At 43.7% G+C, this 57,671-nt stretch carries 51 protein-coding genes and 2 pseudogenes (1 of these 53 running past the window's edge); 17 read left to right on the forward strand and 36 right to left on the reverse strand.

The genetic code is table 11. The features are described from left to right. The first annotated feature begins 564 nt into the window (after nucleotides 1-564). Together AB4589_RS10850 and AB4589_RS10855 are read left to right on the forward strand one after the other, a co-directional pair. Nucleotides 565-1,860, forward strand: a complete 1,296-nt coding sequence (locus tag AB4589_RS10850) for an aconitase X (RefSeq protein WP_372100398.1) — start codon at nucleotides 565-567, stop codon at nucleotides 1,858-1,860. Between the two features lie 21 nt (nucleotides 1,861-1,881). Next, nucleotides 1,882-2,271, forward strand: coding sequence for an aconitase X swivel domain-containing protein (locus tag AB4589_RS10855; RefSeq protein WP_372100400.1), 390 nt, complete (start codon nucleotides 1,882-1,884; stop codon nucleotides 2,269-2,271). Between the two features lie 82 nt (nucleotides 2,272-2,353). Here AB4589_RS10855 and AB4589_RS10860 read toward each other — a convergent pair whose 3' ends face one another. After that, nucleotides 2,354-2,677 (reverse strand): hypothetical protein, encoded by a 324-nt coding sequence (locus AB4589_RS10860; RefSeq protein ID WP_372100402.1) that lies wholly within the window; start codon nucleotides 2,675-2,677, stop codon nucleotides 2,354-2,356. A 283-nt stretch (nucleotides 2,678-2,960) separates the two neighbouring features. Between AB4589_RS10860 and AB4589_RS10865 the strand changes: the two genes are divergently transcribed. From AB4589_RS10865 to AB4589_RS10880, 4 genes are all read left to right on the forward strand, one after another. After that, complete coding sequence (locus AB4589_RS10865; RefSeq protein ID WP_372100403.1) at nucleotides 2,961-4,649, forward strand: hypothetical protein; 1,689 nt, start codon at nucleotides 2,961-2,963, stop codon at nucleotides 4,647-4,649. Between the two features lie 2 nt (nucleotides 4,650-4,651). Beyond that, nucleotides 4,652-5,929 carry a phosphopyruvate hydratase gene (gene eno, locus AB4589_RS10870; protein WP_372100405.1) on the forward strand — a complete coding sequence of 426 codons (1,278 nt, stop codon included), beginning with the start codon at nucleotides 4,652-4,654 and terminating at the stop codon, nucleotides 5,927-5,929. 76 nt (nucleotides 5,930-6,005) lie between these two features. Further along, nucleotides 6,006-6,716 (forward strand): AzlC family ABC transporter permease, encoded by a 711-nt coding sequence (locus AB4589_RS10875; protein WP_372100407.1) that lies wholly within the window; start codon nucleotides 6,006-6,008, stop codon nucleotides 6,714-6,716. Then, nucleotides 6,713-7,033: an AzlD domain-containing protein gene (locus AB4589_RS10880; protein WP_372100409.1), complete on the forward strand. Its 321-nt coding sequence runs from the start codon at nucleotides 6,713-6,715 to the stop codon at nucleotides 7,031-7,033. The genes AB4589_RS10875 and AB4589_RS10880 overlap by 4 nt, the downstream gene beginning before the upstream one ends. On the opposite strand, the gene AB4589_RS10885 is transcribed toward AB4589_RS10880, so the two are convergent. From AB4589_RS10885 to AB4589_RS10900, 4 genes and pseudogenes are all read right to left on the reverse strand, one after another. Continuing rightward, nucleotides 7,030-7,881, reverse strand: coding sequence for an AraC family transcriptional regulator (locus tag AB4589_RS10885; protein WP_372100411.1), 852 nt, complete (start codon nucleotides 7,879-7,881; stop codon nucleotides 7,030-7,032). The two genes, AB4589_RS10880 and AB4589_RS10885, sit on opposite strands and share 4 nt — an antisense overlap. 248 nt (nucleotides 7,882-8,129) lie before the next feature. Further along, a pseudogene (locus tag AB4589_RS10890) lies at nucleotides 8,130-8,891 on the reverse strand (IS5 family transposase). Between the two features lie 994 nt (nucleotides 8,892-9,885). Beyond that, complete coding sequence (locus AB4589_RS10895; RefSeq protein ID WP_372100413.1) at nucleotides 9,886-11,514, reverse strand: ABC transporter ATP-binding protein; 1,629 nt, start codon at nucleotides 11,512-11,514, stop codon at nucleotides 9,886-9,888. A 12-nt stretch (nucleotides 11,515-11,526) separates the two neighbouring features. After that, complete coding sequence (locus tag AB4589_RS10900) at nucleotides 11,527-12,021, reverse strand: hypothetical protein (RefSeq protein WP_102258353.1); 495 nt, start codon at nucleotides 12,019-12,021, stop codon at nucleotides 11,527-11,529. 240 nt (nucleotides 12,022-12,261) lie between these two features. Here AB4589_RS10900 and AB4589_RS10905 point away from each other — a divergent pair, with 240 nt between their 5' ends. Next, on the forward strand, nucleotides 12,262-14,622 hold the full coding sequence (locus AB4589_RS10905) for a Lon protease family protein (protein ID WP_009846167.1): 2,361 nt from the start codon (nucleotides 12,262-12,264) through the stop codon (nucleotides 14,620-14,622). A gap of 194 nt (nucleotides 14,623-14,816) precedes the next feature. On the opposite strand, the gene AB4589_RS10910 is transcribed toward AB4589_RS10905, so the two are convergent. Then, nucleotides 14,817-15,563, reverse strand: a complete 747-nt coding sequence (locus AB4589_RS10910) for a flagellar brake protein (protein ID WP_009846168.1) — start codon at nucleotides 15,561-15,563, stop codon at nucleotides 14,817-14,819. Nucleotides 15,564-15,878: 315 nt separating this feature from the next. On the opposite strand from AB4589_RS10910, the gene AB4589_RS10915 reads away from it, so the two are divergent. Together AB4589_RS10915 and AB4589_RS10920 are read left to right on the forward strand one after the other, a co-directional pair. Next, nucleotides 15,879-16,163: a GNAT family N-acetyltransferase gene (locus AB4589_RS10915; protein WP_372100414.1), complete on the forward strand. Its 285-nt coding sequence runs from the start codon at nucleotides 15,879-15,881 to the stop codon at nucleotides 16,161-16,163. 11 nt (nucleotides 16,164-16,174) lie between these two features. Next, a complete protein-coding gene (locus AB4589_RS10920) occupies nucleotides 16,175-17,305 on the forward strand; it encodes a phosphotransferase (protein ID WP_372100416.1) in 1,131 nt (376 codons plus the stop codon). An 82-nt stretch (nucleotides 17,306-17,387) separates the two neighbouring features. Here the strand turns inward: AB4589_RS10920 and dsbD are convergent, their stop codons facing one another. The 18 genes from dsbD to AB4589_RS11010 form a co-directional block, all read right to left on the reverse strand. Further along, the gene (dsbD, locus tag AB4589_RS10925; protein ID WP_372100418.1) at nucleotides 17,388-19,184 is read right to left on the reverse strand and encodes a protein-disulfide reductase DsbD; all 1,797 of its coding nucleotides are present in this window, start codon (nucleotides 19,182-19,184) and stop codon (nucleotides 17,388-17,390) included. Further along, the gene (locus AB4589_RS10930; RefSeq protein WP_061021281.1) at nucleotides 19,181-20,104 is read right to left on the reverse strand and encodes an FAD:protein FMN transferase; all 924 of its coding nucleotides are present in this window, start codon (nucleotides 20,102-20,104) and stop codon (nucleotides 19,181-19,183) included. Before AB4589_RS10930 ends, dsbD begins: the two co-directional genes overlap by 4 nt. Continuing rightward, entirely contained in the window at nucleotides 20,094-21,320 is a 1,227-nt protein-coding gene (locus AB4589_RS10935; RefSeq protein ID WP_017083026.1) for a DUF3570 domain-containing protein, read from the reverse strand. Before AB4589_RS10935 ends, AB4589_RS10930 begins: the two co-directional genes overlap by 11 nt. Nucleotides 21,321-21,371: 51 nt before the next feature. Continuing rightward, complete coding sequence (locus tag AB4589_RS10940) at nucleotides 21,372-21,869, reverse strand: DUF4266 domain-containing protein (RefSeq protein WP_017107673.1); 498 nt, start codon at nucleotides 21,867-21,869, stop codon at nucleotides 21,372-21,374. Beyond that, nucleotides 21,869-22,333 (reverse strand): TlpA disulfide reductase family protein, encoded by a 465-nt coding sequence (locus tag AB4589_RS10945; protein WP_065105139.1) that lies wholly within the window; start codon nucleotides 22,331-22,333, stop codon nucleotides 21,869-21,871. Before AB4589_RS10945 ends, AB4589_RS10940 begins: the two co-directional genes overlap by 1 nt. 57 nt (nucleotides 22,334-22,390) lie before the next feature. Further along, nucleotides 22,391-23,614, reverse strand: a complete 1,224-nt coding sequence (locus AB4589_RS10950) for a VWA domain-containing protein (RefSeq protein WP_371708288.1) — start codon at nucleotides 23,612-23,614, stop codon at nucleotides 22,391-22,393. Beyond that, a complete protein-coding gene (gene tadF, locus AB4589_RS10955) occupies nucleotides 23,607-24,170 on the reverse strand; it encodes a tight adherence pilus pseudopilin TadF (RefSeq protein WP_371708287.1) in 564 nt (187 codons plus the stop codon). The genes AB4589_RS10950 and tadF overlap by 8 nt, the downstream gene beginning before the upstream one ends. Continuing rightward, a complete protein-coding gene (locus tag AB4589_RS10960; RefSeq protein ID WP_004732812.1) occupies nucleotides 24,157-24,606 on the reverse strand; it encodes a TadE/TadG family type IV pilus assembly protein in 450 nt (149 codons plus the stop codon). Before AB4589_RS10960 ends, tadF begins: the two co-directional genes overlap by 14 nt. Further along, entirely contained in the window at nucleotides 24,606-25,346 is a 741-nt protein-coding gene (locus AB4589_RS10965) for a lipopolysaccharide assembly protein LapB (RefSeq protein ID WP_102497085.1), read from the reverse strand. The genes AB4589_RS10960 and AB4589_RS10965 overlap by 1 nt, the downstream gene beginning before the upstream one ends. Next, the gene (locus tag AB4589_RS10970) at nucleotides 25,343-26,194 is read right to left on the reverse strand and encodes a type II secretion system F family protein (RefSeq protein WP_372100421.1); all 852 of its coding nucleotides are present in this window, start codon (nucleotides 26,192-26,194) and stop codon (nucleotides 25,343-25,345) included. The genes AB4589_RS10965 and AB4589_RS10970 overlap by 4 nt, the downstream gene beginning before the upstream one ends. Continuing rightward, nucleotides 26,191-27,105, reverse strand: a complete 915-nt coding sequence (locus tag AB4589_RS10975) for a type II secretion system F family protein (protein WP_371708285.1) — start codon at nucleotides 27,103-27,105, stop codon at nucleotides 26,191-26,193. The genes AB4589_RS10970 and AB4589_RS10975 overlap by 4 nt, the downstream gene beginning before the upstream one ends. Beyond that, a complete protein-coding gene (locus tag AB4589_RS10980) occupies nucleotides 27,105-28,448 on the reverse strand; it encodes a CpaF family protein (RefSeq protein ID WP_372100422.1) in 1,344 nt (447 codons plus the stop codon). Before AB4589_RS10980 ends, AB4589_RS10975 begins: the two co-directional genes overlap by 1 nt. After that, nucleotides 28,448-29,608 carry an AAA family ATPase gene (locus AB4589_RS10985; RefSeq protein WP_371708283.1) on the reverse strand — a complete coding sequence of 387 codons (1,161 nt, stop codon included), beginning with the start codon at nucleotides 29,606-29,608 and terminating at the stop codon, nucleotides 28,448-28,450. The genes AB4589_RS10980 and AB4589_RS10985 overlap by 1 nt, the downstream gene beginning before the upstream one ends. Beyond that, a complete protein-coding gene (locus AB4589_RS10990; RefSeq protein WP_372100423.1) occupies nucleotides 29,605-30,228 on the reverse strand; it encodes a CpaD family pilus assembly lipoprotein in 624 nt (207 codons plus the stop codon). The genes AB4589_RS10985 and AB4589_RS10990 overlap by 4 nt, the downstream gene beginning before the upstream one ends. A 7-nt stretch (nucleotides 30,229-30,235) precedes the next feature. Beyond that, nucleotides 30,236-31,633, reverse strand: a complete 1,398-nt coding sequence (locus AB4589_RS10995; protein ID WP_372100425.1) for a type II and III secretion system protein family protein — start codon at nucleotides 31,631-31,633, stop codon at nucleotides 30,236-30,238. Then, nucleotides 31,626-32,507 carry a Flp pilus assembly protein CpaB gene (gene cpaB / locus AB4589_RS11000; protein WP_371708280.1) on the reverse strand — a complete coding sequence of 294 codons (882 nt, stop codon included), beginning with the start codon at nucleotides 32,505-32,507 and terminating at the stop codon, nucleotides 31,626-31,628. Before cpaB ends, AB4589_RS10995 begins: the two co-directional genes overlap by 8 nt. A gap of 30 nt (nucleotides 32,508-32,537) precedes the next feature. After that, entirely contained in the window at nucleotides 32,538-32,717 is a 180-nt protein-coding gene (locus AB4589_RS11005; RefSeq protein ID WP_371708279.1) for a Flp family type IVb pilin, read from the reverse strand. Nucleotides 32,718-32,781: 64 nt separating this feature from the next. Beyond that, entirely contained in the window at nucleotides 32,782-37,638 is a 4,857-nt protein-coding gene (locus tag AB4589_RS11010; protein WP_372100428.1) for a DUF1566 domain-containing protein, read from the reverse strand. A 242-nt stretch (nucleotides 37,639-37,880) separates the two neighbouring features. On the opposite strand from AB4589_RS11010, the gene AB4589_RS11015 reads away from it, so the two are divergent. The 3 genes from AB4589_RS11015 (at nucleotide 37,881) to AB4589_RS11025 (ending at nucleotide 43,093) form a co-directional block, all read left to right on the forward strand. Further along, complete coding sequence (locus AB4589_RS11015) at nucleotides 37,881-39,893, forward strand: hypothetical protein (RefSeq protein WP_372100430.1); 2,013 nt, start codon at nucleotides 37,881-37,883, stop codon at nucleotides 39,891-39,893. Nucleotides 39,894-40,907: 1,014 nt separating this feature from the next. Beyond that, nucleotides 40,908-41,516, forward strand: coding sequence for a hypothetical protein (locus AB4589_RS11020; protein ID WP_102344501.1), 609 nt, complete (start codon nucleotides 40,908-40,910; stop codon nucleotides 41,514-41,516). A 395-nt stretch (nucleotides 41,517-41,911) separates the two neighbouring features. Continuing rightward, nucleotides 41,912-43,093 (forward strand): MFS transporter, encoded by a 1,182-nt coding sequence (locus AB4589_RS11025; RefSeq protein ID WP_372100432.1) that lies wholly within the window; start codon nucleotides 41,912-41,914, stop codon nucleotides 43,091-43,093. Between the two features lie 99 nt (nucleotides 43,094-43,192). Here the strand turns inward: AB4589_RS11025 and AB4589_RS11030 are convergent, their stop codons facing one another. Together AB4589_RS11030 and AB4589_RS11035 are read right to left on the reverse strand one after the other, a co-directional pair. Continuing rightward, complete coding sequence (locus tag AB4589_RS11030) at nucleotides 43,193-44,107, reverse strand: DMT family transporter (RefSeq protein WP_371708710.1); 915 nt, start codon at nucleotides 44,105-44,107, stop codon at nucleotides 43,193-43,195. A 349-nt stretch (nucleotides 44,108-44,456) separates the two neighbouring features. Then, nucleotides 44,457-45,347: a DMT family transporter gene (locus tag AB4589_RS11035; RefSeq protein ID WP_371710727.1), complete on the reverse strand. Its 891-nt coding sequence runs from the start codon at nucleotides 45,345-45,347 to the stop codon at nucleotides 44,457-44,459. Between the two features lie 125 nt (nucleotides 45,348-45,472). On the opposite strand from AB4589_RS11035, the gene AB4589_RS11040 reads away from it, so the two are divergent. The 3 genes from AB4589_RS11040 to AB4589_RS11050 all read left to right on the forward strand — a co-directional run bounded on the left by AB4589_RS11040 (nucleotide 45,473) and on the right by AB4589_RS11050 (nucleotide 47,257). After that, nucleotides 45,473-45,955: a MarR family winged helix-turn-helix transcriptional regulator gene (locus AB4589_RS11040; protein ID WP_065680207.1), complete on the forward strand. Its 483-nt coding sequence runs from the start codon at nucleotides 45,473-45,475 to the stop codon at nucleotides 45,953-45,955. A gap of 28 nt (nucleotides 45,956-45,983) precedes the next feature. After that, entirely contained in the window at nucleotides 45,984-46,385 is a 402-nt protein-coding gene (locus tag AB4589_RS11045; RefSeq protein WP_083994638.1) for a hypothetical protein, read from the forward strand. A gap of 353 nt (nucleotides 46,386-46,738) precedes the next feature. After that, nucleotides 46,739-47,257, forward strand: coding sequence for a hypothetical protein (locus AB4589_RS11050; RefSeq protein ID WP_029224076.1), 519 nt, complete (start codon nucleotides 46,739-46,741; stop codon nucleotides 47,255-47,257). Nucleotides 47,258-47,456: 199 nt separating this feature from the next. Here the strand turns inward: AB4589_RS11050 and AB4589_RS11055 are convergent, their stop codons facing one another. The 6 genes and pseudogenes from AB4589_RS11055 to AB4589_RS11080 all read right to left on the reverse strand — a co-directional run bounded on the left by AB4589_RS11055 (nucleotide 47,457) and on the right by AB4589_RS11080 (nucleotide 52,651). Continuing rightward, on the reverse strand, nucleotides 47,457-47,984 hold the full coding sequence (locus AB4589_RS11055) for a hypothetical protein (protein WP_232281801.1): 528 nt from the start codon (nucleotides 47,982-47,984) through the stop codon (nucleotides 47,457-47,459). Between the two features lie 629 nt (nucleotides 47,985-48,613). Continuing rightward, complete coding sequence (locus AB4589_RS11060) at nucleotides 48,614-49,495, reverse strand: AEC family transporter (RefSeq protein ID WP_009846185.1); 882 nt, start codon at nucleotides 49,493-49,495, stop codon at nucleotides 48,614-48,616. Nucleotides 49,496-49,753: 258 nt separating this feature from the next. Then, nucleotides 49,754-50,440 (reverse strand): DNA-3-methyladenine glycosylase I, encoded by a 687-nt coding sequence (locus AB4589_RS11065; RefSeq protein WP_102249922.1) that lies wholly within the window; start codon nucleotides 50,438-50,440, stop codon nucleotides 49,754-49,756. 155 nt (nucleotides 50,441-50,595) lie between these two features. Beyond that, nucleotides 50,596-51,111, reverse strand: a pseudogene (locus tag AB4589_RS11070) (GNAT family N-acetyltransferase). Between the two features lie 43 nt (nucleotides 51,112-51,154). Beyond that, complete coding sequence (locus AB4589_RS11075; RefSeq protein WP_372100435.1) at nucleotides 51,155-51,781, reverse strand: HD domain-containing protein; 627 nt, start codon at nucleotides 51,779-51,781, stop codon at nucleotides 51,155-51,157. Between the two features lie 210 nt (nucleotides 51,782-51,991). Further along, nucleotides 51,992-52,651: an HAD family phosphatase gene (locus AB4589_RS11080; RefSeq protein ID WP_012601146.1), complete on the reverse strand. Its 660-nt coding sequence runs from the start codon at nucleotides 52,649-52,651 to the stop codon at nucleotides 51,992-51,994. A 410-nt stretch (nucleotides 52,652-53,061) separates the two neighbouring features. On the opposite strand from AB4589_RS11080, the gene AB4589_RS11085 reads away from it, so the two are divergent. Further along, entirely contained in the window at nucleotides 53,062-54,390 is a 1,329-nt protein-coding gene (locus AB4589_RS11085; RefSeq protein ID WP_371710580.1) for an anaerobic C4-dicarboxylate transporter, read from the forward strand. Between the two features lie 110 nt (nucleotides 54,391-54,500). Here the strand turns inward: AB4589_RS11085 and AB4589_RS11090 are convergent, their stop codons facing one another. From AB4589_RS11090 to AB4589_RS11100, 3 genes are all read right to left on the reverse strand, one after another. After that, nucleotides 54,501-54,824 carry a DUF4144 domain-containing protein gene (locus tag AB4589_RS11090; RefSeq protein WP_372100438.1) on the reverse strand — a complete coding sequence of 108 codons (324 nt, stop codon included), beginning with the start codon at nucleotides 54,822-54,824 and terminating at the stop codon, nucleotides 54,501-54,503. Nucleotides 54,825-54,916: 92 nt separating this feature from the next. Next, on the reverse strand, nucleotides 54,917-55,708 hold the full coding sequence (locus tag AB4589_RS11095) for a CLCA_X family protein (protein WP_372067194.1): 792 nt from the start codon (nucleotides 55,706-55,708) through the stop codon (nucleotides 54,917-54,919). Between the two features lie 85 nt (nucleotides 55,709-55,793). Next, on the reverse strand, nucleotides 55,794-56,495 hold the full coding sequence (locus AB4589_RS11100) for a flavin reductase family protein (protein WP_371708400.1): 702 nt from the start codon (nucleotides 56,493-56,495) through the stop codon (nucleotides 55,794-55,796). A gap of 241 nt (nucleotides 56,496-56,736) precedes the next feature. Between AB4589_RS11100 and AB4589_RS11105 the strand changes: the two genes are divergently transcribed. After that, nucleotides 56,737-57,144, forward strand: coding sequence for a hypothetical protein (locus AB4589_RS11105; protein ID WP_026012354.1), 408 nt, complete (start codon nucleotides 56,737-56,739; stop codon nucleotides 57,142-57,144). Between the two features lie 208 nt (nucleotides 57,145-57,352). Here the strand turns inward: AB4589_RS11105 and AB4589_RS11110 are convergent, their stop codons facing one another. Further along, nucleotides 57,353-57,671, reverse strand: the 3' portion of a protein-coding gene (locus AB4589_RS11110; RefSeq protein WP_372100440.1) for an N-acylglucosamine 2-epimerase. 1,124 nt of this gene lie beyond the right edge of the window; only the last 319 of its 1,443 coding nucleotides appear in the window; the start codon falls outside the window, past its right edge — the gene reads right to left on this strand; the stop codon is at nucleotides 57,353-57,355.

Consider the following 57,671-nt stretch of genomic DNA (forward strand, 5'->3'; position numbering starts at 1 on the left):
CATAACGATCATCCTATACACCCCTGACTAATTCGTAGCACTAGTCAAAGGATTACGTAAAAATAGAGACCGTCAATTTCCCTCGGTAATTAAGCGAATGACAAAGTCGCTTGGTAGTTACGATACGACAGAATCGCTTGGTGATCACAATGGCTAAATGCGGTTGCTAGCTCAGATTTGCCCCTTTTGCGTTAGAGTTTTGGCTCATTCACAAGCTGTTCATCTGGTTTTGCTATATCAGAAATTATGTGAGCCAAAGCCATAAAATGGCATAATTATTCTTTAACCTCTACATAGAAACATTGTAAGCGCCCCACAAACCGCACATTCAACCAGCCAGCTGAATGCTTTACGATCTTGTCTCCCCCAAACAAGGATATAAGATCATAGCAATCAGCCGTTGTCACTATCAATGAAGAATAACGCAGTAAATTGGCAGCTTATTAATATTAATTTTCTGATTATTGATATTTCCGTTTTATCTGGGGTGCTAACCTTTCTTCCCTCATCAGATTGAAGGTATTTGCGCCTTTAGTTATTCATCAAATAAATGATAAGTGATCTATGCAACTAACAGATACTGAAAAAGCTTACCTCTCTGGTGAAGCTGGGCAGGGTGTTCAAAAATGTATGCAAGTGCTTGTAAATTTCGCTAAAGCTTTTGGTGCCACAAAACTAGTAAAAATATCTAGCGCCCATGTCATTCCTAACATTCCATTAGGGCTACTAGAAGAATTAACTCAGGGGGTTGATACCCTGCCCGTAATGACCACCTTACATCCTCACATGTCAGCATTTTGTCCGAGCTCATGGAAATCAATGGGAATTGACGCGCAATATGCGAACGCCAAACTCCCTGATGTCAAACTCAGATCTGCACTTTTTGCTGAGAAAGGGTTTAACCAGACCTATACTTGTTATCCTGCTATGGTTGGTAACCTACCTAAGAAGGGTGATTACATTTCTTGGATTGGCTCTGGTGGACAGGTTTTGGTGAATTCCACTATTGGGGCTAGATGTAACCGCGATGGCGCCTTACTCACTTTGGCGGCAGCAATAACAGGCCGGTCCCCATATTATGGTTTATTTTTAGATGCTAACCGGTTAGCTGATGTTCATGTGACATTTGATGGGGTAGATGCCAATCAATTATCGAAGTCAGAACTGAGTGCGATAGGTTATTACTTAGGTACGGAGGCCAAGGCACATAATATAGTTATCGAAGGTATCGACCGTAATCTAAGCATGGATTACTTAAAACAAATAATGATACCTCTTACGGTAACGGGATCTGTTGGGGTATGTCATGTACCTGGGGTGACACCTGAAGCAAACAGCCTTAAAGATGCTCTAGGTGGACGAACCCCGATTAAGAAGATTTCTATAGATCGGCAAGTATTACGTCAATCTATTGCCAAATACTCACCAAAAACAAATGAGATAAGTCGTGCAATTTCTGTATTGCCTTATGACGAAAGAATCACTCTTAAGCGCGAACTCACGTCAACAGATATGGTAGTGTTAGGGTGCCCACACCTATCCATTCAAGAAATTCGCTTAATTGCTAACCTTCTTAAAGGTAAATTGATTCCAAGCAATCGTCATTTATGGATCGGTTTAGCGCATCAACAATATCAACTTGCTAAGGTAATGGGCTACGCAAAGATTATTGAAACGGCTGGTGGCATGATGGTCAGCACATGTATGTCAACCATACCTGATTCACCCATTCCGGTTCATGTTGAAACATTGATGACATCTTCTATGAAAGCAGCACACTACATAACGCAATTAAGCAACAGCCGTATCTCTGTAGGAGTTACTGATATTGAAAATTGTGTTCAATCATTACTACGTTAAATAACAACGTCAGGTGAAAGAATGAAACTACATGCAAGGCCTTTGAACTCGGGCCATGTTACCGCAAAAGCGTTTATCGTAGAGCAACCATTTTCGTTTATAGGTGACTTCGATCCACAAACAGGTGCGCTGTTAATCCAAAACCACCCTCTATGTGGACACTCACTTGCAGGAAAGGTATTGGTATGTCCAAGCGGTAAAGGGGGAACAATGGCCCCATTTTTAATTTATGACGCATTTCAAAATGGTAATGCTCCCGCGGCGATTTTCTGTAATACCGTGGACCCAATCCTGTTTGAGTCTGCAATGGCGATCAACATACCAATATTTGATAACTTTGATGAAGACGTTTTGACTTTGTTTAAAAACGAACAACTTATCAATATTAACGGTGATAAAGTGACTGTTTAAAATCGAGTTGATTTATGCTTGCATAATTCAGGCTTAAAATACTGCCAGAGGTTTATGTCAGTAGTTATTTAATATAACAACATCACAGCCTAGATTGCATTTTGATCCAAAATGCTTCTTGGCATTTATTGTAAAAATGTTTCTTCGCAGGGGAAATATAGTATTCCCCATTATTTAACACTTTATAACTTATCCAGCACTCTTGACAGCCTTGGTCAGATTCAAAACTATCTGATTCCATCTTATATAATACCTTTACACTGTTGTCGAACTCATAAATTATTTCACATTCCTCAATAACCCCTTCATCATCCAATTTTTTTTGTACTTTTTCTATCTTATTAATAATTCGAACGAGTGAGTTGTTAGAGTTAATTGCACTGATGTATGTATATAGTCTATTCATTGGCACCTCCACCCAGAAAGAGTTGTAGATGTGATAATTATCTTTTTAATCTTATAGTAAATGTGTGTCTTTTAACAGAAAAACAAGAAGTTTAATATGGAATATGTAAAAAACTCAGTTTTTACTAAGAAATAATTTAATACGATTGATTTGGAATTAAAAATCATCCGTAACCGAAATTGTCTTACTTTCACTATAAAGCGGCATGTTTTTTATATTTTAAACTCAACTGTCACTGTTAACATTACTCTCATCGAAAACCTCACAAGAAAGAAAAATTATCATGAACAACGAATTGGCTATTTCTATTTTTGACCCACGTGGTGAAAATAAAATTGATGAGTTGCAATTAGCACCCCGACCAAGTATTCAGTCACTTAAGGAAGGTAAAGTACTATTCTTTGATAATACAAAATTAAGCTTCTGTAATTATAAAGAAATATTTATTAGCCTTGAGGCCTTTTTTAAGGACAACGGAATTAATAATATTGAACATGTTCGCCAGTCTGTTCGTGGCACTATGACACAGCAAATGCGTGAACTTGCAGCAATACTCGCTAAAGAGAACTATACTGCGGCAGTTGTGGCTCTTGCTGATATGGGTACATCGGTAATGACGACCATTCTCTCAATTGAACTTGAAAGAAAGGGTATCCCAACACTACTCATTGCATCTCCACCAGGTGATCATTTGGCTGAACATGTTGCGCATTATCGTGCAGGTCAACTATGCATTTGTCACCTAGATATCTATCAAGCGAGTACTGTAAATGACATCAAACAGCAGATTGAAGGTAAGAGAGCTTATGCGCTTGAATCTTTAACTGCTCATGGAAAAGATTTAACAGCAGCAGCAAAACTTAATCCAAAAATGGATCTAGATCGTGCATCACTCTCTAACAAAATGATGCCTTATGAAGACCTTGATTCGTTAATGAAGGTTTATGAAGGGCAATCAATTGGTGATGGTTTACCTGTTATTCCACCTACAACGGAACGTTTTGAAGCGATGATGAGTTACTGCGCAGAACCGCTAGATACCGTTATTATTCCAGAAGCCGGTCCATCAGGTAAGAACATCACCGTTCATGATGTCGTAGTCAACAGTATTCTTGCTGGTTGCGAACCTAAGTTTTTACCTATTGTCATTGCAACCTTCCGTGCAATGACAGATCCAGCTTTCAATTTCCAGCAATCAATCACTACCTCATATAACGGCGGAAACCTTGTCCTTGTGAGTGGACCTATTGCTAAAGAGCTAGGCATTAGTTCAGGTCAAGGTTGCATGGGCCCGGGCTTCAGAGCCAATGCAACCATCGGCCGTGCAGTAAACCTTACAATCCTAAATGTTTGCCGTGCTTATCCGGGTAAAGCAGATCTAGGTTGTCTTGGCTCGCCTGTTGAATTCTCTTATTGCTTCGCTGAGAGCCTAACTGACAGCCCATGGGCAACAATGAATGAAGAGAAGTTTGACCGAGATGCCACTACGGTTTACCTAATGAAAGCTGAACCACCTACTGACGTAGTTGACTTCCTGAGCCAAACTGCAGACAGCTTGCTTGAAGTCATCGTCGATAGTGCTACGCACTTGGGGCGTATGAATGCTTATATCCCTGGACGTATTTTGATTGTACTTACTCCAGACCACTCCCAAATTCTTCAAGATGCTGGTTGGAGTAAGGATGATCTGCGTGAATATCTACACAACAACATTCACAACCCCCAAGGTGCAGTGAACGGAAAAGGCTTGGTTCCTGTTAGACCCGCGCACTTTGAAGGCATGGATCCAGTTCCAGCCACACGTAGTACCCACGATATTGATTTAGTGGTTGCTGGTGGTCGAGGCGGTCACTCAGCAATTCTTGCTAGCTGGGGCCTCTATTGTGACGCTGTAATAACTCCTCTAACACTACCGAACGGACAATTGGCTCGAACGATTAGTGATTTTGAATCAAATAATGGTAAGAAATAAGAATGTCTAAAATCATTGACGTACTAGCTCGTGAAGTATTTGACTCTAGAGCTGATATAACTCTCGAAGTAGAAATTGTATTGGACAGTGGTAAAAGCGGTAGAGCCATGATCCCTGCCGGCTGTTCAATGGGCAAATATGAAGCTATTGAGGTTCGTGATAATGATAAAGAACGCTTCAATGGTAAAGGCGTACTGAGTGCAATTAAAATCGTTCAAAATACAATTAAGCCAAAGCTATGCGGCATGTCTCCATTTGCTCAAAAAGAGATAGACCACATGCTAATTACGTTAGATGGAACAATGAATAAGAGTAAGCTAGGTGCCAACTCTATTCTGGGGGTTTCTTTAGCGGTAGCGCGTGCCGCAGCCGTACAAAAAGATCTGTCACTTTGCGATTACATCAGCCAAGGCAAAGAAAAGTCAATTCCCCAACCAATCTTCTCAATGCTTTCTGGAGGTATGCATGGTGACGGTAATTGTGATTTTCAGGATTATCAGATAATCGCCCTGAAGGCGACTGACCTAGAGTCTGCTCTGCAAGTTGGTAAGAATGTGTATTTAGCTCTAAAATCAATTCTTATCAATCGTGGGATGTGTACTGGCGTTTCTGGTACTGGTGGGTTCTTGCCGGCACTTAAATCCAATGAGGAAGGCCTTTCACTGCTCCTAGAAGCAATTAATACTGCCGGCTATAAGCCTGGTGTTGATGTCTGCTTAAGCATGGATATTGCTGCGGAGATGTTCTTTAAAAATGGTAAATATCAGTTAACTGCAGAAGGCCGAGCTCTTGGTACCGATGAGTTTATTCAATACATCGTCAAGCTATGTGAAACATACCCAATTACATTGATTGAAGACCCACTGGGTGAAGATGATTTTGATGGTTGGATTGAACTTACGAAGCTGCTAGGTGATCAAATTGAGTTGGTCGGTGATGATTTATTCACTACAAATCAAAAACGATTTGAACTTGGTTTATCAATGAATATGGCGAACTCCATTTTAGTTAAGCCGAATCAGATTGGTACATTAAGTGAAATACTGAACATTGTAGAGTCGGCTAAGAAAGCCGATTACGGCATCGTTATCTCAAGACGATCTGGAGAAACAGAAGACACCAGCATTTCAGATCTAGCTGTTGCATTGAACTGTCCAAAAGTGAAGTTTGGTTCATTTGCGCGAACTGAATCTATGGCGAAATACAATCAGCTTCTTCGATTAAAACACGCTATAGCAAAAAGCAACGAGCTACCTTATGAGATCTCTAAAGTAGTCTAAGATAATTTCCTCCCCCCTCAAACCTTATCCCTGAAATTCCGGACCAAGGGTAAGGTTTATTAAGGAGAACTGAATCATGAAGTTGATTTCAATTTTTAAAATCGGTTGTAGAGATGCAATGCCTCTATTACTTGGTTTATTACCATTTGCCATCTTAACAGGTGTCAGTGCAATACAAGCGGGAATGACACCTTTTGTCGCCCAAATGTCTTCAATCTTATTGATGTCAGGGGCATCTCAAATCGCTGCGGCATCTTTAATGGTTAATGGCGCAGCTCCATTAGTTGTGATCATAACTCACATTGCAATTAACTTTAGATACTCAATCTACAGTGCAGGTTTATCCCAACTTAAACTCCATTTCACCCCAGCAAGTAAGATAGCGGCAGCCCATGTCCTTATAGACCAAACCTACGCCTTAACATTCCTTCGTTGCCAAGACCATAAGATGACGGCGAAAGAAAAATCCATATATTATTTTGGTACTGCATTTCCTATGTGGTTAGTGTGGCAGTTAGGTACGGCTGTTGGCATCTTCGGTGGCTCCTTAATTCCAGCTCATTGGGACTTAGAGTTTGCAATTACCTTATGCTTCATTTCACTACTCATACCAATGCTAAAAAACAGAGCTATTGTCGTGGCGACTTGCTTTGCGGGGATCTCTTCATCGTTCACATGCCACTGGTCATATAACTTAGGCTTTTTGTTTTCGATTGTCGTAGGTGTACTCGCTGGCGGGATATATACAAAGGCCAGGTTGCGTAGAGAAAGTTTGGAGTTATCATGACAGATAATATGATTTGGGTGGTTCTCATCATAAGTACAATTGGAACTTTCTTGCTTCGATATTCATTCCTTTGGCTTAATGACAAAATACAGTTTTCAGATACTGCTGCCGAATGGCTTAAACTAATCCCGGCCACAGCAATTGTGGCATTGATTGTTCCTGCTTTGATGGCCTCACCATCTGTGTTAGAAGGAGATGGTGGACCAAAACTGTGTTCATCGATAGTTGCAATACTAATTATGTGGAAAACACGCAGCTCCACATTCACACTTATTATAGGTATGGCTACATTATGGTTCATCAGATGGTTAACTTAACAAAAGTAACCATTAGATCCTGATTTAGCGAGAAGATCACGGTATTTCTTAGGCGTAATGTCCTGGTAACTCTTAAAAAAAGAAATAAACGCGCTAGTAGTTGAGAACTCAAGATGATGAGCAATTTCGGTTATCAACTTGTTAGTTGAGAGCAATTCTATTGCTAGCATCAGTCGAACCTGCTGGCGCCATTTTTGATAACTCATGCCAGTACCCTGTACAAACAAACGATGTATTGTCCTCTCGGATGCACCAGAATTTGAAGCAAGCTCATTTAATCGAGGAAACATTTCGCCTTTTTCCTGAAACTTCAACAAATAATTGCACACCCGCTGGTCCTTAGGGAATGCAGGCCACTGTGGTGTACTTGAAGATTTCTGTATCTCCCTGATCAGAATCGATTGTAAATGAAACTCTGTTCCTGCCATCCAATCAGTGTGAAATGATGATGAACAAATAGTCTCAATAATTTCTTCTAATAACGCTGAAACGAAAAACGTTTCGAAGTTTTTCGATAGTTGAGGGAATTGCTTTTGGTTAATATAAACAGCACGAAAATCAACGTCATTTTTGAGAATAACGTTGTGAATCATACCACTAGGAATCCAAATCATTTGGTTGGGTAGGATAGAGTAGGTGCTGTTTTCTAACCTGACAATGGCAGTGCCTGATTTAGTATAAACCAGTTGCCCTTTAGAGTGGCTATGCATTTTCGACCGCAATGAGTGTTCTTCTTTATGTGAAAAAGTGGCATAAATTGGAACAATTGGCGACTTAATAGCATCTGGATCAAAATGTTTGTTTAAAAGATCTGAATTGCTAAAAATGGGTTCATTAATTTCCGGCATAGCAGCGTTATTACTTTAATATGAAAGTGGTATTACATTAAATAAAATCTGATGAGTAATATCTAGTTTAATTTATATTAAAATAGCAGTTATCGAGCTTCTGTCTGCGCTGCCTTCATTAACTTGAACCTCTGCTGAACAGGCATTGTCTATCTGAGAAAAATGAGAGGGATTGTACCATTTTGCTCATGAAGCTAAGCGTATACTTTATGACTAGGGCGTGTTGATCTTTGCTGTACATTTCGCGTTCAACAATACATCGGTAGCCACATTAACATGAATGCCAGCGATAACATGCTGGCATAATTCCTTTCTAGCTTGTCATATCTACTTGAAACAGCTCGATAATGCTTAATTCTCCCAAAGGAATTTTCGACCAAGTGACGATACTTGTAGAGACACCAATCCATACTGCCTTTGTCTATATCTTGTCCGTAATTGCGTTTAGCAATTACCGTTTCTCCGCCATGTTCCTTAACAAAAGTACGGAAAGGTTCGCTGTCATATCCTTTATCATAAACGATGGTATTAACTTCATCGAGTTGCTCAACTAAGCTTTCGGTATGCACTATATCGTGGCGTTGTCCCTCTGATAAATCAAAGCAAATCGGCAGGCCACCACTATCTACGGCTAAGTGAATTTTGGTTGAGTTGCCCCCGTGACTTTTTCCTATTTGCTCTGAACTTTCAGTAGCTGCACCTGTACTATGCTGATGTGCTCTAACTATAGAGCCATCAAGAAACACCCATTCAAAATCAGCCATACTAGATAAGCTTTTGAAAATATTATCTAAAATCCCTTTCTTTGACCCAAGATTAAATCGTCTGTAAACGGTACTCCACTCTCCAAACTCAGAGGGTAGATCTCGCTAAGGAATACCTGTTCTCATTCGATAAAGTATTCCTTCAAATGTCATTCGATGTTCAGTTTTATCGTAAATACGACCTGTACTTTTCATAACTTGGAGTAGCAGTTCCCAGCGAATATCAGTTAGCATTGTTCTTGGCATGGTATTGGTTATGGTTTTACTTTTGGCGAAGCAAATTATAACTCTTTACCATGCTGTTCAAAAAACACTCATGAAAGATCAACACGCCCTAGTAAGATCATCAATAGTACCTTAAGGTCAGAGGTTCTCGAACCGAGGGAGCTACGGTCATAACGGCAAGTAACCTCTCAGCGCGAAACTGATTAATAGGGACTACTTTCGTATTGGTTTTGCGTTGCCATTTACTCTGTTCGCAACTAACCGTTTCTGCTTGGCCAGAGTATCGGTAAAGGGTTTGTCGTGGATGACAATTGGGATCTGATTAGCACTGATCTGAATGTGAATTTCAATCCATTCACAGCCAATCACGATGTTTTTTTAAAAGTAGAAAGGGTGTTTTCTGGTGCTTGACTGGTAGAGTCCTCGGTGTGCGGTGGTCTTCATTTTCTGTGCCTAAATGTTCATTTATGTTCAGATGAAGGATTTCAAAACTCTGTAAAATTGCAACCCGATAATGTCTAAAAATGAGCGGGATTATTTTTACAAGAATTTAACATCGATATAAGATCAATCAAGTGATTAATAATCCTTCATCACTTTACCCACTCCCATTGGACATATTTTATTCGCTATATTTGACTTAAAATTCATTGAGACATTTCCGTTAGATTTGACGAGGAAGAAAGTTAGATACCAGACGTTATCCGAGCGTCATTTAGTAGAGCAATTGACCCAACGCGTTTTTGTCCAAAAACGAGTTGAACGAAGCCGCTCTGCGACTCGACTATCAGCTAACCCTGTTTAAAGTCCGTCAATTTTAGAAAACCTTCATAATCACTGGCTCGAATCATTGAGTTGATTCTTCATATACGCCAGAAACGAAAAATGCCGCATCCATGCGACATTTTTCTTTTGGCGGCCAAACCAGTTTTGCTATATCTATTCTAGATTTCAATCCATTAGGAGATTATTCAGAATGTACTTATAAGACGCTGTTAATCTTGATTAGTTCCCTTTACGCGGCATTTTTTTTCGATTTATTTTCTAAGTCGAATGACGCTGCGATTAACTTCTTGGTGTAGTCATTTTTCGGTGCATTGAAAATCTCTTCTGCAGACCCTTCTTCCATCACTTCACCCTTCTGCATCACCAATACACGATCCGACAGTGCTTTCACTACCGAGAGGTCATGGCTGATGAACAGGAAGCCGATATTGTGCTTGGCTTGAATGTCTTTGAGTAGGTCAATCACGGTCAGTTGTACTGAGCGATCGAGTGCCGAAGTTGGTTCGTCCAGCAAAATAAAAGAAGGTTCAAGAATCAGCGCGCGAGCAATCGCGATACGTTGTCTTTGTCCTCCAGAGAACTCATGCGGATAGCGGTTAATTGAGTTTGGCTCTAAACGAACCTCAATCAACGCTTTGCGAGCTCTTTCTAATCTCTCTTTCTTGGATAGATGAGGTTGATGCACCGTTAAGCCTTCGGTGATGATCTCCCCAACCGTCATCCGTGGTGATAAAGAACCATAAGGATCTTGGAACACCATCTGAACATCTTTCTTAAGCTTGTGACGTTCTTTGTCGTTCAATAAGCTGACGTCTTGGCCTTTGTAAACGATGCGTCCGCTGCTTGGCAGCAAGCCGATTAATGCACGTCCAAGGGTCGATTTACCTGATCCAGATTCACCAACAATGCCTAGCGTTTCGCCTTGCTTAAGATTCAACGAAATGCCTTTTACGGCTTCGAAGTACTGGCTTTTACTTTTGATAAAGTGTGATTTGACCAAGAACTGAACTCTGATGTCGTCAGCGCACAATAACTCTGGGGCTGTCGCTTCAACAGGAACCTTAGCGCCTTTCGGAATCGAGTTAATCAGCATGCGCGTGTAGTCGTGCTTAGGGTTATCGAACAGCTCTTGCGTTTGCCCTTCTTCAACCAATTCTCCTTTACACATGACGAGTACACGGTCGGCAAAGTGTTTCACGACGCCTAGGTCATGGGTGATGAACAAAATCGCCATCCCCATTTTGCCTTGAATCTCTTTGATAAGAGAAAGTACTTCCGCCTGAACAGTCACATCCAATGCAGTGGTGGGTTCATCGGCAATTAGAATATCCGGTTCATTGATCAGTGCCATTGCGATCATGATGCGCTGTAACTGACCACCCGAAAATTCATGCGGGTATTTGGTGTAAGCCTGCTCTGGCATTGGTAAATGAACCAGATTGAAGAGCTCTAACACGCGCTGTTTTGCTTTTGATTTCGATACATTACGATGACACATAATGGCTTCAGCCACTTGTGTGCCCACGCGCAGGTATGGGTTGAGAGAGGTCATTGGTTCTTGAAAGATCATTCCGATCCTGTCACCACGAATTGACTGCATCTCTCGTTCAGTCTTTTTGAGTATCGACTGACCTTCAAATTCGATTTCCGATTGAGCATCAATGATGGCGTTATCAGGAAGCAAACGCATTAAAGCGTTGGAAGAGACAGATTTACCTGAACCCGATTCGCCAACAATGGCCAAGGTTTCACTAGAATTAAGAGTAAAGTTAATCTTTTTTACCGCATCAATGATTCCATCATTGGTTATGAATTTAACGGAGAGATTATTAACTTTAAGAATGGCCCGGTCCGACATGATATATCCTTATCAATTTAAGACATTAGGTGAAGATTGAACTTCTGAAGTGGTTTTAAGCTGCCCAAAATGGTGATGAGCGCGTTGAATTTGTTCTAGCTCGAGCATCCAATGTGAGCTGCGCTGAGCACTGCAAAATGCGATCAGGTGATTGAGTAAATCTTCGCTCTGCTTTTCCAATAACCTAAAGGTACGTTGAATCAACTCTGTACCTTCAAGAGAGATAAATTGCATCAATGCATAAGATTGGTTCAAGGTATCGAAGGCTTGTTGGTGCTGGCCTAAACGATTGAGAATCTCGGATTGAGCGACACTGGCGTCTCTAAGGCCTGAAATTAAGCAAGCAAACTGGCAGGGTTTGATGTCACTTTGGTATGCCGCGTTTTGGATGTGATGAGGAAGAGAGGTGAGAACATCATTATAGAGGCGCTGTGCTTCGGGCCAATGACCTTGTTCCATTAACTGTTCAGCTTTTAGGTAGTGCATCCAGCAGCGTTCAATTTCCATGTCCACATCCTTAATTTTAAACATCCTAAAATGTTAATGATATTTATTATCAATTGCAAATTAAAATCATTCACATGCTAAGTTGGTGAATTAAATCTCTCGTTATTGCTAAAAACGGGGTAAATTGAGTGTTATTTGTTCAGTTGAACAGCTGTGCAGCGTAAGTCACTAAATTTATAGGTAATTACATCTACACTGATTTTATCTACACCCAAGTAATGAAGGACTAAGGAGGCGGCGATGGCGATGCAAAGACTCAATACAGAACAGCTGTATAAGGTAGCGGAACTCGATAAGCTACCATGTAAGTCGACCAAAGAACTGGCTCCAATTGACGAAATCGTCGGGCAAGAACGCGCACAAAAGGCCGTTGAGTTCGCGATGTCAATCAAGGAAAAGGGTTACAACATTTATGCGATAGGTCGAAATGGTCTTGGTAAACGCACCATGATCTTGCGCTACCTAAACCGACATCCTCAAGAAGTACAGGAGCTTTTTGATTGGTGCTATATCGCGAATTTTGAAGACATTCGTACACCTAAGGTGCTGAAATTACCTCGTGGTGTTGGCAGCAGTTTGAAGCAAGATATTGAAAAGCTGATGCGTAAGCTTCTTAAAGCAATGCCACTCGCATTCGATAACGAGATGTACTTTAACCGCGCTGACCGATTAAAAAATCAGTTGGCCGCTAAGCAACAAGCGGCGTTAGAAGCGATCAGTCAAGAAGCAAAAGATAAGGGCATTAACCTGACGATCACGACTCAGGGTGACTACCAATTTGTCGCGATGAATGGCGATGATCTTCATACCGAAGAGAGCTTCGACTTACTCACGCCAGAAGAGCAAGATCAATTCGATAAAACCATTGATGGATTGGAAGTCGGGCTGCGGACCATTTCTCGTGAACTGACCGAGCTTGAAGAGACGTACACAGAGAAAGTTCAAAAGTTGAATGATGATACGGCGCGAGATGTTATTACCCACTTCATCAAGCAGTTGAAGCAAGATTACAGCCAATATCCTGATATTAAAAAGTACCTGACAGCACTGCGTAAAGACATTGTCGACAACGCAGATATTTTCTTAGAAGAGAGTACAGAGCAAGCAGAAGTTGCAACCGCCTCTTTGGACAAGAAAATGCCACGTCGCTACAAGGTGAACGTGATTGTGAGCCAGAAGGAGGAGACTCTGCCGATCGTGGTGGAAGAGAATCCGAATTATCACTCTCTGTTTGGCTATGTCGAAACGGCAACGTTCAAAGGCACCGTATTTACAGACTTCTCTTTGATCCGCGCAGGTAGCTTACATAGAGCCAATGGCGGCGTCTTGCTGATGGATGCGGTCAAAGTACTTGAACAACCTTATGTATGGGAAGGCTTGAAGCGCGCGCTGCGTTCGCGTCAATTGAGCTTCACGTCATTAGAAAAAGAGGTCACGTTAACGGGGGCGGTATCGCTTGATCCTGAGCCTATTCCATTGGACGTTAAGATCATCCTGTTTGGTGATTATCGAACTTATCAACTACTGCAACATTACGATGCGGAGTTTGGTGAATTGTTCCGTGTGACGGCCGATTTTGAAGATGAGATGAAGCGTACTGCGGATTCTGAAATGCATTACGCACGCTTCATTTCAAGCATCGTGCACGACAACAACATGCTGCATTGTGATCGCAAAGCGATTGCTCGCATCATTGAGCACAGTTCTCGTCAGGCGGGTGACCAAAGTAAGTTGTCGTTGCACTCGGCACACATTGCCAACCTGCTTCGTGAGTCAAACTACGTGGCGAAAGGGGCGAAGTCGAACCTGATTCGTGCTACGCATGTCGACCAAGCGCTATCTAACCAACAGATGCGTGTCGGGCGACTGCAAGACAGCGTCATGGAAACCTTCACCAACGGTACAACACTGATTCATGTGGATGGTCAGGCGGTTGGGCAGGTCAATGCGCTGTCTGTACTCAGTACGACTGATCATATGTTTGGCGCACCGAACCGGATCACGGCAACCACGGCTTATGGTGACGGTGAAGTGATTGATATAGAGAGAAACGTAGACCTAGGTGGCAGTATTCACTCGAAAGGGGTGATGATCTTATCGGCTTACCTTTCTTCGGTATTTGGTAAGACAGCGAAAGTACCGCTTACTACCAATATCACTTTCGAACAATCGTACGGTGGCGTCGATGGTGATAGCGCGAGTATGGCCGAGTTCTGTGCGGTAGTGTCTGCATTCTCTAAGCAGCCGAACCGTCAAGACATCGCGATTACCGGCTCGATGAACCAGTTCGGTGAGTCCCAGCCTATTGGTGGTGTGAATGAGAAAATTGAAGGCTTCTTTGATGTGTGCGAAATCAAAGGACGTTCAAATGAGCAAGGGGTGATCATCCCACGTTCAAATGTTCACAATCTGATGCTGCGTAATGACATCGTAAAAGCGGTTGAAAAGGGCGAGTTTAATATTTGGGCTATCGACCATGTGACCGAAGCGATTGAGCTGTTTACAGGCAAAGCCGCCGGTGAGGCGAGTGACGAAGGTAGTTATCCAATCGATACTATCTTTGGTATCGCTCAAGCTAAACTGAACGCACTGCGTAAATAGTCTAATATCTATAGACCCAGCTAGCTTTTTAATTAGATAAGTGTTTGAAAATCAGACAAATAGACAAATAAACAAAACTAAAAAGCCATCGACATAAAAATCGATGGCTTTTTTGATTGCGACTTTGCTCGCTATTAAGTCGTCTGTATCTGGTCTGCTTACGGTATTCGGTGAAAGCAATGTGCTAAATGACTTTACCTATTTCGCAAACAGAGCTTGGTGCCATCGAACTTCAGCTTCGCCAATAAGTGTTTGGCATTAGAGCGGCCAATATCATCAAATTCTACCCCGTATCGAGCGTAGTGCGTTGATTTTTGGAGATTACAGATGATGCCTTTCAATGGCGGTATAAGTGGGCCATTGTAGTTCTCAGGTGTAACTTCAATAGATACTCGATCGGCAATTTGAATCGCACGAGAAGTAGGTGAGGTAACAAAACGACAACCACTTTTCGATAAGTCTCTAATCTCACAGTTTGCTCGTTGATCGTTGAAGATGATTCTGGAAGCTAAGTTCACCTCGTAGCGTGTCTCTTTACGCAGTTGGGTTACTTGCATCGAGCTTGGTGTTGAAAGCACAAGTATAGGGAAGGGATCTCCAATCCTATGGTGAATTTGGCTTTTAAAGTGGATAAGAGCGCCTTCTCCTCGCAGAGAGTACGCACGAGCTGTCATCCAAAAACCTTCTTGGAAGAAAAAGCTCAGATCGTCGTTGGATACGTCGGGAACCTCAACCACAATGCAGTTATCACTGTGTGTACCGATAAATTTGGTGGTGGCGAGAAACTTAGTACCAACTGGAGTCGATACATTTAATGTTAGTTCACTACCGTGCTCTATCATAGCCAGTGCATCGGTGCTATTTAACGTAGAAACGGTGCGGTTACGAGGATCTTGAAGTGCCTGATTATGCTCCAAAGGCTTCTTCAGTGGTGCGTTCATTATATGTTCTCCATGCGCCAACATGCGTCTGTTTGTTATATTGGTAACTTACTAATAAGGGGCAAATACGTGCTAGATTTAGTAGGTGCAATTACATAAATTAAGTGCAATTACATATGCTGGCTAAATGTACCTGCATGGTTTTATAGAGTGCCTTTATCTTTACTAATTCGTTATTAAGCCGGTGGCACAGAGTTATTTACTTTGTTTGCAAGTACTTAGTTCTATTTGTATGAGCTTGAGTTAGTCTATTACAAGGAATGAATACTTCAAATTTTTATTGTTTGTCGTATCAATTATTTTCAGGAGTTGAGAATGCACGCAACAAAATGGGTTCAAGAAGCGAACCAGATCACAGTTGAGCTAAAACCCAACCAGTTCGCGGTTGTTAAGTATCAAAAGGACGGAGATGTACTACATATCACATCGACACGTATTCCTGATGAGCTTCAAAGTAAGGGCTTCGGTAAGGTGATGATGGAGTCGGTACTGCCTGAAATTGAACAAGCAGGTTTTAAAATTGTGCCAGTTTGTAGCTATGTCGTTCACTACATGAATAGGCAGCCACAGTGGCCACATCTTCTACCTGATAAAGCATAGCAACGAGTAATATGTCTCAATCAATATCGTCAAATAATCGGGCTCAACCTGAAGCGAGTTCAAGTCAAAATCAGCCTGATCTTTATCAAAAAATAGCGACCTCGTTGGGTTGTCATGAAGGGTTTGATGTCCAAGTGATTCAACGCCTGTGGGGTGGATATGGCGAGTTAGTTCGCTTGGTCTTTTCTCAAGAAGGCCATGCTGAACTGAAAAGTGTGATTGTTAAACATGTCGCGTTGCCAGATAAAGCAGAACACCCAAAGGGTTGGAATACCAAACTCTCTCACCAACGAAAGGTGCACTCTTACCAAGTGGAAACGGCTTGGTATCAGTCGTTTACCCAAGAGTGGGATGAGCGTTGCCCTGTACCTGTAGGGTTGCAATGTGAGTTACAAGAAAACGAGTGGCTGATTGTGATGCAAGACTTGGCCGAAATCGGCTTTCCGTTGATCTCTCAGTTTGATGTGCTTGCTGCCTCTTACGATCTGGCAACCAAAGAGACTCAGCCTGAACTGGCGTCTGGTTACACACTAGAAGAGCAAAAACAACGCGATGCTTCTCTTAAATGGCTCGCTAACTTTCATGCAAAGTACATCCATATCGACCAAGAGCAGTCTGCATCATTGTGGCAAGTCGGCACATACTGGCATTTAGACACACGCCCTGATGAGTTTAATGCGTTGACTGACTTACCATTGAAGAACCAAGCCAAGCACATCGACCGTTTACTAAAAGAATGTCCATATCAAACTTTGGTACATGGCGACGCCAAGCTTGCCAATTTCTGTTTTGATTCAGAAAGCCAAAACGCAGCTGCCGTCGATTTCCAATATGTGGGTCATGGTTGTGCGATGAAAGACGTGGCTCTATTTATGAGCAGCGCAGTGAGGGCGCAAGATTGTGCAGAGCTTGAATCACAGATGTTAGAGACTTACTTCCGATACTTGGAAGAGGCATTGACGTACTATCAGCCACAGTTTTCGTTTGATGAAATCGAAGCCGCTTGGCGACCAATGTTCTATGTGGCGTGGGCTGATTTTCAACGTTTTGTCAAAGGTTGGAGTCCAGAACACTGGAAGATCAATCTGTATACTGAGCAATTGACTCAAACGGTGATTGAGCAGCTAGAAAGCCCAGAATAAATTGCCTTATATCTGTAAACCACAAAAGAAAAAATCGCCCAATTTATGATTGGGCGATTTTGATTTTATCTAGCGTGTGTTTTTAATTCGTTAGGCTATCAGCTTCTGTCGTTCGTGTGTAAGCGAGCTTATTGGCAAGTTTGAGTTTGTTATTGAAGCCCTCTTTATCAAGATCCCCCATGACTCGCGCAGGCTCTATTTCACCGCCGGCGGGTGAGTAAAAGAAAATCGCTGGAGGGCCAAATACATTCTTATCATTGAGCCATGCCATTTGCTCTGGAGAGCTTTCTGTCACATCAAGTTTTATTGTCTTCCACTCTTTAAGTTTTTGGCTCACTTGTTGGTCGTTGAACACGTTGGTTTCAATCACTTTACAAGACACACACCAATCTGCGTAAAGGTCGACTAGCATCTTTTGGTCACTGCTCGCTGCGGTCTGCAACTGTTGTTCTAGCTGAATAACAGAGTCTGTTTTTTCAAAGGGAGTGATCGCAATGGATTGGACTGACTCCCTGTTTTCTAGTGGGTTCAGAGGATCGGTATTACCTAAGAAAAATCCGACAAATAGAATGAGGCCGTAACCCAGTGGCAACAAAGCAGAAAACTTACGAGTACGCGCCCAACCCGGTTGTGCGGCTTCTAAAGCACCGAAATGCACACCGGAACCGATAGCAAGCAGCGCCCATAAGATCATAATAATTGATGGAGCAACAAAGCGGCTCAACAGGACGATAGCAACAGCTAACAGCAGCACGCCAAACACTTGTTTAACTGAAACCATCCACGCGCCACTTCTTAATAACAGACGCCCGCCACTTGCGCCGATCGCGATAAGCGGTATGCCCATACCAAGCGCCATAACGAACAGAGTCGCTCCGCCAAACACCCAGTCTTGAGTTGTTGAGACGTACAGTAAGGCACCAGCCAATGGAGCACTGACACAAGGTGACACAACCAAGGCTGATATTGCGCCCATGGCAAAGACACTGGCGATCTTACCGCCTCCAAGCTTGTCTGAGCCGCTGTTGAGCTTTTGCTGCAGGGCGGCAGGCAGTTGGAGTTCATAGAATCCGAACATCGCCAATGCGAGCAGAACAAAAACCGCTGCAAAGCTACTTAACAACCAAGGCTGTTGCATCGCGGCTTGCAGGTTGACACCTTTTGCCAAGGTGGTGACTAAGATCCCCGTCATGGCATAGCTAGTCGCCATACCCAGAACATAGGAACTGGAGAGTGCCGCACCTTTCTTGCCTGTCATCGCTTTTTCGCCACCGATGATGCTAGCCAAAATCGGAATCATCGGCAGTACACATGGCGTTAGGGACAAGCCTAGACCAAGCAAGAAGAACACAAGAAGCGCTTGTAACTTACCGGCTTGGGATAGGAACGAAGATAAGCCATTCGTATCCTCACTGATCTCACCTAGGGTTTGATATAGAGAGTTTGATGGCTCCTCAACCAAGGTTTCAGCTACGGTTTCGAGCATCGGTAAATCGAGCACTAACTTTTGCGGCAGGTAGCAAAGTCCTTTGTCTGCGCAGCCTTGATAACGCACGGTGAGTTTCCCACTTCCTGAGTAAGGAACAGTAACGGTAACGGGCTCGTGAAACACGATGACGTTACCAAAGTTAGGATCCTCTTTCTTTTCACCTGGCAGCGAATAACTCGGTTCTAACGTAGATAATGACGACTCACCTTTGAACGAAAATCGAGATTGATACAGGTAGTAACCCTTGTGGGTATCAACGCTGATTACCGCGCCTTGATCTGTGGCTTCCCAAGTTACGGGGAAAGCTTCTTCAACAGGAAGAAACTCGTTTTCTTGAGCATGCAAAAAGCCGCTAAACAATAGAATTAACGTAAGTAGGTAGCACTTCATGGATGAAGGAACTCCGTGTTTTGGTGAATGTGTAATTGATCGTCGATGTAGATAACAGCGCTGTCTTCAGGTACTGATATGTTGGGGTTCAATGTCAGTGAAGTACTGAGCACGCCTGCTTCTAATGTGGACGACGAGATAGCGGTAACAGAAAGGATCTTCTGCTCGACATCTTGCTTTGACAGAATATGAGAGGTGGTCTTGTCACCAAATTGCACTTGGCGTTCACTGTGAGCTGAGGTCGTGAGCGCTGCGTTCGTTAACGGAACGGCGAAAAATGGGGTCTTGTTGTCTCTTGGATCTAAGACAGCAATGTTAAATGCCGAGCCATCCGGTTTGGTTCCCAGCGCATAGATGTCACCGCCAAAATTCACTAACATCGACGTCGCGCCGAGCTGTTTGCCGATCGCTACGGCTTGGTCGACGGCGTACTCTTTGATGACGCCGCCAAAATCGAAACGAGTACGGGAATCAGGGACGTGTAGCCTTGTCTTTTGTAGATCGACAGTCCCTTTCAGCTCCCACGCTTGCTTACCCAAAGCAGAAGACAGGGCTTGGAAAGCATGACTGTGCAACATCTTCGGCTTTTGTTTTAAAAGATGTTTGATGCTGCCAACCGTAGTATCAAAGGTATCGAAGGTCAGTTGACTTAATCGGTCGAGGTGTTGGAAAACCTCAGCAGATTCAGAATCGAGTTCGACATCACATGATGCTCGCTGATTAATGTGCTGTGTTAGCCATGAGTCGTCGCAGTAGAAGTTATATTTGTCTTCCAATCGGCGTGTGTTTTGCTCTATCTCAGTCGCTATTGCTGTTGCGCTTGCCTCTGGAATGTTAGCCAAATCCATCGACAAAATTTGCACTTCACACGGTACGGTCATGGCATGAAAGCGATGTACAAAGGGCAGGTTAGAACTCATAGGTTGCTCCAACAGCCCACCACTGTGCTTCAAAACCGTTGCTTTGTTCGTAGTACGCAGCAAGCGCATTTAAGCGTAACTTCTTATGTACCTTGATACTCGCACCTAGTTCATAGGCATTGGCCGTGAAGTTGCCTAAGCGAAGGTCTGAAGTCGCGTAGCCTGACGATGCAAAAGAAGGATCGGCACTACTTGGATCGCGATAGAAATCGGCTGCATCTTGCGTGTACCAGAAATAGCCCGGTGCCAAGGTTAACCATTCACTCACTCGCCAAGATAATTTGCCGCCTAACTGGTGAGACATTACGCCCCAATCATCCATAAACCATTTGTATCTTGGTCGGATTTTTAGACTGTCGGACAATGAGTAAAAAGCTTGGATATTAATACCGCCAGAGAGTCGCGTATCTGGTCGAGAGTCTTGCCCCAAGAACACTTCATCGTCATCGATTTTACCGTCGTCATTGATATCGACTTCACGCAGAACCGTTAAATAGTGATTGCTCAAATAGCCACTTCGGTAACCCGTGTAAGCAGTAAAAATGCTGTATAGATTCGGCGTGAAGGTTTGTGATAATCCGGCTTCTAAACTGCCCGTAAAAATGTCTTCCCAGCTTTGGCTGTTTGATGAAGCCAGCGAGTATTTGCCGAATGCTTGAGTCTGATCGAAAAGGGCAGAGCCCCCTAGACTGTAAGAGCGGTTTTTAGTGCTATCGGCATAGACCAAACCTTTGGCGTTAATGCCAAGGCTTTCATAATCTTCTTCTTGAGATGCGTTGCCACCTAAGGTCCATTCATTACGTAAGGTGTCGCGATAGGTCGCGCTTAAGCTGATGGATTTTCTGGTGTCTTCAAGGCCTACTTTTTGGATTTCATAGCCACTGCGATGAGGGTCGTAGCCTGCACGAATAACCTCGTCGGTTTTATTCTGTGCCTGTTGAGTTTTTAGGGCGCGATTTATCTGGTCGGCATTCGAAGCAAGAGGTGTCGTTGGTCCCCACGCTGGTGAGGCGCCAGAAACACTGTCGTAGCTTATTTCTGCGTTGAGTGTCCAATCTAAGCCGATACTTTTTTCAATCGAAACCATGGTGTCATTGGCTGATACTCTGTCATCGTATTCCTCATAGCTCAGGTAATGAACAGAGATATGATCTTCAGCTAATGCCACGTTAGCCACTGCCGCTGCACTCAGCAGCGTAATTGGTAATTTTTTCATTTTGTTCTTATTTTGTTTTTTTAAATACTGATTTGTTCATTGATGGAGCGGTTAGTTACAACCACAGCCACCGCCACCAACACCACTGCCGCCGACGGAACCTTGTTTGTAAGCGAAGACCTTTTCAGAAAAGACGTCGAATTCAGGCACCGGGCCACCGGGTTTCATCTCTTTTTGAGCCAATGTGCCTTTTTCCCAAGGCTTTACAGGTTCAATACCAAGAAACTCATCAACGAAAGCCAGAGCAGAAGGTTTGTTGCTTACTTCTTGTGCTTTCTGTTCGATAACCAGTTGCTTTGCCTTGGGTTTCACCATTTCAATATTTCGTCTGGTTGCACGTTTCGCTTCTGGGTTTGAATAATCACCGCCACTTGAATAAACGGTGCTGGAGATGATCTCTTCTTCAATGATTGGGCCTTCGTTTTTTCCGCTATCGTTGGCTTGCTGTTCAGCGGGCTTCTTTCCTAAACCACTAAGATCGAGTTCAAGAGCCGCATTAGCAGTCATTGGAATAGCGAGTAGCCCAACAAGGGTGGCTTTGATTAGCATTACAGTTGCACTCCCATCTTGGTGAGGTCGTCAGTAATGACGTCGCTAATGTGGTTGATGGCACCAAAACGAATCTTGATAACCTTGCCTTGATAGATGTAATAAAGCGCTGGCATGCCGATCGGCTTGAACTCGGCAATTAATGCTTGTTCAGGGTCGTTAACAACAGGGAATTCCAGTCCGAGTTGCTTTTGAAACGCCAAGCCAACCTCAACATCTTCATCAACGTCCACGCCTTTAAACGTGACACCAGTGCCTTTGAGTTCGGTGTAGAGTTGATTGACTTCCGGTAGCTCTTCGCGGCAAGAGACGCACCACTCTGCAAAGAAGTCGATAATGGTCAGTTCATCGTTGTTAAGTTGCAGTTTCTCGATAACGTCTGGTGATAAAGAATCGCCTTCTTGATAAGCCAATGCGGGTAAAGAAAGGCATAGCGCCAATAACGCTAAGGCTCGTGTAAACATGTTGTTCTCCATTGTTTTTAACTGTGTTTAAAGTTCAGTGTTTCTAAGTAAGTTCTGTTAATTAGATGCTTGAGTGAGTTTGATGGTTGCCGAGTATTCAACGGCTAAAATGTCGGAAAAATACTCGTTGAGTTGGGTGGTATTCGTGGCACTAAACACACGTGATGGGTTCCCTGCACAACGCTCGAATTGGGCGATTCGAGATGAGTTGACGCCATAGCCGATGAAGTTCATTTCGATGCCATATTGATTGATTGCGGTAGTACAGAACCCTGCGTTAACCAGTTGGTCAAACGTGTCTCCTTCGTCAGCACCGTCGGTGAAGAGCACTAGCTTTCTTCTGGTTTCAGGTACTGTGCTGACGTTGATTCCCCATGCTTGTTGCCAGCTAGGGATCAGTTGTCTCACTCCCCATAACAAGCCGTGAAAAGAGCGAGTACCGCCATTTGCTGTTAGGCTGTTTATCGAGTTTCGGACGCGAGAAAAGACGCTGGTTAATGGCAGCATTGGTGAGTCTTGGTTACAGTCGCTTAACCATTGACTTGGCGGTGTAAACTTCACAGGGCGTTCTGAGTGCAGCGTCGCTAAGTTGTCGACCGTCAGTGCTGCAGAGAAATTGCCATTGCGATAGCTAAGCCCATCGATACAGTAGATACCGGCCGCTTCTTTGGATAACCAATGTGGGCGCTGCGCTGCGACTCCAGAGTCGAAGGGAACGATTGAAATTCTTACAGAATCCAAATCGTTAGCGTTATTGCTCTGAGATTGAATCGTATTCAATGCATTGGATAAAATGGATTTCAACGACTGGATGTTTGAACCCATCGATCCAGACACATCAAGTACCAATACCAGCTCCGTTGGAATCGAAGAGTGCTTGCTTTCAACCACACCTTTATAACCACCACCTGTCGCCGTTACCTTGTTTGCATAGCTCTCATATTTGAAGTTGGGCAGTAAGGGTGATAATGAATAACCTAGGCTAATACGGCATTCTGAGCCTATGATTTCTGGTTTTAAGCCACTCACGCCTTTTAGGGTTGGCTTATAGTACTCTTGGTAAGCCAACATCATTGGGTGTGTGGCTGTATCAGCAAAAGCACACGCTAATGCGGCCGAATCGGCGGCTTGCGCTGCTCGGTTTGAAACCATTACTTGAGCCGAGATCATCAGGGTGCCAACGGCAATGAAAAGCGCTGGAAACAGTAACGCCAACAATGAAATGGTCATGGAGCCTTGCTGTTTTTTAAGCGCAATGCTGCCGAATATTGGTTTAACCATAATGCTTTCCTATCACGGCTGATGAACTTGAGAGTGTTTTAGGAAGATTGAGTCGCTTGTAGTCAAACGGTGTATTCACACATAAAGTGAGTTGAACCAAGGTGGATGGTCTTCCAACTAACGCAGGGTCGCCGCTACCCTCAACGATAAGTGCCTTTAGTTTCTCGATGGGAGGAGTGTCGCTTTGACAGATGATCCCGGCATGGATGTGCTTGTATTCCCAGTTCGAAGCAGTGGTATTAAATACACGGCTTTCAAGTACCAACCCAATATCGCTGCGCTTGATGTCTTGCGGAAGATAACGTTCGGCGAGATCGAGAAGCTGATCCTTTAACGTATTAGGTAATCCGTTTGGGCCTTGCTCTGGTTTCAGTTGCGTTAGTGAAACGGCGTTGACTAGGTTATATGTCACGTTGTCGAGCTGAGTCTGTAGGTTGAATAAGCGGTAGGTAGCAACAAGCCCCCACAAAATGATCATGAGTGCGAGTACAACGAAGGGGAATTCAATCGCTGCTGAACCCGCTTGTTTTTTTCGAGGTGTTTTATTTGTTGTCATAACTAACCAGTACCTTTCTTTTCAAGGTTGTCATGTTGCCGATAGACTCAGAAAACTGAGTTGATAGATTAGGTAATAAGGCAAATGAAAATGAGTAAGACACCTTGTACTCGCCTAACACTGCTCTGCTTTTGGATACCGGTTTCTCATTAACTAAATCTGAGAAGTTTTCGGCGTATAGCGGCGATGGATCCAAGACGAGCTTGCTCTTATCTATCAGTGGGAACTTTGCGATAGTCTCGGCAAAAGCTTGGTCTGAAATAGGGCTAATCGGCCGTGTCTTGGCCTCACGAACACCCGCATTAACGGCTACATCAAGGATGATGTTGACCAACAGCAGGCGGCAGATCTCAAAGAAACCGATGATCAGTATCAGGAACGGTACCACCAACATTGCAAACTCGACGGTCTGCGCACCTTTTTGACGTGAGAGCATCACTGTTCTCCTTGCTCTGTTTTAGCAGCAAGCTCTTGGTAATACAGACTATTGTTGGCGAACTCAGGTTGAGATAGATGTGCACGAGCGATACTTTTCGCGGACGCACTGTCTCCAGAAAGCGCATAAGCCAGTGCTAGATTGAGTTGCAGTTTTACGCTCGCTTCACCTCGGACAAAGATCGGGTGCAGAATTCGAATCCCTTGCTCTGGTTTACCATCGAGTATCCAAGCCATGGCTAAGTTGTTGCGATACTCATTACTGGATGGCATCAAGCTGAGGGCATGAGAGTAAGATTCACGCGCTTTTGAATACTGCTTATTGAGCGAGTAACTCACGCCTAAACTGTTTTGGGCGACATCATCAGTTGCGACTAATCTGACAGATTCTTCGAGAGCGGTTGTGGCTTGTTTAAGCTCACCGAGCGCCAACCAAGCTCGGCCAAGTTCTCTGTAAATCGCGCTCGATTGATTAAGCTCGATACCACGCTTTAGATAATGCAGCGCCTCATCATAACGACTGGCTTGATTCGCAGCAGACCCCATTAGCAATAGTAACTGTGGGTCATCAGGCTTCGATATCAGCATCTTTCGGTACAGATCCATGGCACTTTCTGGTTTGCCATTCATCAGTGCAACCTCGGCGACTTTCATATCTTCAGAGGTCTCTTTTTCAACGTTATTCGTTGACTGACAGCCCACCAAAATCAGCGCTAAACCCAAGAGAACGATCTTGTTCATAAGTCCCCCAGAGTTTGTTTAAGGGATAACATGATTGGCACGACAATAATGCCCACGACAGGTAGCATGATGAAGACCACTAAAGGGAATGACATCTTGGCTGGTATTTTTCCTACCCACTCTTCAAGCTCTAAGAAGTGATATTGGCGGCTATCAGAGGCAATCAGCTTTAACGCTTCAGCGAGAGGTGTGCCGTATTGAAGCGATTGATTCATGGTGGTCACAATATTGTTGATGTCAGGAAGCTGGACTCGTTTGTCTAGGTTTGAAAGTGCCGTTTGTGGTGAATCAAGAACCGATATCTCAGTCGCAGTGAGTAGCCATTCGCGTGACAATGCTGGAGAGATCGCACGCATCTCTTCACCGACACAGCGAAATACCGCTTCGAGTGTTAGGCCTGATGCGACACATACCACCATCAGATCGACGGCATCAGGAATAACGCGGCTAATTTGCATTCGGACTTGGTTCACACGCCAATCTAGAATGCGGTCGAACAGGATGCCAACCACAATGGCGATTGCGATACATTCGGCCACAGAGTTCATGTTAAGCACTTGGATTCGAGTGACATACCAAGCAATAGATCCCATCACCATCGTCAGTAGTCTTAAGCCAAGAAAATAGAACTCTGCATTAGGACTCAACCAGCCAATGAGGATTAACTTCTGGCGTCGTGGTTTTGCACCTTGGAAGCGCCATTTACTTGAAGCGGTGGTGTACTTAGAGGAGTAGCTCGATACGCGAGTCAGTCGTTCAGCGACAACATCTCGTTTGAAGGAAGACAAGTGTGCGACAACTGTGAGTAGTAGTGCACATCCCAACAGAAGCAAGGCAACATACATCATGATGAGAACCTTCTGTTACAAGTCAGAGCGTTCAAAATGAGTGTGCCTGAGCTGATGCTAATGACGGCGTAGGTTAGTACCCGCTGTCCCGACTCTGTGTTGAACAATTGGACTATCATGGCGGGTTCCATCAAATAGATACCACCCAATAACCCCAAGGGTAAGATAGAAAGAAAGAGGGCTGTCATACGAGGCTCCGAGGTTAAGCTCTTGACCTTTTTTCTCATCGCTCGATTGTCATGCATGGTTCTGCTTAAGCTTTGAAGAATGTCGCGCAGTTGGCCACCATTCGATTGATTCAGGATCAACGCGACCGAGAAGTAGCGGAAACTGCTGTAAGGAAGGCGAACGCATGCATCATCGAGGCTTTGTCGAAGGCTTAAACCGAGCGTTAAGTTATCGCGAATATAGGAGAACTCACGTCCTAATAGCCCTGGTTGGGTTTCTGACACTTGTTCAATCGCTTGTGGGACTGAGAGCCCCGCAGCCACCGCTCTAGAAATTAAGCCAAGTACATTGATGATGCCTTGTTCGAACTCTTCTACCTGCATTTTTCGGCGGTACATCACCAAGGCACATGTGCATACAACCCAAAGTCCAACAGCGGAGAAAAGTTGATGATGCATTGCCAGTTGGGGAAATAACATGTGGCCTGATGCTGGGAAACCGATAGCTGATAAGACAATAAAGTACTTATCCCAAACTGGCAGCAATGCACTCATTCGTAAAAAGAAAGCATGCAGTTTGTTGCTACGTTGGTGGTTGATTTTTTTGATTGAAACGTCAGCTGTAAGCGAGCGTTGACTGCCGCTTACCAACAATAAGCGCTTATTGACGATAGCTTGCTTTGAGCTCAACCTGATTAACCCGATCGCGACAAACAAAACAAAAACAGTGAGAACTAGGATCATCAGGCTTCAAGCTCCATCGCTACTCTTAGTTGAGCATCGAGTTGATGATACTTGGCTTTTTCATTGAAGCTTGGTACGCACTTAGCACTCTTATATTCGCCAATCAGGTTGCCTTGTTGATCTTCCGATAACAGCTTGAATTTGAACAAGTCTTGGGTGATGTATTGTTCTCCTTCTAACCCTTGCACCTCGGTGATCGAAACAATGCGTCTTTTGCCATCACGCATTCTTTCGACTTGTATAACGACATCGATGGTGTCTGCGATTTGGCGGCGCAATGAGAACAGAGGCAGAGTCGCTTGGCTCATCATTAACATGTTTTCCATACGAACGAGTGCGTCAGTCGCCGAGTTTGCGTGCAATGTACACAGTGAACCATCATGGCCGGTGTTCATTGCCTGCATCATCTCAAAGGCTTCATCACCACGAACTTCGCCTAAAATGATGCGATCTGGTCGCATTCGTAGAGAATTTCGTACCAACTCTCGCTGGGTAATCGGCGTTAAGCCTTCGGCATTGGCTGGGCGAGTTTCAGCGCGCACAACATGAGGCTGTTGTAGACGCAGTTCTGCGGTGTCTTCAATGGTAATGATGCGTTCTTGAGGTGAAATGCTAAAAGACATCGCGTTGAGCAGTGTGGTTTTACCTGCACCAGTGCCTCCCGCAACAAGCACATTAAGGCGTGAGCGAACAATAATATCGATAAGCTTAACCATCGATTTCGACATTGCGCCAAACTGAGCCAATTGGCTGAGTGTTAGCTTATTCTCATTGAATTTTCGGATGGAAATGTAGGTTCCATCAAGCGCTAGCGGTGGGATCATCACATTGACACGGCTACCATCATCCAATCGAGCATCGACTAATGGATTCGATTCATCGATTCTTCGCCCGACCTTGCTGACGATGCGTCGCGCTAGGTTGAGAAGTTGTTCTTCATTACGAAATTGAACGGCCGTTTTTTGCAATTTTCCTGAGCGTTCTACGTAGACTTCACGGTACCCATTGACCATGATGTCGGTAATGCCTTGGTCTTCAATTAAGGGCTGCAGTGGGCCTAATCCTAGAAACTCATTGAGCAATTGTTCCACTGAATGAGCGACATCTTTGTGACCAAGTGGTAACTGCTTAGAGACCACGATATCTGACACCATTTCGGCAATTCTAGCTTCAAGATCGGGTGCGCTTAAGCTCACTACAACCGATGGGTCGATCGCCTTGATGACCTCTTCATGAATCACATGATAATGCTCACGAACTGAGGGTGTTGATGTTAGGGCTTCATGAGACCGAGCTCTATTCGTTACAATCGGATCTATGGCTTGTGTGTTCTGACCAAACATTATGCGCCTCGCTTCCAAAAACGGCGGTTGCCTTGTTGCGGCTCACCAGTGACTAGTTCAAGTAGAGAGTTAAACGCGAGCTTCACTTTCCTATTGCCTTTATGGGCAGGCTGACCAAGCGATGACTTGCTCAAGAAATGGTTTGGCAAAAATGGAATCATGACGTCTACAGATGTACCAAGTGATTTCTTAACATCATGGGCTGAAATAAGGGATGCTGAATCGGACTTACAATGGTTCAACACCACAATGGTTTGCGAAGCTGCTTGGTTTTGAAGTCGTTTGATTATCTGGCCTGCATTGCGAATGGAGCTGAGTGTAGGTTCAACCACAATGATTCGAATATCGGCACTTTTAAGCGCTTCAAAGCCAACCAGGTCACGCAATGAATAGGTCGGGATGTCGATCAGTAAGTAGTCTGAACTTTGCAGGCAGAACTTTGTAAACTGATCGAATGCACTCTTTTGTGGCCAAAATGGTGTGGTGTCTAAAGGTAGATAACCGGTAAAGAGCGTGTGCTCGGGTGACACACTGATCCCACTGCGCTCAAATACGAGAGGTTCTAATCTTTCTGGGTATTGTAAAAGCTCTACCAACGCCGTGTTGCCTTCGACATTGAGTAGCAAATCCAAATCACCCATCGAAAAATCGAGGTCCATACTAGTTACTCGTTTATCGAGTTCGGCAAGCTGCTGCGATAACGTGGCTATAATGGTGCTGCTTCCTGAGCCACCTTTTGCACTGACAATGGAAACGATTTTTTCATTTCGTTTTTCGTTGTTGAGTTGCAAAGCAGCAAAGGAGACGTGTTCAAGATCTTGTGGTGTCACTGGGTTGACTAAATAGTCACTGGCACCGGATGCGAGCATTCCACGGTAAGCCAAAATTTCGGTTGAATGACCAATCGCGATAACTTGGCACCCAGTACGTTGTATTAAATGCTGAACAACCTGTTTTGATTCTGGCAATTCGCTATTCAATACATCGAGGAAGATGGTTTTAACGTCATTTTTAAGTACCTGTCTCACCACGTCATCTTCTTGATTCGAAGAGGTTGTGATGTTGTTGATACCGAAATCATTCAGTGTGTATGTGAGCGCTAATGTATCGAGTTGCTCCGATGCCGCGATCAGTACCGTTAAGTTGTGTACTTGATTCATTGCGAACCTCCTTGCGTGGTATTCGAAGAACCAGAGTTTGTCTGTTGGTTTTGTGCTGGTGGTGCAAAGTAGTTATCGATGCTAGACACCGCTTTTTGTCCTTGTGCACTGTCGATGGGTTGACCAACAATCAGGTCTTTTGGATTTGCGACCATTTGCGCCAGTGCGCTGGCATTCGCACAGCCAAAATTGCGCTGAGTACGATAAGCGTTGAGTGTGGTTCTTGGTGTTTTACCCGCGTCACATGCTGTTACTTCGGCACGATAAGATTCAACAAAAATCGTGAGATCACCTTTACCTTGTACCGATGGATTAGATACTGAAATTTGAGAAGGGTAGAGGCCTGACTCGATCAGATGAAGCCTAACTTTTTCACTTTGGCTTTCTCCTTTCTGAGTCGTATTTTCAATCTTGACCATTAAGTTGGATAGCGTACCTAGACGAGCAATAAAATCAGAGATGTCATCTTTCTCTTGAGCCGATAACGTTTTACCCGACAGTGTTAAAGTCAGCTTGTTTGTCACGGACACCACATCCACAGAAGGTTGTTGGGTTGTAGGCGTTGGCGCGCAACCCGCAAGCGCAATGAGAGCGGGCAGTAATAAGGATAATTTGTTCATGATGTCCTCAGTAGTAGAACCCGTTGTCACCCAGTAAGCGAGGCTTCTGGTTGTCGGTGTATGTGTCTTGACTAAACGTTCTTTTACGTTGAATTCTCGGCAGTGCCAGTAATCGTTCAACATCACTCAACGGGATTAAACCATCGGTTGGGAGTGGCATTGAGTCCGAACGAGTCGGTTGAACTAGGTAAGCCGTTACAATGATGATCAGCTCTGTTTCTCTACGAGTGAATTCAGTCGAGCGGAACAGGCTACCGAGAACCGGTATTTCACCGATAAGCGGTACTTTTTGTAGCTGTTCAATGTCTTCCGATTTCAATAACCCGCCTAAAGCGAAGCTCTGCCCACTCGCCAATTCAATGGTGGTGGAGGCGCTACGAGTGGTAAAAGAAGGGAAGTTAGTTCCGTGTATCACTTGTTGGCTTTCGATTGAGACATTACTGACCTCGGGGTTCACTTTTAAGCTGATACGGTTTTGGCTGAGCACGGTTGGGGTGAAGTTCAGTTTCACACCGAAATCCTTGTATTCAATCTGAGTGGTGTCAGCCGTAATCAGTGGTAGCGGTACTTGCCCACCCACCAAAAACTCAGCATCTTCACCTGACATTGCGGTCAAGTTAGGTTCAGCAAGCACAGACATCATGCCGTTGGTTGCTAGCGCATCAATCAGAGCAGTAATGCTCGGCTTGCCCCAACTACTGACATTAGGCAGCTTTGAAAACGAAAATTGCCCCACACCGCCAGCGACTGAACCCCATTTGATGCCCAACTTATTGGATACATTTCTTGAGACTTCAGCGATTTTTACACGAATGTTGACCTGATTTGGCATGGTGACAACCAATTGATTGATCAGCTCATCATCATTGGGTTGAGTCTGCTGATTTTGATTGGTTGAATTACTGCTGTTGTTACTGTTTCCCTGTGAATTCGAGCTCTCTTGTTGTTCGGTAGAACCGACAATAGGGGATAAGTAGCCTTTCGCGAGCGATACGATATTGTGTGCCATCATCGGAGAGGGAACACGACCTTTAAGCCATAACTTTCCACCCAGAGATTCAGCGTTGACTGACGCTTCTGGGAACTTGTTTTTAACCAGTTCATTGAACTCACGGCTATTATGCGTGACGCGAATCTTGTTGGTATAAATCACGCGTTCTTGTTCATTCAAAACGGTGATCGTAGCGCTGCCCGCTCGCTTACCGAATATCATCACCTTGGTATTGGTTAAGGTTTGGTAATCAGCGATATGGGTGCTAGAGATGAAAATGGATTTCGCTTTTTCAGGTAAGCGAATCATTCTCGCCTCATTGATCGTGACATCAAATGTTGATGCTGCAGATGCAAAAGAGACACATAGGCTTGATAGCAGGAGAACACCCCACCAACGACAGATATTAGCCATTGTTATCAGCTCCAGTATTAGTTTTAACAGTTTTATTTTCGGCTCTAAATTCCACTAAACCCACGTCAGGTAATACCTGAGTTGTGTCTGGAGAAATGACTTTTAGCGTCACGGCATTTGCGTGTTGAGGTTGATCTTGAGCCTCGTTTTGCCCGCGTAATACAAGCGTTAACTTTCCTAATTGTTTCGCAAGAACCACTTGGTTTGCTTGTTCGGGCGTCACTTCTAAAGAGACACTGCTGTCGTCAGGGATACCATCTTCGAAACCATTCGATTCCCGAGCCTTTTGATAAGATTCTGCCGTTTGCTTGTTATTAAATGCCAAGACTCTTGCGTCATGAACTATCGTTGTAACGTACAATCCTTGAGATGAATTGCCATAACGAAGTAGCTCACCATCTTGTGAACCGAGTAGGAGAATATCCACTCGGTCGCCCGGCTCAATGAAGCCTGAATTAGACGTGACTTGATCGACAGGGACTGAAATCGCGCGATAGCCTGGTTGTAACTTCAATGAGAGCGAGTAGCCACCTTCGGGTTCGGTAATGTCGGCTTTCGACAATATTGAGTCTTTGACGAGTTTGGTGCGTGCAAGCCCTGACATCGTGTGGTCGGCAGAAATATCTTCCGGTGCCACGTGGTCGATGTAGTTCTCTAACTCTTGCTGTGGAACTTCTTTCCATCGAAACGAGTTTGGCGTGTAGGTTTGGCCTATCTCAATCGTACGAGTTGGAACCAGCACTTTGACCGTTTGCTTAGCGGCTTGTTTAGAAGAGGTGGTCGCAGACTCGCTATTGGTTTGGCTCAACAGTAAAACGGACAATCCGAGCACCGAGCAAAATAACGACAGCAACATGAGTCGCTTAGCAGTCATAACTATTCCTTTAATTTACGGTAAACGGGCTTATTCTGATGTTTGAGCGTTTTTGAGCTGATCGACGACAGTTTGGTAAGCGCCAGTAATGGCTTCGGTTAGATCACCATTTTCGCCGCCTACAAAATTAAGCAAGACCACAGACATTGCTGCTGCGAGAATTGCGTATTCGATAGCGGCCGCGCCGCGCTGCTTTTTCTTGTTCAACATGTTGTTATTTCCTAGATGAAAGCAGCCTCAGTTGAGGCTGCTGTGATAATTAATAAAGGTGTCGTTAGTCTGCAACTAATCGATATAGATAAGCTGGTGAATGGGTCTCTATCAACACTTGCGTTTCCACCATCGTATTCATGTTCAAACCGACGAAACGGTTATATTGTGAGTCGGCAGCATCGCTGGTGATGTAGTAGTTATAGCTACCACCAGTTGCTTCGTTGAACTCAAATACTTCGTTATTAAGTGGTAATAATCTATACAGTTCAGCTTTTGTTGGGTAACGCCAATTGGCTTTTCCGCAAATACTCTTGGTATTTTGTGCTGTGATAAGAGGGGCAATATCTACGTATTTCTTGAAACGGCTACTATCACCTCGAGAGAAGAGTTGCCAAACCAAGTTGCTGTCTGTGTCTTGAGCACACACTGCATTTTGTCGGTTGGTTACTACCGTTCCTTGCGCATTTAGATACTGATAATTAGCAGACTTTTCTCTGAATAATCGAGCTAAGACGACTTTGTCTTCAGAACCATCGGTACGAGCTTTATCTAAGGTTTGGCTACTTTCTTTAGTGTCGTAACTTGTGATGTATTGTTGATCACCGCTTGCTGCACTAGACCAGTAATAAAACGTGGTTCCATTATCTAAATAAGATTTGTCGTATTCTGGCTTGAGTCCCAAGTAATTTGGAAATACGTCTGTATCCAAGGTCATTTTCGAATTTGAACCTTCGACAGCTTTGGTGTTAATCGACAGCAGCTGTGCTAAGTGCGGAACTTCCCAGTCACTAAAACCACACAGCTTGTTGTTATTAGTGCTAGCGAGTAGTTCGTTGCTGCCTAGTATGCTGGCGTATCCGGTCGCTGAAGCATCATAGGCAAGATCGTCAGCACCATGCGGTAGTCCATCTTTGAGCAGCGCCCATACTCGACGTTTTCCTGAAATTTTCGTGTCTTCAACACAGCGCCAACCTTGTTGATAGGTTGTGTCGCTTGTCAGGTAGTTTCCTAGTTCATCCAACTTGGCGAAGCGATTACTTACCATTGCGTTGGCTTGAGAAACACTAAACCCATTGTCTGCCGCTTGTTTTAGTCCATCTTTTGCTAACACCTTAGATTGAGCGAGATCGTGGAGTGTGGCTGTTGTGCTCATCTCTTTGATAAGTGTTTGATATAGAGCGATGAGCGAATCAAACTCAGAGCCAATTCCGTTGGTCGCTGTATTCAGTTGAGTAATAAAGTCAGCGACTTGCTCATATTGGCTCTCTAATACTGAAATGGCACTGTAGAGGTCCAAACTTGCTTGATGCAGCTCTGAAGCCAATGAAGCTGAGCCTATTGCGCTTGCGGCATCGGTTAGCATCACCGATTTTTTTTGAATGAACGCCATTTTTTGAGCAAACTTAGCGCCTTCTACCAGTGCATTTAACCCGTTCGAGTTTTGCTGTAGTTTGGCTGCTTTTTCTTTGTAAGCTTTTACTTTGGTAATGAACTCAAGGCTCTCCGTATCAGTGCGGCTTTGAGCAACCGATACTTGAAAGTCGTAAATGGTGAGTTTCGTGCTCACTGCACTCAGTTCGTCAAACCATGGTTTAGTAAAGGCCGCCAGTTCAACAGCTTTAGCTTGTGCTTGGGTTTCTAAAGTCGCGTAGCTTTGCGCTTTTTTCTGATTGTTTGCTAACCATGTTGTTAGGTAAGCCTCAGCCGCCTTTACTATTGAACTTTGTGTATTGATTAGGGTTTCAACAGCAGTTGTTGAAGCATCAATGTGACTAACTAGCTGCGCTCCAGGCGGTAATTCCCATTTAGGGTATGCGTATTTTGAATAATATTGCTCAACAGATTCCTGGCCTTTGTTGATAGTGACAGCGACGCCATTTTTATCCGCTAATATATTCATTGACTGATTCGATACCAAGTAACCACCACTTCTTAGATTTGATGGCAGTGTTGCAGGATCTCGTTGCGATAGCGTAATCACTTCATTGGTGTCTGGAAGCGTCCAACCAGCGATATCACAATCATCCAGTTGTGCGACTTCATCGAAGACGGTATCGGTTTCTGAAGAGAATCGCTTCGTCCAAAACCTCGGTTCCCCTTGTCCTTTGTCATCGTATTCAGCAATACAATTTAGGGAGTAGGAATTCCATGAGCCACCGTAACCAAAATCAGCGGCTTGCGAACGGGTTTTCATCGGTACGAATTTTAATGCAGTGAAGCGACTACTAGCATCTGTAGCCCAAAGGGTGTCACTGACTGAATTGGAAACGCCTTCTTTTGCTTGTTTCTTTAGTCGAACTCCGACATTGGCTTTGTCATACGCTTCAGGGCCAATGAACTGTGGGTTCGAAATAGCAGGGTGCCAAGTGAGGCCTTGGTCATTGGTGAACTCATAGTATTCGGCTTCATCAAAGCGAACAGACTGGCCATCAACGTTGGCAGTTAAGTAGTCCCACTCAAAACCATTGGTCTTGATTTGGTTTGAGCCAGTGAAAGTGTTGGTTATCTCAGGCGATGTTGGTGCTGGAATCTCAAACACTTTGGTGAAGGCTTGTGTGGTTAATGCTGCTACGCCATGAGGCATGCCATTCGTCTTGTTTTGAGCGACGCGTATTTGAACCTCACCGATACTTTTGTCGATATTACCAATCACTACAGGCTTAGCGGTTACTTTTGTCCAAGTTGAACCGGAGTCGAGTGTGACTTCGAAGTGCTCGGGCTGAGTGAATTCGCCGAAGTATGTCCAATCGAGAGTATTATTTGTGTCGTTAACCACCAGATCCGCCGGGGCAATTGGTGCTGACGGACGAACATTAAACGCCATATCGTTCGTCAACTCTGAACCACTAGGGCGACCCGTAATCTGATCTCGTTTAACGCGTACTTGGATTGAATCAATAGCGTAAGCTTGGTCATTTAGCTGATATGGCTTTGTGGTAACGACTGTCCAACCTGTGTTAAGCGCATTGATCTCGTAATCCGTTACCTCTGAAAACCCGGTAACAAACGTCCAGTCAAATGTATCTAATCCGTCATGAGAGATTGGTGATGTCGGTGCGGCAGGCATACTAGGAGTAACAGAGTAGCCCTTGTCTGAACACAGCGCTTCGCCAGGATCATGTTGAGGATCGGTACCTGCTTTTACTCTTACACAGATTTGCCCTTTGGCAAACGTCTCATCTGGGATAGCCTGTGGGTTGCTAGTTACAGGGGTAAAAGTAATGCCTCTATCGAGAGAGTATTCGTAGAAATCACTTCCCGTAAATCCTTCAACGTCTGTCCATGCGAATGTGTTTTCTGCATCGTCAACAATCGGTGAGGTTGGTGCTATAGGTTGATTTTCTGAGCGAGTGAATACAGAGCTGATAACCAACGGAACTCCCGCGGGGCGGGCATCCAGTGCATTTGACTTAACGCGAACCGAAATCGTGTTTGCAGGAAGTGAAACATTGCCAACAAGATACGGCAGTGCGGTGACGTCCTGCCAACCATTACCTAGATTAATCTCGTAGAAAGATGGGTCGTTGTATCCATTAACCCAAAGCCAGTTGATCTGATTGGTGCTGTCGTTAGCAAATTCCAATACCGGTTTTACTGGTTGGATTGGGGTTACCGTCATCGATTGTTCTGATGCTGAACTTAATCCTGTTGGGTGACCTAGCGAGTCATCTTTGGCTACACGAACTTTTAGATGTCCAACTGGAATATCTAGATCTGGAATGTCTTGAGGCTTTTCAGTCGCTTTTGTCCAGCTTGAGCCGTTATCTAATGAATATTCATACAAACCTAGTTCATTAAACGAGTCGACAAATGCCCAATCAAATTGATTGATCGCGTTATTCACACTAATCCAGGCTGGAGCAGCAGGCACTGTCGTTAGCGTAAACGCTTTGTCTGAAAGCATGGACTTTCCGGCAGGGGTATTACGAACGTTAGACGCAGCAACTCGAACTTGAACGGCTCCTTTGTCGAACGCCAGTTTCCCTACAACAATCGGCTTACGAATTACCGTTGTCCAAGTCTTCCCTGAATCCAATGAATATTCGTAATCTGTGTTGTGAGTGAAGCCACGCACAAGCTGCCAATCGAAGGTGTCTGAGGCATCATTGACTTGACCGTGCTTAGGCGCTGGCGGCCTAGTGATGATTTCATTTCCATCGATGTCTTCTTGGGAAACTTTGAGTTGGTCTCGGTATTCCTTACCAAGTTGTTTCAATGCGCTATCGGTTCCTGATGCGCCATGAGACAGCAAATCGGTCTTGGCTTTAAATTCTGTTAAATCAAGCTCTGCCAGCTTGTACATAGATCCTTTTCGAGCATTTACTTGGTCGACACCTGCATCAACAGAGGCCATTTGTGCTTCTTGAAGTACGCGAGTAACACCGCGCGCAAACATGTGTACTTCACGGCTTTTGGTTGAGTTTGATGCGGAATAATCACCAACAGCCAGTTGTTTATCGATGCCTAAGTCGCTGGCTACAAGCTGGGTTGCTTCATCAAAACTGATTCCACTGGTTCTCGATACACTTGCAATGAGAGACGTCACGGGGCTAATCACGTCCGAATTGCTACTCGGTACTTCTAGCGTAAATCCGGATTCAATAGGCTGATTCGGTGAATCCATATCGATGGTTATACCGGCAACCGCTTCGACCAATATTGGGTATTGGGCGACATCATTGTCGACGTCTAGTTGGAATCGTCCTTCGGCGTCCGTAGTGGCAATTTCTCCATCAGCAGAATCACACATGGCATTGCTGTTTCTGTCTAAACAAACCTTCGCGTTGCGTAAATAACCATCCAAAGCTATGCCCGAAATATTCTGAGAACTTGGCTTAGTTTGTGACTGTTTGAGCTTCGGATCTGACTCTGCTCCGCCACAAGCAATCAGCATTGTGGAAACGAGTGAAACACTCATTAATTTGTATGGATTCCTTACCACCTGAACTCCAAATAATTTATAAATTACCCATAGGAAAGGCGGAGGATATTAATTTAAATGATAGTAATTATCAATATCATTTGATCTTTTATTTCGTTAAGTGATTTAATAGCAAAATAAAATACTATCAATAAAATCATGAACTAGGTGAATCGGTCGAAAAAATGCACAATAAATTCTTAATATGCAAATTGTCACTAGCAATATCTAGTGTCTTAATGGTCTCTGGATGTGGAGGTAGTTCTGATAGCAAAAACCCAGTTGGGTCTACGGCTTCAGGCTATGCATTTCTAGATTCATTAGTATGCGCTGATGCAGATCTGAATGGCGTATGCAGTGATCAAGAGAAACAGATTGCTGATGTTTCTGGGTACGCACAGCAAAGGCAATATGATGGTGCAATTTTGACTGCTTCTCCTGGTATGAAAGTGGTGACGCCTTTCACTAGTTTGATTCATAGCGAGATGATGTTTAACCCAACGGTAAGTAACGATGTAGAGCAAGCAAAGGCATCGCTTCAAAGTAAGTTAGGCGATCATGTTGGCATCAATTTTAGTGTGCTGGACTCAACTCATGGGTCTAAAGAACTATCAAATCTGTTGTTAAAATCACTGAAAAAGGCGCAAAGTGACGGTAAGCAGTCTTCTTATACCAATATTGCGCATGCTCTTGATTTGATGATAGAACATAAAACTTTGGACTTATCTAATATTGACGTTGCTGGTACGGTTTCTCGGCATCTACAAATTGAAGACTCTTTGGTTGTTCGCGGTTCACAATCGGTACCGCAATTGTCTGGTGCGAAGTCGATAGCTCTGAATCCAGCGAGCAGTCAGATTGTGTTTTTAACGGCTAATGATGTGGTTATGCAAATTGATAGCTCTTCACGCAATAAGCCGGTGACAATCAATGGTGACCCTGCATCTCAAGCGGTTTCTGGTCTGGTTAGTATCCGTTCGCACGACGACGATGATTATGACGACCATGACGATGATGACGATGATGACGATGATGACGATGATGACGATCACGGAGGTGGCACTGGAGGCGGAGAAATACCGGTAGATTCGAGTGAAATCATTCAGTTAGTTCCTGCGTTAAATGGTGTTCAGGCATACAAGGTTTACAAACCGACCGCTTACGTCTCACCCACATCGAGTGATATTTGTAATAGCCAAGGCGCTAATGGTGTTTTCCTCACAAGCCTCAATGGTTCGAATAATAACAATGTTGGCGTGAAGGCTTTTGCGATTGATACATACAGCAGTCGTAGTGGCGGTACGCTTCCACCCATTCCAAAACCTAATCCAGCCGTGCCGCCTAAATCGAGTGAGTCGTGCATCAATGATAACTTCGCAGCAGTGGTTCCTCTGTTACAAAGTGGCTCGTTACTGGCGATTAAAAATACCGGAAGCTCGATATACTCACAGCAAGAACTCAAATTGCTAAGTGCTAATAAGCTAGTAATGAAAAGCTGGAGTCACGCCTTGAAAGCTACCTCTTCGCAAGTCATGCCATCTTATGATGAAAGTGAAGCATTGGTTGTCTATAAGAATTACCTTTCAAACAGCAGCTTAGCGGCAGAAGTTATCGATACGGCTAACCTATCCACTAAGATGACGATTGATAAGTTAAACCTTAAAACAGCCAATATTGTCGTGAATCAACAGATATTGTTGGGGCTGGATAGTAATAAGGTTGAGTGGGTGTCTAACTCGATACAACAAACTGTACTTGGGGAGCTGACCGTTGATTCTGCTATTAGCAAGATAGCGACATCGCGAGACGGAAAAACCAGTGCGATTACCACAGCAAGTTCTCTTTATATCGTTGATAACATGACGAGAACCTTACTTGTAACAGAGTCTCTGAGTAACAATGCTATCAAGTCTTTGTATGTGTTAGAAGATAAGGTGATTGCGTTAACTTCTTCGGGTGCGGACTATTATCAGTTCCGAAATATCAGCGGCCCGGCTCTAAAAGTTGGCAGCCAACTGGTGACCAAAGAACTCCTCAAAAAGTGGGAAGACAGCGGCAATTCAAATTGGAGTTCAACCAACTTGGGTTACATTCTTTCTCAAACGGGCACGGAAAGTGAAATCTCCGATCAATTCAAAAACGTAAACCTCTCGTTTTCTCCGACCAATGCGACAACTTCAAGTGGCATCTCTGGTGTGCACGTCAGTGGCTTAGAACGAGGTGAATGGCTAACTTTTTATAAGGCGCTGTAAGCCTAATAGTTCAATGGAAGGGGAACATTTTTTGTTGAGCTTGGAAGTCAACTTATGTGTTTGGTTGACTTTTTTCCTTGCTACTAGTTCTATCTGAAATTAAAAGCGTGGTATTACTTAAGTGTTGTATTGCGCTTTTCTGTTTTAGATATTGCCTTTTTTGGTGTTCTTTGAACCTATTTACCTTATCGGAATTCAAGGTAAGTTGTTGTGTGAAATTTCCTCCTGATCTTTACTCCTCCCAAAGTTCTACTACATCCAATATGGTGTCTATATCATTATTATTTTTGTCCTCTTTATTCTCCAAAATGACGTATAAAGATGATGATATCTTATCCATGTTAGAAGTTTTGTCCGAAGAGAATACGAGGTTTTCCTCTTTATCGTACTGGAAGCTAGTATTTTCTATAGAATGCTTACAAACGATACTAGAACAACTTCTATCTAGGGGGAGGTATTTTTCATTATCAGCATAGGCTGTATTTATCCATAACATGAAAATACAGCTAGTAGTAATGACCGATATTCGAGTGAGCATGGCTAAAACCTTGGATTTTGTTGGCGTTGAATTTTTTATTGTACTATTCATTATCGATTAAATGAAACTGTGACTTAAAATAAATATCGAAAATAGTACTTCTTACGTCATTCAATTTGATGTTAATAAGTGGTTCTCTCACCATTGATAGTTCAACGTTGTAGGTGGATTCTTTGATTTCTTCATTAAATATATAATTTAATGAAAGTGAATTTAATGAATTTTATATTCAGTTGGATTCTATCTAATATTTACTGGTCGCACATCTTACCAGTGTCTGTTAACTTTCTTGAATAAATAGAATTAAGTCTAGTCATGAGTGGTTATTAACAGAATTAACGTGTTGTTAGGGTATATTTCAAATTGTGATGAGTTATTAATGAGATTTAATGTAAATACATACAAAATATCATTGAATACACTCTAACTAAGTTGTACCTTAGCCTTGATTTATAAAATGTATATCTGGATGTATAATGAAAAAAATAAGTAAAATAATCATTGCGTTACCTATCATGTTTTCTAGTTTCGCGCATGCTGAGCAGAATTACTTTAATAGTTTCAGTTTTGGTCTTCAAGGTGGGCAAAATGAAGGTTTGGACCAATATTTAGGATCCAAGTTTTCAGAAAAAGAAGAACAAGACCTTGTGGGCGCATATGCTTCATTATCTTTCTCATTGACTAACAATGTATTCGTGGAAACTGAATTCTCTGGGATGAGCACCGGGAAAACTCAGTTTAGAGATCATTATGCTGGATTAGGGTTTAACGGTAACTATGTCAATGGAGTCGTGCCTTTTTTATCTGTTGGCGTAAATCGTATCGATGCAGAGCGACGCAAACTTGAGTTTAGTGAATATGCTCCTTCTGCGCATGTTGGTTTCAAATATACCCCAATTAGCTTTCTGACTTTTACTCCTAGCTATCGTTACTCTTACGTTGATAAAAATACGATGAATAAATACTCGCTAATGGGCGAGATAAACTTTACTGATTTTTTTGCGATTGAGTTAGGTGCAAGCTATAAAACTTATAAAGAATCTGAACAATGGTCTGGGGTAACAGGTTTAAAGTTCTACTTTTGATTTAAAAGTAAACCTGATTCCTTTCAGGGTTGCTACTTTGTAAGTTAAGAATACAGATCCTCATAGAATTGTTCTATGAGGATTTTTTCGTTCTTGCTGCTTATCTATAATACCCATTCAGTCTTCAGTCATTGTAGAGCTATGAGGATGCATTATGTACACCGAATGAATGCTACTCATCACTTATTAAGGTCGATATGGTGTAATTCATAATTCATAATTCATAATTCATAATTCATATTTTTTTCGACATTTAAAGCCTCCTCGTTTACCGCCACATTCTAATTTTACTATCAAAGGTTTCGTTGCTCACCTTGTAAATACCGAGTTAATCATTTGTTGATTCTAATGAAACGAGAGTATGATGTTGGATTAATGATAAGGAAATTCTACTCATGAGTGAACCTGTTACGAATTGGAAAACGCCGCAAAACTTCTTATTACTGATTTCGATTGTTGTCCCTATTGCGTTTTCGAGCTGGATGGCTTTGCTGAATAACTTCGTGATTGAGAAAGCGAACTTTGATGGTGCCGATATTGGCTTGTTGCAAAGTGTTCGTGAGATCCCTGGCTTCTTAGCGTTTACTGTGGTGTTTGTGTTGGCATTCATTCGTGAGCAACGCTTTATGTTGATATCGCTGGCGATGTTAACTGTAGGCACGGCGATTACCGGTTTATTCCCTTCACTTACAGGTTTGTTGCTGACGACGATTTTGATGTCGACGGGTTTTCACTATTTTGAAACGCTGAAGCAGTCTTTGTCACTGCAATGGTTGAGTAAAGAAGAAGCGCCAGAGATGCTGGGTAAAATGATCTCTGTTGGCGCGTTAGCCTCGTTAATCACCTATGGCTCGATTTGGATGATGCTAGAGCAATATAAACTCGACTTTGCTTGGGTGTATGGCATCACTGGCGGTATTGGCTTTATTTTGGTTTTGGTGATGACCTTTGGTTTCCCGGAGTTTCAGACCAAGACCCAACAGAATAAGAAATTGGTGCTGAGAAAGCGTTACTGGCTCTACTACGCTCTTACCTTTATGAGCGGAGCAAGAAGGCAGATATTTACCGTGTTCGCGGGCTTCTTGATGGTAGAGAAGTTCGGTTACTCGGCTGCTGACATAACGCTACTGTTCTTAATCAACTATCTGTTTAACTTCTTGTTCGCAAAACGCATTGGTAAATTTATTGGTGTCGTGGGTGAGCGTAAGGCGCTTATCTTCGAGTATGCGGGTTTGATTGGTGTGTTTGTTGGTTATGGCTTGGTGCAAAGCGCTGAGTGGGCGGCAGCACTTTACGTGGTCGATCATCTGTTCTTTGCGTTGGCATTGGCGATCAAAACCTACTTCCAGAAAATTGCAGATCCTGCTGACATGGCCTCAACCGCTGGTGTCTCTTTCACCATTAACCATATTGCCGCGGTTGTTATTCCAGTCGCATTTGGTGTGATTTGGTTATCGTCTCCTGCAACGGTTTTCTACATTGGTGCAGTGATGGCTGCGGTTTCTTTGGCACTGTCTTTAAACATTCCTAAGAAGCCTGAAGAGGGTAACGAAGTCCGGATGTTCAGCTGGCGCTAAGTTGGTTTCAATCTGATGAGATAGACAAAAAGCTCCAATAGCGATATTGGAGCTTTTTTGTATGTGCTATTTGGAATACCTAATTAACTTTCAGTCGGATTAGCTTCTTACGGTTTTTAATCCACCACGTAGCTTGAAGATTCCCTTAGGTGCCTTGGTCAGCAAGATGCCACAAAGTAGAGGGAGCATCATAAGCAGAGACTGTTCAGATAGAACCTCACCATTGATGTAGCAAGAGATCAGCAGCGCAACCACTGGGAAGATTAGGAAGCAGATAGACGCTTGGAACGGCGTCGAAACTTGTCCGAGTTTAAAGTAGGCAACAATGCCGCCAACACTCGCCACAAAGCCGAGGTAAACTACCGCTGAGATTGAATCCCAAGTGAAGGATTCAACATTCACGTTTTCACCCATCGCCGAAACGGCGAATAAGAATAGAGAAGCGATCAGACTTGGGACTGCGTTGTACGTCAGTACTTCGATGCCTTTACAGTGCTTTTGAACTAACACATACATAACAGCGTGTATTGCCACAGCAAGACCTAAGCAAACTGTACCAACTAGGTAGTCATCGCCACCCATCTGCATTTCATTACCGAGGATCAAACATAGGCTTACAACAGCGGTAGCCAAACCAAATATTTGGTGCTTAGCCAATCGTAGGCCTAGGAATAGGCCTGACATCAACATCACAGCGACCGGCATGTTAGCGAAGATGATAGACGCTAGACCAGAAGAGATGTATTGCTCGCCATAGATCATCAAAGTAAATGGAATCGCAAAGTACATCAGCGCAACAATCAGCAACCATTGACGCTTGCCTTTAGGAAACAGCAGTGGCTGGTTGAAGACTTTCGCTAATACCGCAAGCAGAGGTGCAGCGAGTAAAAAGCGCAATGCAGTAGCAAAAATTGGTGGGATAGAATGCAATGCCACTTCCATTGCGAACCAAGTGGTTCCCCAAATTAGGCAAACAGAGACAAAAAGCAAGATAGTTAGCGACTTCGAATTCATGGTGACTACTCATTAATAATTATTTTAAATCATCGGCTTGTGGCGCCTTAATGATGTGGCATAGTATAAGGAGGTCGTCGGAGAAAAATTTTGTCTTTTTATCTCTAATTGCAATATCTCATGGAAAGATAATCTCTAATATGTCTATTTTTTAGAAAATAAATTCAAATTAGGTAGCATGAAGAAAGGCATTATTCTTTGTAAGGTTTAATGTTGTTTAAGAAACGATCAACTTGGCGAGTATGGCTATTTGGTTTATTGCTGTCAGCGTAGCAACAAAAGGCGCCTTTTAAATCACTGTATAAGATGTAAGGCGCGTTATTATTCTCAGTACAGTCGGTAGATTCAACTATGTAACAGGCTTAACTTGTTTTGACTGTCTTACCGAAAGGATAAGTTGCGGTAGCAGTGACATCACTATCATGCCTGTCATTAGCGAGTACTGAACTGCTGTAAATGATTCACTCATCAACACCATACCCGTCACGATCCCAGCTACTGGGTTAGCGATACCACCGAAGGTGAAATCCACCACTGACATACGCTGTAGTAGCCACACATACATGCCGTAACCCAAGGCTGTGTTCAGGACAATCACCCAAACAAGTCCTATTGCGTTACGAGTATCGAAATGAGTCACAGCGTTAACATAAGGCTGTGGGTCGATGAGCGCATGAACGCCAGACGCGACAGATAAAATCGTACCGCCTAGAATCAGTTGCCACGTTAATACCTTCCACCAATGCATGCGACTACCCAGTGACTTGGTAATGCTGCTGCCGATAACGATACACATGATTGCAGCGAACATGGCGCCTAAACCTATTGGGTTTAATGCGATTTGACTTGGATTAAACAATATCCACGCCAATGTGATTAATCCAACACCAGACAAGGCTTGAATCAATTGCGGACGCTGTTTCTTTACTACCCAATGGAAGATCATCGCAAACACTGGCACAGAGATCATACCTACACCGGAGATTGCCGAAGGCAACGTCAACGCCATCACGAAGATTAAGCTAAAGAAGGTCGCAATATTGATAAGACCCAATGTGAAAATGATCTGCCATTCGCCTTTTTGAGGCAGTGTCGGTTTTACTACTAGCAATAACAAACCAGCAGGCAACGCACGCAAAGCACCCAATAATAAAGGGGGCCATTCCTGTAGCGTAAATTGCGTCACTGCATAGGTTGTTCCCCAAAAGAACGCGGGAATCATTGCTAATAATATATTCATATAAAATATCTTTACGTTAAGATAGTTGGTTGTATGAACTGTATACCTAGATCATATGGTTGTAAAGTATCTTTATGTTAAACTAGTTTGAGGTAAACAAGACTAACAACGGAGCGAGATCGCAAATGGATGCTATCGACCGCGTAGTAGAGCAATGGGCAAAGGAAAAGCCTGAATTAGAAACTGAGCCAATGGCAATGATGGGCCGGATTATGCGTATTGCCAAGTATATGGAGACGCAAGTTGCCGAGCTTCATAAAAATTACGACATGAAACTTGGTGAGTTTGATGTGTTGGCAACGTTGCGACGTTCTGGGAAGCCTTATCAACTGACGCCATCAGAACTGATCGGATCGATGATGCTGACATCAGGCGCAATGACCAATCGCCTTGATAAACTAGAAGCTAAAGGGCTGATCAGTCGTGAGCACAGCAAAGAAGACAGACGCAGCGTGAGTGTTCAGCTAACCAAAGATGGTCTTATTCTGATCGATCAAATGATGACTGAACATGTCGAAATGCAGAAAAAACTGGTTAAGTCATTGTCTGCGAGCCAGAAGAAGAACGCTAATCAACTTCTGAAAGCATGGTTGAGCGCTTACGAATAATTTTTAGGTGACGGAGTAGGGTACGACTATGGACAGTATTCAAAATAATACGGAAAAAACAGATATGCTTGAGAAAGTAGAGCGCGTTGTATTAATTAATGGATTGGAATATGAGGTTAGCGGAAATGTTCTTAATCTTAAGCTAGGCAGAGCGGGTGGAAAGGTAAAAATCAAATACGATTACGGAACGAATTCATACGTCTACAACTGTAATGAGTATGCTATTGGTTTTTCCAGTCTCATCTTCTTCGTTCTTTCGTTCAATACTCTGTATCAAGTTGATCACCAAGCATGGTCTGGTTATGTCGCGGGTTTGATGTTCGCTGGAGCAATATTCAATTTGATCCAATTAGTGCTATCGCACGTCCAAATGTTAGACATTAAAGCACAGCTAAGAGAAGTAGGTATCTACCTCAAGTCTGGCGCGTAAGAGCCTTTAGCATCTTGTGTATCGTGAACAACTGAATAACTGAACAACTTAGCCATTTCTGAGTAACGAGTGGTTAAGCCCTGCCATCGGTGGTTATATGTCCAAATAAACAGCGTTAACACCAATTCTTAGTGCTGTTTTTACTTTCCTCTTACACACTTTTCTTATATCGAACCTAGTATCAAATTTCTCTTGGTTATACAGGCAAGCTTCTCATTATGAAGAACTTTTTTGATAGCGAGCTCATGCTCTCTAGCTCCTTGAACTTCGTTCTGCTGTCACTTGGACTCACGCTCCTCTTACATATTCCAATTTGGTGTGGATTCAACCTGAGTCGGCGAAAATGGAAGCGTATGGATTATTTATGGCCGTTTTTAGCGGGTATCGGAATGCTTGGTGCCGTGTCTGAGATTCGAGCGAAGGTGGCGGGTGATTGGGTTGAAACCGAACAAACCAGAGCGGTGGCGATTTTAGAATCTGTTCAGCAGTTCTCTTTGGATAAGCTGAGAAGTGATACCTGTACAGGTCAGCCATCTTTAGATAATTACGCTCAGTACCACGACGCGTGTTTGTGGTATTTGAATACGGCGATTACGTTTAAAGATGTCGATTTCACCTTGTTACCCAATGCATCGGATTTTACGGTTCCTGCGCCTAGCGTGTCGTTAGTTGAAAGTGATGCGGTGTGGGTGGATGGTATGCTGAGTCAGTATGAAAAGCAGAAAAACCAATATATAAAAACCAGAGAAGCTCAGGTGAAGCAGCCGCTAGAAAGTATCTTTTGGTATGTGAGTCCTTACTTAGTGTGTTTCGCGATTGCATTACGTCTTACTAAGGTGACAGCCGAGCTCAAGTTGGATAAATGCTCATAGTTCACTGAATGTTTGTAGTTCACGGTTCATCGCTATATCAATGGGTAACTCAATAGCTAGGCAAGCGTATAACTTTAGGTAAGCGTATAACTAATAGGATGTGTCTGAATTAGAGATAAAAAAATAGCGTCAGTATTGAATTACTGACGCTATTTTTATGTTAGATCCAACAGTAGCGGAAAGTTGTTTATAAAGGTGGCTACTTAAATTGATATCTAACCGAAAGTTGTAATTGAGGGCCGTAAAGACCGTTGTTTTTGGAAGCAACTGCAAACACGGCTTTATCTGTGGCATGGAACCTGGCTCCAAACGTAAAGATTGAGTGCTCTCCGTTAGAACCCGCAAGCACATGGGCTTCTACTCTCTGAGTGATCCACGCTCGAATACCCGCATTAAATTCGACATAAGCTTTCGTTTCTCCAGCTGCGTATGAGTTTTTGTTGAAATGGAGTAGCAGCTGCGTATTTAAGTCGATCCCTTGAGTTATTGGACCATAAACTTGAGGGCCGATGTACGCATCAAAGTTGCTTTCATCTTCGGCTGTGTTGGTACTAAGGCCGCCCAAAATCGCCAAGCTATCGTTGATGTCGCGTCCACCATCCACGCTTAACCCCATAGGCTTTGCTTGCATCCCAAGTTCTACAAAGTCCGTTGTGAAATTTGCCGCAGATATAGCTTGATGAGAGAAGAGGCATAGCAGTAGAGGTATTACATTTTTAATTTTCATATGACTTACAAAAGATAGTAATAGTGGAGTAAAGCGCTTGGTCATGCTTTATTTATTGTCACGCCAAAGCGATGAAGTTCTTCGAAAGTTAAGTCAAAGAAAATGTGTGTTCTTGTTGTCCATCTTGATTGTGCTGTATAGGGGGGCGATAACCCATTCCTTTGCTTGATGATTGTATATTAAACATAACTGCAATAACCAACAACGATTTTAATTTTTTTTGTATAGCTCTAAGTTCTGGTTCAATTATGGAAATAGTTAATCCTAACTTTCTGAACACAAAAATGGGCAGTTTATCTGCCCATTTTTATAACTGTAATTAGGGCGTGTTGACCTTTCGTGGTTAAATTTCGTTCGAGATAAAAGCGTTTTAATCGCGGCGAGGGGGAAGTCGCCTAGTCATTCTAAGCAAATCTTCCTCAATAAAGAGTAAAGCGCTTTTTGCGGGGGCGCCCAGCCCGAACCCTTCGGGCAGCGCTTGCTGGTCATTTCTACTGTGTTATCGGCTTCTCATGTAGGCTAGCTACACATCGGAGCCTCTGCCTTGTATAAATACCCAGCAACTCGCTGCAAAAATCAGCTCGAAAGTTCAACACGCCCTAGTGACAAACCTTCCCTTAGATCGAGATTCAACTCGATATAGACAGTGCGAACGACAACAAGATTGGTAGGGTAACCACACTTAGGAAGTTACCAAACAACACCATGGACGCGACCTTAGGGGGCTCGACATTGAACCTCTCTGCAAACAGGTAGTTCATCACAGCGGGTGGCAGCATGGTGAACAGTACCATCATTTGTAAGTGCAGCGTCGGCAGTGGGATAAAGAAGTAGATGATGGTAAAAGCGATCGCCCCTGTAAACAGGGATTGAGCCGTACACAACAAGCCGACCTTTAATCCGCTCAGTCTCAAGTTGACCATTTGCGAACCTAACGATAATAGCATGATAGGAACAGCAGCTTGCCCAAGCAGTGATGTGGCTTCGTAGATTGGATTCCACACGGTAATTCCAGACAGGTTGAGCGTCATCGCTAGCGCAGCCGCTAAGAAAATTGGCATCTTGAGGATCTGTTTGATCGGATTACCGTCGCTCAATAGCGCTAAGCCAACACTAATATGGACACATGCCGATACCACAAATAGTAATACCGCAGGGGCTAGTGCGCTCTCGCCAAAGGTATAGGTGAATAGGGGAATGGCTAGGTTGCCACTATTACGGAACATGTGTGGCGGAGCCCAAGCTTTAAAATTGAGCTTAAAGATCTTACAGATCGGAATCATCAACAATGCAGGCACTAACACTGCGACCAAAGAAGCGGTTATGAGTGGCAATTGCTCTGTGTCGAGAGGCATGGTGGTCAGCGATGCAAACACTAGCGCAGGGATACACACATCCATGTTGATGCGATTGATCGGTTTGAAATCGGGCTTGAGCCAACGACCGACCGCAAAGCCAGCACTGGCTAAAGCAAAAACGGGAAACAGAATGCTGATGACCTGTTCGAACATAGAATTCCTTTCTAGGTTTAGTACATCCATTTAGCGGAGAAACGAATGTTTTAGAGAGCGCTATAGATATGTTTGAAATCGAGATGTATAAACATTAACCTATCAACATAATGACTTGGCGTCACCGAAGATCGTTGTCTGTCAGCGGTTAATTTACATTTCTTTGAATGAAGCACAAAAAAAGACCAGTGGCATCCGCAACGGGTCTTTAAAGGCTAGATAAATCTGGACGGGTTCTTTAATTAACTACGATGACCACTAGACGCGATTATCACCACAGCTGTAGGCAACGATCTGGCTGATTTCGCTCAGGCTACGACCTGACTGTTGCTGCCATTCGTTGAAGGCTTTACCCGCTGCCAGTTGTGCTCGCTTGGTGTTACGGCCGCTATCTACCACATCGGTACTGCGTAGGTGCGCTTCAACATCCGACGACAAGATGAAAGTGTCTTTACCCATTTGACGCAGAGTGTAGGCACCAGTATTACCACCTAATCGCTTGCCGTGTTTTTTCAGGTAATCCCACAGATCTGTGATACGTTCTGATGGCCAGTCGGCAACCATTTGCGAGAATGAATCGGCTTCACGCTTGGCATTGTGGATCATGGTGGCATTAGCAGGGATGGTCATCACTTTAGTGAGGTGGCGAATAATGCGCGGGTCTTGCGCTTTCTGTTCCCACATCTCATTTGGCAGCATCAGCATTTTCTCGATGTTGAATTCAAAAAACACTTCTTCAAATTGCGGCCACTTCTTTCTCACCACATTCCATGAAATACCACACTGGAATACTTTTTCAGTAAAGGCGGCTAGCCAACGATCGTCTGTGATTTGCGATAGCTCGGCTTGGGAAAGGGGTGCACGAACAATTTTTTCGAGTTCGGCCGCTCCGCCTTTGCGGTGAGCAGCACGTTGATAAATAGTGTCGAATTTTTCTTGGGTCATTGGAGGTTCCAAATTACATCTGTGTATCTTGAGTATGTAGCTAATGCTCAATGATATGGGGTCAAATCTGGCAATTAAAACAAGTCGATTAACTAAATAAGTCTGTTAATTAAAACAATCCTGGTAACTAAAATTAACCTGACAATTAAAATGAACTAGCAGAGCTTTAATTCCATCTGATACAAGGGCCACGTTTTGCCATTGAACTCTTTCACGCTCGGCTCTTTGTCGACTACCTGAAATCCCGCTTTGTCGTAGCAGCGTTTTGCTCCGTAGTTTTGCTTAAATACGGCCAAGGTGATGGTGGTGATATTTGGGATTTCTTTCGCCGCCTCTAAGGCCGTTTCAAGCATCAATTGCCCTAATCCTTTGCCTCGTTGGTTTGGGTGAATCGCGACTCGGCAAAAGCGAAGTTCATTGTCTGACATGCGTTGAAACTCCATAAAGCCAAGCAAGTCATTGGCGTTTGAATCGGTATTCGGTTCAGAGTATGACTTAGATGCAGAAAAGGTATAAAGCTCGACATGTGATTCTTGAGATCGTTCGATGATGGAGGCTGTTTCTAACGGTCAGCCAAAGGTTCGTCCGCCCCATAGAACGTAGTCTTCTTGGGATGCAAACCAAGTGACGATCTCGTCGGCGTCGGATGCTTTAAAGCGGTTTATTTCCATATTCTTATCTCTTCCTTATCGTGTGTCTTTTTTTTATAAGCCGCTAAACTTCCGCACCCAACTGATCAAGAAAGTCACGCATGTACTCGGTGCGCTTGTTGGCTTCCAATTTGGCGGATTCTGTATTCATGGTTTCAGCGAGCTTAAACAGTTTCACGTAGAAATGGTCGACGCTGTAATGCTTGTCATCCAAGTCACGCTGCTTCGCAAACGGGTCTTCGTGGTTATACAGCTCGGCGTTAAAGCTTTGACCTACGTACAGGCAGCGAGCGATACCAATCGCACCGAGAGAATCTAGGCGATCTGCATCTTGAACAATCTGTGCTTCCAAGGTTTCTGGTGTGATGTTGGCGCTGTAACTGTGAGTGACAATAGCGTGATGGATTTCGTCGAGGTAGGACGCAGGATACTCGATAGATTTGAGATAAGAGATAGCCTTGTCTGCCGCCATTTTTGAGCTTTGGGCTCTGTCTGGGTGGTTCTTAGGGAAGGTGAAGCAATCATGAAGGTAAGCGGCAGGAAGAACGACCTCAAGCTTAGCCTGTTCTTGAGTACACAAAACCTCAGCAGTTTTGACTACTCGCTTGATGTGGCTGATGTCGTGCGCGGCATCCTGTGTCATCTCTTGCTGAGCAAAATCAAGCAGTTGGCTTTCAAATTTTTTAATCACGCGTCCCTTTCTCCATCTGTAGACGTTATCAATCTTGCTTATCGATTAGTATCGTTTCATATCGACTGTAACAGTTTCTTGCGCGATTTTTTATCTTTTATAAAAGGAATATAAACAAAAAAACCGACTCAGTGAGTCGGTTTAATAGAGAGGCTTGTCTACGTATTTTAGGACGAGATAGATAAAAGTATTATCAACGGTAATTAGAGCTTAAGCGACGGCTTGTTGAAGCTGCGCTAACACATGATGTAGGGAAGGGCTGATGGTGTGACCAAGCGCTTTCACTTCGTCACATGGTTCTACCAAATCTGGGATTTGGAAACTGATCATGTTGGCAGCCATAGATGCGCGAATACCGTTGTTTGAATCTTCAAACGCTAGGCAATTTTCAGGTGCAACACCTAAGCGCTCTGCCGCTAGCAAGTAGATCTCTGGGTGAGGCTTACCATTGGTGACTTCACAGCCTGTGCTTAGTGAGGTGAAGTAAGAATCTAGGCCAGCCAGTTCAAGCTTCTTTTTCGCGATATCAAGCTGAGTGGAGGTCGCTACCGCGATTGGAATGTCGTTTGCTTTGAGCCATTCAAGTAGTTCGATAACACCATCTTTAACTGGGATTGCTTGGTGCTTAACAACCGCATTGTAGCGAGTGCGCCATTCGGTGTTCAGCGCCGGGTAATCTAACCCTTCGCCGTAGCCCTTTCTAAAAATCTGTTCGATGGTTTTTGCGTTACAACCAATGATGCCTAAGTAAACATCTTGCAAGAACGGAACATCTTGCGCGTGACATGCTTCTTCAAAAATCTGCATACAAAGTCTCTCGGTGTCGAGTAACAGTCCATCCATATCAAAAATAGCAGCTTGAAAATTCATATCCGTGGTTCTTTATGTGTTGTCATCGTGAGGGCGAGTATTTTGACATAGTGTCTCGGGATAGGCGAGTCAGTGTTCAGTAAGAATATGCTTAGTTAGATAGGAAGTATGCTTCTGAATGACTTTGTATATGATTGATTATGAATGAAATAATATCGTTAAGTTATGAATCTGGCACTTTATAGGCCATACAGATCTAACAGTCACAATAATGGTTATCGTACATAACAAATTTAGATTTAGAGTCTGTCTTCCTATTACATTTCATAAACTTACGGTTCAGTTAGCGTGACCATAATCTTAGAAAAAACAATTTGCGAGAGTCTGCAATCATAGTGTGACCAAGCGATAAGTAAATAGCGGAACTTAGGGACAAAATATCATTAGTCCACATTTTTAGAGGGTTGCTTATGTTGTATTTTGAGTTTCTATTTTTATTAGTCGTTCTTTATATCGGGTCTCGATATGGCGGTATTGGCTTAGGTGTTGTTTCTGGTATTGGCTTGGTTATCGAGGTGTTTGTCTTCAAGATGCCACCAACGTCTCCACCTGTCACCGTAATGCTGATCATCCTCGCTGTTGTTACCTGTGCTTCTATTCTTGAAGCGGCTGGTGGCTTGAAATACATGCTGCAAGTGGCCGAAAGGGTACTGAGAAAGAACCCGAAACGCGTCACCTTGATAGCACCGTTCGTGACTTACTTGATGACATTCCTATTAGGTACTGGCCACGCGGTTTACTCCATCATGCCTATCATCGGTGATGTTGCACTGAAGAATGGTATTCGTCCTGAGCGCCCAATGGCGGCTGCATCTGTTGCATCTCAACTGGCGATTACTGCATCTCCAATCTCGGCAGCAGTGGTTTATTACCTCGCGCAACTTTCTGATATCCAACACTCTATTACTCTGCTTTCTATTTTGATGGTGACGGTTCCTGCAACGCTGTTCGGCACACTTTTACTTTCTCTGTATAGCTTGAAACGTGGTAAAGAACTGAACGACGATCCTGAATACCAAGCGCGTCTAAAAGATCCTGAGTGGAAAAAGCGCATCGAAAGCACCACTGCGACGTCTTTGGATGAAGTGCTGCCAACTTCGGCGCGTAATGCGGTATTGATTTTCTTATTGTCGATTGTCGTGATTGTTATCGTGGCGATGGTGCCTGAGATCAGAACCATCGTAGACGGCGATAAGCCAATTAAGATGTCGGTGATCATCCAAATGATGATGCTCTGTTTCGGCGGTATCATTTTGTTAGCGACCAAAACTGACCCGCGTGACGTGCCAAACGGCGTGGTATTCAAATCGGGTATGGTGGCAGCGATTGCTATCTTCGGTATCGCTTGGATGTCGGATACCTATTTCCAATACGCAATGCCTCAGTTCAAGTCGGGCATCGTGGAAATGGTGACTAACTACCCATGGACGTTTGCGCTAGCGCTATTCATCGTATCAGTTGTGGTGAACTCTCAAGCCGCTACTGCACGTATGATGCTACCGGTTGGCCTTGGCTTAGGGTTAGACCCAGCATTGCTTATCGGCTTAATGCCAGCAGTTTACGGCTACTTCTTCATCCCGAACTACCCATCAGATATCGCAACGGTGAACTTTGATGTGTCTGGCACCACTAAGATTGGTAAGTGGTATTTCAACCACTCATTCATGTCGGTTGGTTTAATCGGTGTCGTCGGCGCATGTTGCTTAGGCTACGCACTCGCACAGATTTTTATCGCTTAATTAAGCGATAGCGAGATAACAAACAAAAACAGCGCCTCAATTGGCGCTGTTTCTATTTGTTCTGTTTGGACGTATTAATTCGAACCTAGGTTTCGAATTAATAACCAATATTAACGAGGCTCAAAAGCCAACGACTGAATCGCTTCTTCTATCGTTAGGAAGTGGATCTTCATCAGGCACACTTCTGCTTTCTGGAACTCGTGATTTCGAATCAGTTTGGTTACGCTTTCAACTGAATACTGGTCTGCTCGTTTCGCTAGAGAGAGTTGGTTTGAGCCCGATTGCAGCGAATAGCTGTCGCCCTCTGAATCAATGAGGTAATCATCTTCGCCCAAGATCATATATGAGCATTCGGCTTGAAATTCGTGTTCGGATGCGACGTAAATAAGCTCATCGTCCCCGTCGAGTTTTACCAAAGATGGCCAACTGATCATTACTGCCTCTCAATCATGGATGTTGAAATGTATGTCTGGACTATAAACAGTTTTGAAGATTGGGTCATCTATTGTCCTATCTGACCCAAACGTTACTTACTTAAAGATCGCCCTAATGGTGCAAAATAGCCTTGCATCGCATTGTAGATTTCCATTCGATGTGTGAGATCTGGATAGAGAGGGAACATGTCTGGCTTGGTTGTGCCGTCGACGAGATACGAGTTTTCTATATCTGAGCAGGATTCAATCGCAGATTCAAACGCGCGGGCCATCATCTCTGTGGGCAATGAGAAGTAACGAGCCGACGTTGCCTGGTCTGCAATAACACTTCGTGCCACGTAATCGTGTTTGTCTAGGTTATTGTCGCTGAGTAGTGTGGAATCGAACACAGACATCAAACTTTCGTTTAATGGATGAGGTCGTACCTTTCTATCGTGTAACCAACAGTCACTGGCGAACAAGATTTGCTTGCGAGGGCCAGAGGTATCGCCAATCTCAAATGCTTTCTCTGCGATATAGTGGTCAAATGCATGCCAGAACTCATGCGCTAACGCACCGGCACCTGCGTTCTTAGCTAGAGCGAGTTCTCTTTGATTTGGTGCGTAGTGTGCTTGTACACCCTTTCTTCCACCACTGCCGAACGCTAAGCCTAATGTCCCGCGAAGGCCAATTGCTTCTGGTGGCAAAGCCAAGATGTAAGCCAAGTCTGCTAACGAGTCGAATATCAGATTTGCAGCGAGCTCTTTCTCTTCTTTCGTTACCCAAGCGCCCACACGAATGCTGCCCATACCGAAGGTCTGTTTGATGTCCATGAATGACACCTGATCGCCATGTCGGTAGTCTGGGCCTTTGCGCGTTTTGTATTTAAAGTGGGTTAACTTCAAAAGGGTCCTTGGAAATAGATGTAGTTTAGCGCTGTTGTGTGGTGCACAGGGTTAAGTTGGGAAAGTTAGCACCTTTGTCAGTAAATTACCGAACAAAATGAGTGAGATTGTGTTCGAAAGCCTCCCATGAGGTTGGGTTGCCTTCGTGGGTCAGTGGAAATAGTGCCCTATTTGGTTTTGCATAGCTTAAACGATGTAACCTCTGCGTGACATGATAACTGTCTAGCCCTGAAATTGTGACTAAATCTAACGCTTCTAAATCTAGGTAGCCGTCCGGCATCACAGCACGTTTTGGCGCGTGAATTGTAACAATTTCACCAATCAACATTTGAGTTTGGTTACTTTCAATTGTTATCTGCTCTTTGAAGGCTAAGCCTATTTTCAGAGGGCTTTCCAAAACAAACGGAGCAGGGAACACATCATCGTAATAGGGCGTGAGACCGACCGCGTTAAATTCTGAGACTGATTTAGGATAACGAGCGGAAGTTTGATGAGCTTTTTGAACAAAGCCCGCCCCGATACTATTGATAGTGAAGTGTTGAGTTTCTAGGATATTTTCTAGTGTATGACGGCGACTTTCCGCAGTCCGGATGATGAAGCCAAGTAAAGGTGGATTCGACCCCAAATGAACCACGGAGCTCACTACTGCAAGATTTTCTAGCCCTTGCTTGTCACAGGTGCCAATAAGGTTTGCGCTTTTAAACCCCGATAAGGAGTTAATTAAACGAGCGCGCTCACGCTGGTCCATTGCTTTGATATCTTGTCTTGAAAGGGTCATTGCCTTCATATCTTCTCTTCTTCTCACTTTTGTTTTCGACGACTTGTTTACTAACCAAACTAAAACATATCTACGCAGCATCGCTTTATTCCGATCATCCAGTTTGAATAAGTGGTTGTGAAAGGAGGATTCTTTTAGAAAATTGCAATTTTCTTGAAATTAAATGTGACACTGTAGCTTAATTTGTTGTTGCAGCGGTTTGCTATTGAGCGATACCATGTACGGCTATTTCTTTGGTAAAGATGTAATTATGTCAGATGAAAAGCTCGCGCTAGAGTGGATGCGCCAACAAGCGCATAGAATTGATCCATATGTTATAAATCCATCATTTGATGAATGCGTTGAGTTGCTTGAGCCTGCCTTTAAGAAGGGCAAGAGTGTCGCGCAGCTAAAATATCTATTATCAGAAGCGGATCGCCGAGCGGGAGCTGCCGAACGTAAACATGCTGCTTTAAAGTTTGCTAAAGAAAAAAGCCCAAAGGCAGGTCAAAACCTTCGTCTGCAAAGCAAACTTCAACAAGTTCAATTGGCATTAAAGTTAGCAACTGGCGATAACAACATGACCATATCGCAGTTCTGCTCTGAGTATGATGTCAGTAAGCGAGACGGCAACGAAGCGTGGAATGAAAAGTTGGTTGAGCAGAATAATAAGAAGTGATTTCGTGATGACGTATATGGTTTAACTGAAGATCCGACAAGATTCACTTGCTTATGTATTCATTTAAAATCCTACCAATAAATGTTGCTCAACGGTATTTCAAAAGCCTGAAGATCTTCTTTTCAGGCTTTGCCAACAGCTAGCCACTCATCAGTTCCGTCTTAGTCGTTAACCACGTCTAAAAGTACCGATGAGTGAATATCAGGTATCAAGGTCGAATGTTGTTGAAACTGACCTTTTGCGTTCCATCACTCTGATTCTCTAATTTAATTACATCTCCTTGATAGTAATAAGGTTCCATTGGCATCTTGCTGTTGGTTGGCCTTGCGTAGTGAAGTACAGCGGATTTACCTTCCTCTTGTCGAGCATATAAATAGCCAATCAGCGCATGTTCAAATTGGTGGTAGCCATTGCCCCAATGGAAAGCTTTAGTACGCTTAGGCTCAAGCCCAACGCCACCGTACTTATGATCTACCCATACATCATGAAAGGTGGGCAGGGTGTATTGCAGTACGTCTTTCATTGAA

Source organism: Vibrio sp. 10N.222.49.A3 (assembly GCF_041475145.1).
Classification (GTDB): domain Bacteria; phylum Pseudomonadota; class Gammaproteobacteria; order Enterobacterales; family Vibrionaceae; genus Vibrio; species Vibrio tasmaniensis_A.

Bases quoted from the DNA above. Each gene is read 5' to 3' on its own strand.
- AB4589_RS10850 (WP_372100398.1), top strand. From the start codon at position 565: ATGCAACTAACAGATACTGAAAAAGCTTACCTCTCTGGTGAAGCTGGG.
- AB4589_RS10855 (WP_372100400.1), top strand. From the start codon at position 1,882: ATGAAACTACATGCAAGGCCTTTGAACTCGGGCCATGTTACCGCAAAA.
- AB4589_RS10860 (WP_372100402.1), bottom strand. From the start codon at position 2,677: ATGAATAGACTATATACATACATCAGTGCAATTAACTCTAACAACTCA.
- AB4589_RS10865 (WP_372100403.1), top strand. From the start codon at position 2,961: ATGAACAACGAATTGGCTATTTCTATTTTTGACCCACGTGGTGAAAAT.
- eno (WP_372100405.1), top strand. From the start codon at position 4,652: ATGTCTAAAATCATTGACGTACTAGCTCGTGAAGTATTTGACTCTAGA.
- AB4589_RS10875 (WP_372100407.1), top strand. From the start codon at position 6,006: ATGAAGTTGATTTCAATTTTTAAAATCGGTTGTAGAGATGCAATGCCT.
- AB4589_RS10880 (WP_372100409.1), top strand. From the start codon at position 6,713: ATGACAGATAATATGATTTGGGTGGTTCTCATCATAAGTACAATTGGA.
- AB4589_RS10885 (WP_372100411.1), bottom strand. From the start codon at position 7,881: ATGCCGGAAATTAATGAACCCATTTTTAGCAATTCAGATCTTTTAAAC.
- AB4589_RS10895 (WP_372100413.1), bottom strand. From the start codon at position 11,514: ATGTCGGACCGGGCCATTCTTAAAGTTAATAATCTCTCCGTTAAATTC.
- AB4589_RS10900 (WP_102258353.1), bottom strand. From the start codon at position 12,021: ATGGAAATTGAACGCTGCTGGATGCACTACCTAAAAGCTGAACAGTTA.
- AB4589_RS10905 (WP_009846167.1), top strand. From the start codon at position 12,262: ATGGCGATGCAAAGACTCAATACAGAACAGCTGTATAAGGTAGCGGAA.
- AB4589_RS10910 (WP_009846168.1), bottom strand. From the start codon at position 15,563: ATGAACGCACCACTGAAGAAGCCTTTGGAGCATAATCAGGCACTTCAA.
- AB4589_RS10915 (WP_372100414.1), top strand. From the start codon at position 15,879: ATGCACGCAACAAAATGGGTTCAAGAAGCGAACCAGATCACAGTTGAG.
- AB4589_RS10920 (WP_372100416.1), top strand. From the start codon at position 16,175: ATGTCTCAATCAATATCGTCAAATAATCGGGCTCAACCTGAAGCGAGT.
- dsbD (WP_372100418.1), bottom strand. From the start codon at position 19,184: ATGAAGTGCTACCTACTTACGTTAATTCTATTGTTTAGCGGCTTTTTG.
- AB4589_RS10930 (WP_061021281.1), bottom strand. From the start codon at position 20,104: ATGAGTTCTAACCTGCCCTTTGTACATCGCTTTCATGCCATGACCGTA.
- AB4589_RS10935 (WP_017083026.1), bottom strand. From the start codon at position 21,320: ATGAAAAAATTACCAATTACGCTGCTGAGTGCAGCGGCAGTGGCTAAC.
- AB4589_RS10940 (WP_017107673.1), bottom strand. From the start codon at position 21,869: ATGCTAATCAAAGCCACCCTTGTTGGGCTACTCGCTATTCCAATGACT.
- AB4589_RS10945 (WP_065105139.1), bottom strand. From the start codon at position 22,333: ATGTTTACACGAGCCTTAGCGTTATTGGCGCTATGCCTTTCTTTACCC.
- AB4589_RS10950 (WP_371708288.1), bottom strand. From the start codon at position 23,614: ATGGTTAAACCAATATTCGGCAGCATTGCGCTTAAAAAACAGCAAGGC.
- tadF (WP_371708287.1), bottom strand. From the start codon at position 24,170: ATGACAACAAATAAAACACCTCGAAAAAAACAAGCGGGTTCAGCAGCG.
- AB4589_RS10960 (WP_004732812.1), bottom strand. From the start codon at position 24,606: ATGCTCTCACGTCAAAAAGGTGCGCAGACCGTCGAGTTTGCAATGTTG.
- AB4589_RS10965 (WP_102497085.1), bottom strand. From the start codon at position 25,346: ATGAACAAGATCGTTCTCTTGGGTTTAGCGCTGATTTTGGTGGGCTGT.
- AB4589_RS10970 (WP_372100421.1), bottom strand. From the start codon at position 26,194: ATGATGTATGTTGCCTTGCTTCTGTTGGGATGTGCACTACTACTCACA.
- AB4589_RS10975 (WP_371708285.1), bottom strand. From the start codon at position 27,105: ATGATCCTAGTTCTCACTGTTTTTGTTTTGTTTGTCGCGATCGGGTTA.
- AB4589_RS10980 (WP_372100422.1), bottom strand. From the start codon at position 28,448: ATGTTTGGTCAGAACACACAAGCCATAGATCCGATTGTAACGAATAGA.
- AB4589_RS10985 (WP_371708283.1), bottom strand. From the start codon at position 29,608: ATGAATCAAGTACACAACTTAACGGTACTGATCGCGGCATCGGAGCAA.
- AB4589_RS10990 (WP_372100423.1), bottom strand. From the start codon at position 30,228: ATGAACAAATTATCCTTATTACTGCCCGCTCTCATTGCGCTTGCGGGT.
- AB4589_RS10995 (WP_372100425.1), bottom strand. From the start codon at position 31,633: ATGGCTAATATCTGTCGTTGGTGGGGTGTTCTCCTGCTATCAAGCCTA.
- cpaB (WP_371708280.1), bottom strand. From the start codon at position 32,507: ATGACTGCTAAGCGACTCATGTTGCTGTCGTTATTTTGCTCGGTGCTC.
- AB4589_RS11005 (WP_371708279.1), bottom strand. From the start codon at position 32,717: ATGTTGAACAAGAAAAAGCAGCGCGGCGCGGCCGCTATCGAATACGCA.
- AB4589_RS11010 (WP_372100428.1), bottom strand. From the start codon at position 37,638: ATGAGTGTTTCACTCGTTTCCACAATGCTGATTGCTTGTGGCGGAGCA.
- AB4589_RS11015 (WP_372100430.1), top strand. From the start codon at position 37,881: ATGGTCTCTGGATGTGGAGGTAGTTCTGATAGCAAAAACCCAGTTGGG.
- AB4589_RS11020 (WP_102344501.1), top strand. From the start codon at position 40,908: ATGAAAAAAATAAGTAAAATAATCATTGCGTTACCTATCATGTTTTCT.
- AB4589_RS11025 (WP_372100432.1), top strand. From the start codon at position 41,912: ATGAGTGAACCTGTTACGAATTGGAAAACGCCGCAAAACTTCTTATTA.
- AB4589_RS11030 (WP_371708710.1), bottom strand. From the start codon at position 44,107: ATGAATTCGAAGTCGCTAACTATCTTGCTTTTTGTCTCTGTTTGCCTA.
- AB4589_RS11035 (WP_371710727.1), bottom strand. From the start codon at position 45,347: ATGAATATATTATTAGCAATGATTCCCGCGTTCTTTTGGGGAACAACC.
- AB4589_RS11040 (WP_065680207.1), top strand. From the start codon at position 45,473: ATGGATGCTATCGACCGCGTAGTAGAGCAATGGGCAAAGGAAAAGCCT.
- AB4589_RS11045 (WP_083994638.1), top strand. From the start codon at position 45,984: ATGGACAGTATTCAAAATAATACGGAAAAAACAGATATGCTTGAGAAA.
- AB4589_RS11050 (WP_029224076.1), top strand. From the start codon at position 46,739: ATGGATTATTTATGGCCGTTTTTAGCGGGTATCGGAATGCTTGGTGCC.
- AB4589_RS11055 (WP_232281801.1), bottom strand. From the start codon at position 47,984: ATGAAAATTAAAAATGTAATACCTCTACTGCTATGCCTCTTCTCTCAT.
- AB4589_RS11060 (WP_009846185.1), bottom strand. From the start codon at position 49,495: ATGTTCGAACAGGTCATCAGCATTCTGTTTCCCGTTTTTGCTTTAGCC.
- AB4589_RS11065 (WP_102249922.1), bottom strand. From the start codon at position 50,440: ATGACCCAAGAAAAATTCGACACTATTTATCAACGTGCTGCTCACCGC.
- AB4589_RS11080 (WP_012601146.1), bottom strand. From the start codon at position 52,651: ATGAATTTTCAAGCTGCTATTTTTGATATGGATGGACTGTTACTCGAC.
- AB4589_RS11085 (WP_371710580.1), top strand. From the start codon at position 53,062: ATGTTGTATTTTGAGTTTCTATTTTTATTAGTCGTTCTTTATATCGGG.
- AB4589_RS11090 (WP_372100438.1), bottom strand. From the start codon at position 54,824: ATGATCAGTTGGCCATCTTTGGTAAAACTCGACGGGGACGATGAGCTT.
- AB4589_RS11100 (WP_371708400.1), bottom strand. From the start codon at position 56,495: ATGAAGGCAATGACCCTTTCAAGACAAGATATCAAAGCAATGGACCAG.
- AB4589_RS11105 (WP_026012354.1), top strand. From the start codon at position 56,737: ATGTCAGATGAAAAGCTCGCGCTAGAGTGGATGCGCCAACAAGCGCAT.